The following is a 57,671-nucleotide window of genomic DNA, read 5'->3' on the forward strand; positions in this document are numbered from 1 at the left end:
CCCATGGGGGTCTTCGAGAACAGGACCAGCATGGAGCGGATCCTGTATGCAGTCTTCCTCTATGAGAACATACGCTATGGGGTGCACTATGTTTTTGGCTGCTGACACAAAATACTTGACGTTACCAGAAATGCTGGTATTTGGCATTGCATTCCCCCGCAAACTATGATAAAACAATGAGATTAAGTGGGTTCAGCCCGCTTTTTTAATTTTTAGTCAGGATGATATCCGCCACGGAAACCATAGAAAAGATAAAAGACATAGTTGCACCCATCCTTGACGAACGCCTCCTGGAGTTGGTTGAGATAGAATTACGCCCTTCCGGCAAAAGATGGCTTCTGAGGATCTTCATCGACAAGGAAGGGGGCGTGACGATCGCCGATTGCGAGTATGTGAGCCGTGAACTGAGCAGGGTCCTCGATGTTGAAGATCCCATCGAACAGCCGTATACCCTGGAGGTTTCGTCTCCGGGTCTGACGCGATCCCTGAAGAGCCGGGAAGACTTCGCGAGGTTCAGGGGGAAGAAGTGCCGGATAATCACTCACGAGGAAGTGGGAGGGAAACGGGAGTTCCTGGGAACGATCGTCGATGCAGCGGGCGACGAAGTGACGATAGAGGAAAAAATAGGTATGTTTACAATCCCGATATGTGCTATAAAAAAGGCACATTTGGAGTTTGATTTTGAGGGGTAACGATGTATTTTGATCTCAATTATGTCATTGAGCAGGTAGGAAAGGAAAAAGGAATACCCAAAGAGACCATTATCGAGGCTCTTGAAGAAGCTATATTGTCGGCGTCGAAGAAGAAATACGGCAGTCATCTCGATCTCGAGGCGCATTACAACGAAGAATTGGGAGAGATAGAGGTCTTTCAGTTCAAGACCGTCGTTGAAAATGTCAATGAGCCCGACATGGAGATAAATGAAGAGGACGCCAGGCATCATGACCCCGAATGCATGGTAGGCGACGCCATCGGCATCAAGCTCGATACGTCGTCCCTCGGCCGCATCGCCGCCCAGACCGCCAAGCAGATCATCATACAGAAGGTGAGGAACGCGGAAAGCGATGTCATTTACAACGAGTACAAGGGCAAAAAGGGAGAGATCATCACCGGTGTCATCCAGAGGGTCGAAAAGAACCATTACATCATCAACCTGGGGAGAACGGAAGCCCTCATGCCTTTCAAAGAAGGGATACCGGGCGAGACGTTCCGCCAGAGAGAGCGCGTGAAAGGCCTTATTCTCGACGTGGAAAAAGGCCAGAAGGGCTGCATGATCCTCATGTCGAGAACCCATCCCGGGTTTCTCATGAAACTCTTTGAGCTTGAGGTGCCGGAGATCCAGGAAGGGATCATCAAGATCATCGGGGCGGCCCGTGAACCGGGCGAACGCGCCAAGATATCCGTCTACAGCGAAGACCCCGACATCGATCCCATTGGCGCCTGCGTCGGTGTCAAGGGCTCCCGCGTTCAGAGCATCGTCCAGGAGCTTCGGGGCGAGAAGATCGATATCATCCCTTTCAGCAAGGACATTGCGAAGTTTGTCTGCAACACGCTGGCGCCTGCAAGGGTGTCCAAGGTCTATATAAATGAAGAAGAGCATTCGATGGAGGTCATCGTCAACGATGACCAGCTTTCCCTCGCCATCGGGAAGAAAGGGCAGAACGTTCGTCTTGCCTCGAAGCTGACGAGCTGGAAGATCGACATAAGCAGTGAGTCCGAGGTCGAAAAGACATCCAAGAAGGTCATCGACGAGCTTGTGGACAATCTCAAGGTATCCGAGATCCTTGCCCGCATACTCCACGACGAATACCTGCGCGACCCGAAGGACATAGCAAAGCTGACGCCGGAAGAGATGAACAAGATAACCAGCATATCCGTAGAGGACTGCAGGCGCATCATCGACGAGGCGAAGGCGATCATGGCGAAGAAGGCGCGCGAGGCGCAGGAAGCCAGGGAATCCGAAGAGAACAATGCCGCTGCGGAAAGTGAAAGCCCGCAGCTTACAGAGATCGACGAAAAAGAAGGGGGTGCCGAAGAGCCGGCGCAGGAAGCGCGGCAGGAATCAGAGGCAAAGCAGGATGAGAAAATCGTTCCAGCCGGCGAATAACTGCCTCGGGGAGCAAGGAAGGATCAGGAATGACGAAAATTAAGATTACGGCCCTTACCGACAAGGCCAGCGATGACGAGATACTCGCCAAACTGAAAAAGATCGGCGTGAAGATCAAGGACAAACCGAAGGATGGCGAGACAACGCACGAAGCGGTAAAGGAACAGACCTCCACAATGGGGGAAACCCTTGTTGAAACAAGGGTTGCTTCCACCATCATCAGGCGGAGGGTGAAGGCTCCCCCGAAGGCCGAAGAAGAACCTAAAGAAGAGAGACCGGAACTCGAAGAGGAAAGAAAAGCCGAGGCCCCCTCGGCGAAGGCCCCTGCCAGAAGAAGGGCGCCGAAAGCCCCGAGGCTGGAAGAGGAGATCATCGAGGAGGCACAGAGGAAGATCCCCGAAGACCTTCATATCCATATAGAAGAAAGACAGCACGAAGCGCCTGAGGAGGCGGAGAGAGCAGCGCAGGCTGCTCCCGCCGAGGACAAAGCTCCCAAGGGTGACATAGAGCATATTGCGGAAGAAAAAGAGAAGGAAATTACGAAGGTTCTCGAAGAGGCTTATAAACAGGACCTGGAGAAAGATTTTAAGGCCGTCGAAGGTGAAGGCGGGGAAGGACCCGAGCGCCAGAAGAAGAAAACGGAAAAGCTCCTCAAGAAGATCGAGGAGCAGGAGGCAGAGGAGTCCAAGGATAAGAAAAAAGGCACCCTGAAAAGAAAGGTTGTCATCAAGGAAGAAGACCTTTATTCCTTCAGGAGACAGAGGCCCAGAACAGGGTCCTTCAGGAAGGACAGGAGGGACCGGGGCGGCGGACAACGAACGGAAGAGGAAAAGAGACCCGAGTCCAAGATCGCCAGGCGCGTTGTCAAGGTCAGCGATGAGGTCACCGTAGGCGAGCTTGCAAGAAGGATGAACGTCAAGGCACAGGACATCATCAAAAAACTCCTGCCTCTCGGCGTCATGGCGACGGTGAACAAGACGATCGACTACGATACCGCATATCTTGCCGCGACTGAGTTCGGCTTCGACGTTGAAAGGATCGTTTCCATCGAAGAAGAGTTTTTTGCCCGGGAAGAAGTGGAGAACGAGAGCCAGGAGAACTTGAAACCGCGTTCGCCTGTTGTCACGATCATGGGCCACGTCGATCACGGCAAGACCCTCCTCCTCGATACCATACGGGACACAAACGTGGCCGAGCGTGAGGCCGGCGGTATCACCCAGCATATCGGTGCCTACAAGGTCAACGTGGACGGCAAGGAGATCGTTTTTGTCGACACTCCGGGCCATGAGGCCTTTACCGCCATGCGTGCACGGGGAGCGCTCGTCACGGATATCGTCATACTGGTGGTTGCGGCAGACGACGGGGTCATGCCCCAGACGGTCGAGGCCATCAACCACGCCCGCAGCGCCGAGGTTCCTATTATTGTAGCCGTGAACAAGATCGACAAGGAGAATGCCAATATCGACAAGGTCATGAAAGAGCTTGCCGAACAGAACCTCATTCCCGAGGACTGGGGCGGCACGACACTGTTCGCCAGGATATCGGCCAAGAAGAAAGAGGGTATCAAGGAACTGCTGGAGCTTATCGTTCTGCAGTCCGAAATGCTGGAACTCAAGGCAAATCCCGACAAACTGGCCCGGGGGACCGTCATTGAAAGCGAGCTTGACAAGGGTCATGGGCCCATCGGGACCGTCATTATCCAGGACGGCTCTCTCAAGATACAGGATCCTTTCATTTCGGGGATGACCTTTGGACGCGTCCGTGCCATGATCGACGACAAGGGCGGCAGGATCCAGATGGCGCCTCCATCCACACCGGTCCTGGTTGTGGGTTTTCAGGATGTTCCCCACGGTGGTGACCGTTTTATCGTTACTACCGAAGAACGGTACGCCAAAGAACTCTCCAAGTTCAGGCAGGAAAAACTCCGCGAGAGGGAGGCGCTCAAGAGCGCGCGGACAACCCTTGAAGACCTTTATTCAAAGATCGGCGAGACAGAGAAGGTATTTCTCAACGTCATCGTCAAAGGCGACGTTCGCGGCACCATCGATGCCATCGTGGCGGCCCTGAAGAAGATGTCCACCAATGCCGTCGAAGTGCAGATAGCCCACAGCGGTGTCGGTGCGATAACTGAAACCGACGTGAACCTGGCCATGGCGTCGGGTTCCATCATAATCGGTTTCAACGTACGACCCGTCGCGAAGGCGCAGGCGCTTGCGGAGCAGGAAAAGATCGAGATCAGGCACTATTCGATCATATACGACATGATAGACGACGTGAAGATGGCGATGGAAGGCATGCTGGCGCCAAAGATCGTCCAGGTGACCATCGGCAAGGCTGAAGTGCGGAAGACCTATTCCGTGTCCCGAATCGGCATCATCGCCGGCTCCTATGTGATGGAGGGCAAGGCGACGCGCAACTCCACGATCAGGGTCGTCCGCGGCGGAAAGATCCTGCATACGGGAAAGATAGCTGCCCTGAAACGTTTTAAGGATGATGCCAAGGAAGTGCTGTCGGGATACGAATGCGGCATTTCGCTCGAGGATTACAACGATATACAGGAAGGGGATGTCTTTGAATTCTTTGTTGAAGAAAAGGAGAAACAGACCCTTGACGGTTAGATTCGATTCCCTATCAAAGCGGAGCCTTCGTTACCTTTTCGGAGCGCTTTTCGATGTACTGGAAGTACGCCTGCGTTGGCTCCTCATGGGTGCCCCGGTATCATCTTTGATCTGGGATCGAAATGGTTGAAGGTTATGGTAGTTGGTGTCTCTCGCGTCGATATTTTCTTTCCTGAGAATCACTCTCTCAAAGACAAACGGCAGATGCTGAGAAAAGTGATTGAGAAGACACGGGCGAAGTTTAATATTTCAATGATCGAGGTGGACCAATCGAACCTGTGGCAGAGGGCAAGCATCGGTTTCACCGTCGCAGGGGTGAGACAGGACCACGTGAACAAAGTCATAGAGAATGTCCATGAATACATGGAGTCCCTTTATCTCGGTGAGGTTATCGACACTTCATCGGAGATCATCGTTATCGGGAACGAGATATGAGATACCGGCGCCTTCGTGTCCAGGATCTGCTCCGCGAGGAGATATCGCTCATCATTCAGCGCGAGCTGCACGACCCCGGGCTTGGTTTCATCACCATTGTCGAGGTAAAGATGAGCGAGGACCTGAAGTCCGCGAAGGTGTATATCTCCATATACGGGAGCGATGAGGAGCAAAAGCACACCCTTGAGGCCCTGAAACGCTCCAAGGGCTACATAAAATTCCTCCTCGGGAAAAGGGTGACGCTCAGATACATACCCGAACTTACCTTTCTTCTCGATGACACCCTGGAGAGGGTGCAGAGGATGGAGGAGATCTTTAAAAAGGAGATCGATGAAGGCAAAGATTAAGAGGTTGATCACGGAAGGCCGCAGCTTTCTCGTGACGACCCACATAGATCCTGACGGCGACGCCATCGGGTCCGCTTTTGCTTTCTCTATGGCCCTCGGTGTGCTGGGGAAGGAATCAACGGTCTATCTCAGGGACAAGGTACCGTACCGGTATGAATTTCTGCCGGCGCCGGAAAAGGTTGTTCATACGGTCCCTGAAGGGAAATACGATGCTGTTTTCGTTCTCGACTGCGGGAGTCTGTTTCGGGTCGGGGAGGGTCACGATCAGATAGGTTCCCTGGGGCCTGTCGTCAATATCGATCATCACGATACGAACGACCACTTCGGCGTGATCGACCTTGTCGATTCCGGGGCATCGTCGACGGGAGAGATCATATACCGGGTCCTCGGGTCCCTGGGTGTGAAGGTGGATCCCGATATCGCGATCAATCTCTACACGGCGGTCTTTACCGATACCGGCTCGCTTCGGTACGACAACACAAGCCTTGAGGCTTTCAGGATCTGCGAAGAGATGGTGAGGGCAGGCGTTAGACCGTCCAGGGTGGCAATGATGGTCTACGAGAACCACCCCAAGGAAAGGTTTCTTCTCCTCGGCGAGGTGCTCCGCACCCTGACGACCTATGGCGACAGGATAGCTGTGGCCTGCGTGACGTCGGCCATGTTTGAAAGGACGGGCACGAATCGCGAATTCACCGACGGTTTTGTCGAATTCATAAAGGAGATACGGGGTGTCGAGGTCGCGGTGCTCATCAGGGAGATCGACAAGAGCCACCACAAGGTCAGCATGCGCGGGAAGGGCACCGTGGACGTTGCCGCCGTCTGCAATGTCTTCGGCGGCGGAGGGCACCGGAATGCCGCCGGATGCCGTATTGAAGGCACCATGAAAGAAACGGAAGAAAAACTGCTCCAGGCCCTCGCGGCCGAAGGATGCATGAAAGACTGTGAAGACATTATTGCACAGGGCCGTGCCTGAAAGGGCGGCACGCCTGAAGGCTGAAAGATTAGGAAGGAAACGGGATACAGGGAATATGAACGGATTTTTGATAATCGACAAGAATGCAGGGATGTCCTCCTATGACGTCATAAGAAGGCTCAAGAGGCTCCACAAGTTCAAAAAGATAGGATACATAGGCACACTTGACCGCAACGCGACGGGCATTCTCCCTGTCGCCCTCGACGAAGGGGTGAAGCTCATCCCCTTTCTCGAAAATGTGGAAAAGCAGTACCGCGCGAGATGTCTTCTCGGCATAACCACCGACACGCAGGATATCGAGGGAAAGGTGCTTACCGAGACACCGACGGAGCCCTTCGACCGGCAGGTCATCGAGGATGGGCTCAAGGCCTATCTGGGAAAGATAACCCAGCTCGTTCCCGCCTATTCGTCGAAAAAGGTCAACCGCAAGCCTCTCTATAAATGGGCGCGAAGCGGTGTGCAGGTAGAACAGCCAATCAAGGAGGTGGAGATCTTTGATATCACCCTTCTTGACTACACCCACCCCTATCTGGATCTGGAGGTGACGTGCTCCAAGGGTACCTACATCAGGGCGCTCGCAAGCGACCTCGGTGAGAAGCTCGGCTGCGGGGCCACCCTCTATACGCTGAAACGGACCAAGCAGGGAGACTTCACGGAAGAGATGGGGACTGATATTGATTATTTCAAAATGGAGCAAGACCTGTTAGACTATTTGTTACCCTTGGAGAATATCCTGGGGTCAGTGCGCGGCATGGTCGTGGAGACGGTTCTTGAGAAGTTCCTGAAACACGGTATGCCCGTGCCGATAGCGGGCAGCGCGAAGGAATGGAGGCACGGTGAAGCTGCGAGGCTCTTCAACAAGCAGGGGACGCTTATAGGCGTGGGAGTTGCGGACCTCGGATCGAAAACCATAAAAATAAAACGATTGATCAATCATTAAGAAGGAGGAATATATGCCACTCGACACTCAGCGGAAAAAGTCGATCATCGAGGATTTCAAGACCCACGATAATGACACCGGTTCCCCGGAGGTGCAGATCGCGCTTCTCACGGAAAGGATCAGATCCCTGACGGAGCATTTCAAAAGATTTTCCAAGGATCACAATTCCAGAAGAGGGCTTCTCGTTCTCGTCGGAAGCAGAAGACGGCTCCTTAGCTACCTCAAGGAGAAGAATGTGGACCGCTACAAGAAAGTCGTAGAAAGACTGGGTCTGAGAAAATAAAGGAATAATAGGAAAAATATGGAAGAAAATATTACTATCGAATTCGCAGGTAGACCGCTGACCCTCAGTACGGGAGGTCTGGCTAAGCAGGCCGATGGAAGCGTTGTTGCACGTTATGGGGACACGGTAGTTCTTGTCACCGCTGTTTCCGAGAAAGTGGAGAAGGACAAGGATTTCCTTCCCCTGACCGTCAACTACCAGGAGATGTTGTACGCGGCTGGCAAGTTTCCCGGCGGGTTCTTCAAGAGGGAAGGTCGTCCGACCACGCGGGAGATACTCACATCCCGACTTATCGACCGACCACTGAGGCCGCTTTTCCCGAAAAACTGGCGATGTGAAACGCAGGTGATCTCAACGGTTCTTTCGGCTGACCAGGACAATGATCCCGGCATCCTGAGCCTCGTTGGCGCATCCTGTGCGGTCACCATATCGAACATTCCCTTTGAGGGACCTTTCGCGGCGGTCAGAGTGGGAAGGATAAACGGGGTCCTCAAGGCGAACCCGACCTTTCCGGAAATGGTGGACAGCGATATCGATATCGTCGTCACGGCAACCCGTGACGCCATCATCATGGTGGAGGGTGAGGCGCATTTTGTGAAGGGCACCGATCTTATCGAAGCGATAGAGTTCGGGCACCAGTCCATGATGCCGCTCATCGAGATGCAGGAGCAGCTTTGCGCCAGGGTAGGAAGACCGAAGAGGCAGGTAAAGGTTGCCGAAGACCTTTCCGACAGGAAGAAGGAAGTCCGCGGCATAGTCGAGAAAGACCTTGTTGAGAGCTTTGCCATCAAAGCCAAGCTGGAAAGGTACGAACGGCAGGACCAGATCCTCAAGGACCTGAAAGCCCGATATACCGACGAGGAAGCGGGGGTCATCGCAAAAGCATATGAAGACGCAACGCGGGATCTCATGCGCGAGCAGCTGCTCGCAACGGGCAAAAGGATCGATGGCAGGGCAAGCGATCAGATCAGGCCCATTTCCTGTGTTGTCGGCTCCCTTCCCAGGACACATGGTTCAGCGGTCTTCACGCGCGGCGAGACGCAGGCGCTGGCAGTGACCACCTTCGGGACATCCGATGACGAGCAGAAGATCGAATCACTCCACGAGGGAGAGACATACAAGACATTTCTTCTGCACTATAATTTCACGCCCTTTTCGGTGGGCGAGGCCTCCATGCTCCGCGGACCCACGCGGCGCGAGATAGGCCACGGCAATCTCGCCGAGCGGGCGTTGACCCCTATCCTGCCTGAGAGGGAGGCCTTCCCGTATACTATCAGGATCGTCTCAGAGATCCTTGAATCGAACGGCTCTTCTTCGATGGCGACCGTGTGCGGCGGCTGTCTTTCACTTATGGACGCCGGCGTGCCCATCAAGGAACCGGTGGCAGGCATAGCCATGGGCCTTGTAAAAGAAGGGGACCAGGAGATCATTCTCAGCGACATCCTCGGTGACGAGGACCACCTCGGCGACATGGACTTCAAGATTGCCGGCACGCGCGAAGGCGTCACTGCCATTCAGATGGATATCAAGATAAAGGGAATATCCAAGGACACGATGCAGAAAGCGGTCATTCAGGGCCAGCAGGGCGTCGGAACGATCCTTGACATTATGGCCCAGACCATCGAAAAGCCGAGAGAAAGCCTCTCACCCTACGCCCCGAGGATCTACACCATGATGATCAAGCCCGACAAGATACGGGAAGTCATCGGCCCGGGCGGAAAGGTCATCAGGAGCATCATTGAAAGAACGGGCGTCAAGATAGACATCGACGATTCGGGGACCGTCAACATTGTTTCCGTCGACGAGGAGTCCGCTAATGCCGCCATCGAGATAGTCAAATCCATCGTGAAGGATGTCGAAGTGGGCACCGTATACGAGGGTATAGTCCGGCGGGTGCTCGACGCCGGCGTGGTCGTGGAACTCGGTCCCAACATGGACGGTTTCTGCCATGTGAGCCAGCTCGATGACAAGTTTGTCAAGAAGGCCTCCGACGTCGCAAAGGAAGGCGACGCTATGACCGTAAAGGTCATCGGCGTGGAAGATAACGGCAGGATAAAACTGTCGAGAAAGGCTGTTCTCAAGGACGGGAAGGGACAGCCGTAAGTAGATGTATAAGAAAACCGTACTCGATAACGGTATCACCGTCGTTACAGAATCCATCGCATACTATTCGACGGTTTCGATAGGTATATGGTGGAAGGCGGGGAGCCGTTACGAGACGGTCGGCAACAACGGCATCTCTCATTTTATCGAACACATGCTTTTCAAGGGGACGACGGGACGCACGGCGTACGATATCGCCCGTGAGATCGACGCCATCGGCGGCTCCATCAATGCCTTCACGGGCAGGGAATACACCTGCCTCTACGCGCGGGTCCTGCGCAAAGACCTGAACATTGCACTGGATATCATCTATGACATGGTGCGGAACTCGCTTTTTGCCCCCGAGGACATCGAGAAGGAGCGCTACGTTATCAATCAGGAAATCAAGATGATCGAAGATAATCCCGAGGAGTATATCTACGATATGTTCAACGCCTCCTATTACAGGGAGCATGCCCTCGGGATGCCCATACTTGGGACGGAAGAGACGGTGGACCGCCTGACACGAGATCAGCTGACAGACTATTTCAAGGACTCCTACGGGCCGGAGAACACCATCATAACGATCAGCGGCCGGGTAAGCCACGATGCCTGCGTGGAGGACATAAGACGACGCTTCCTGGGTATCTCTCCGGGAAGCGCCGGAGCGAATGCCCTCGTCGCCCCCTATCCTACGACGGGAATCGACATCTACGAAAAGGATCTGGAGCACGTCTATCTGTGCATCGGCACCGATGGTGTCAGCCAGGTCGACAGGCGCAGATACGTGCTTTACATACTCAACGCCATTATGGGCGGCAGCATGAGTTCCCACCTTTTCCAGGAGATCAGGGAACAGCGGGGCCTTGTCTACAATATCTACTCCTATGTCAACTGTTATCACGATGCCGGTACGTTCGGCATATCCACGTCGACATCGCAGGAATCCATAGCGGAGGTGCTCGGCCTCATCAAGGAAGAAATAGTGCGTATCCGCGACCGGGGCATAACGGATGCGGAACTTTCCTTTTCGAAGGAGCACATCAAGGGCAACCTTTTTATTGCCCTTGAAGGTTCGGATACGCGGATGGGGCGCCTTGCGAAGAACGAGATATATTTCGGTGCCTATATTCCTCTCAAGGAAACCCTCCGTGAGATAGACAGGATCAGGAAAAAGGATGTAGCCGCCATTGCCGGGGAGATATTCAAACATCCCTCGGAGATATCCCTGACCGTCCTTGGCAATGTTGACCGACAGAAGGTTGAGAAGGTATGGAAAGAATAGATGTCCTTATAAGAACACTGGACGGGGCGGCGATACCCGTTTATGCGACGGATCACTCGTCAGGTGTCGATCTGTGCGCCTTTGTTGACGATCCCATCGTGCTCGCGCCTATGGACCGGGCCCTTGTTCCGACGGGCATTTTTATCGGTATACCCGAGGGCTTCGAGGCCGAGGTTCGGCCGCGGAGCGGCATTGCCCACAAACACGGCGTGACGGTCCTCAATACCCCTGGCACCATCGATTCTGACTACCGGGGCGAGGTCAAGGTGATCCTCATCAATCTTGGCAGTGAGCCTTTTACGATAAACAGGGGGGACCGCATAGCGCAGATGGTTTTCAAGAAACTCGCCCGGGTCGACTTCCGGTCCGTCGCGAGCCTGACCGATACCTGCCGCGGCCAGGGAGGCTTTGGCTCGACAGGGGTATAGGGGAGATACAACGGGTGGAACGTCTCTACCACCATCTCGACAGCTTTGTTCGTCATCTTGTCTCGGAGCGCGGCCTGTCGCCGCTTACCGTCGAGGCATACAACCGCGATATCCTCGCATTCCTCAAATACCTCGAGGAAATTTCCTGCGCTGAGCCCGAAAGGCGGCATGTGGAAACCTATATGGGCCACATGCGCGAAAAGGGGAGGTCGACACGCAGCATTGTCAGAAGCATCTCCGCACTAAGGGGTTTTTTTAATTATCTCCTCCTCGATGGCAAGATAAAAGTGAGCCCTCTCGAGGATGTTGACACGCCGAAATTCCGGCCGCCTATCCCCCGGGTGCTCAGCGAAGACGAGATGTCTGAACTTATCCGGTTGCCCGATGGCCAGAAGATGGCGCTGAGGGACAGGACGATCCTCGAGCTTCTCTATGCGACGGGCCTGAGGGTGTCGGAGCTGGTCAGACTTAAGAAGGGGGATATCAACCTCGAGGGAGGTTTTGTGATTGCCATGGGAAAGCGTTCCAAGGAGCGGGTCGTGCCCCTTGGTTCCTATTCCAGGGATGCCGTCAAGGACTACCTGGAGATGGGCAAACCCGCCGGTCAGTACCTTTTCCCCAACCGCCGGGGCGGCATGATGACCCGCCAGGCCATCTGGAAGATCATAAGGAAATACGGTCTTCAACTGCACAAGGGCCGCGTGTCGCCGCACACGATACGGCACACCTTTGCTACGCACCTCCTTGAGGGCGGAGCGGACTTAAGGTCGGTTCAGGTGCTCCTTGGACACGAGGATATATCGACCACTCAGATATACACACATGTGGACTCGAAGCGTCTGAAGGAGATCCATAAAAAACACCACCCGAGGGGTTGATGAAGGTTATCACGTCCCATGTGAACGCAGATTTCGACTCCCTCTCCTCGATGGTGGCGGCAAAGAAGCTTTACCCCGACGCGACGCTCGTTTTCCCGGGATCCCAGGAGAAGACGCTCCGCGATTTTCTCATCCACTCCACGCTCTATCTCTTCGACATAGCCAAGCTCAAGAAGATAGAACAGGATTCCGTCGACACCCTCGTTCTCGTCGATACCCGCGACAAGACACGCATCGGCGACCTTGCAAAGGTGGCGGAGAACGGGAAGGCAACTATACATGTTTACGACCACCACCCCGATTCGGAAAACGACGTGAAGGCCGATATCGAGATAGTCAGGAGCGTTGGTGCGACGGTGACCATCCTGATATCTATCATCAGGGAACGGGGCATCAAGCTCACGCCCGAGGAGGCGACGATAATGATGCTCGGTATCTACGAGGAGACGGGCAGCTTCCGGTTCTCCTCGACGACCGTGGAGGACTTCGAGGCGGCATCCTACCTTCTTTCGCAGGGAGCCAACATCAATCTCGTCTCCGACATGCTTGTCCGCGAATTGACCCCGGAACAGGTCTTTCTTCTCAATGACATCATCAAGAACGCTACGGTCTGCAACATTAACGGAGTCGACGTTGTCATCACAGAGGGGAGCACCGAACAATATGTGGGGGATCTGGCCGTCATCGTCCACAAATACAGGGACATGGAAAACGTCAACGCCGTATTCGCCCTTTTCCGGATGGAGGACCGGATCCACATAATAGGGCGCAGCAGGATCCCCGAGGTTGATTCGGGATATGTCATGTCCCTCTTCGGCGGCGGAGGGCACAAGGTCGCCGCATCATCGACGGTGAAGGAGATGACCCTTCCCGAGGCGAAGGAAAGGCTTATCGAGATCCTTCGCAACAGCGTAAAGCCCCTTTGGAAGGCAAAGGACATCATGTTCTTTCCCGTCAAGTCCGTCGATTCACAGAGCCCTATAGGCGAGGCCCTGAGCGTTCTCACGAAGTACAACATCAACGCCATGCCGGTGCTTTTGAAGGACAGGGTGGTGGGGGTCATCACGCGCCAGGTGGCGGCGAAGGCCCTTTTTCATAAACTGGAGAACCAGCCTGTCGACGACTACATGTTCACCGAGTTCCGGGCGGTGTCTCCTGAGGACTCCATCGAGGCGGTGAAGGAAAAGATCATCGGCGGCAACCAGCGCTTTCTTCCCGTGGTGGAGAAGAATGAGCTCAAGGGGGCGATCACCAGGACGGACCTCCTGAGGATCCTCGAGGACGAGATTGCCAAGACCGTCCTTGAAAAGCTCGAATTCCACGATAAATATGTGCAGCGCAAAAATGTTCGCAAGCTCATGGAAGAGCGGCTGGACGATAAGACCATGGGAAAGCTCGTTGATATGGGAAATCTTGCCGACGGGATGGGTTTCCATTGCTACCTCGTGGGCGGCTTCGTCCGGGACCTTCTTCTTCGCAACGAGAACAACGATATCGACGTTGTTATCGAGGGCGACGGCATCGCCTTTGCTGAGGCCATGGTAGAAAGATTCAACGCCAGGATACGCTCCCATAGGGAATTCTCGACGGCAAAGATACTTTTTCCCGACGGTTTCAAGATAGACATCGCAACTGCGCGTCTCGAATATTACAGGGCTCCCGCGGCATTGCCCACCGTGGAGTATGGCTCCCTGAAGCTGGACCTTCACCGTCGCGATTTTACCATTAACACGCTGGCCATATCCCTCAACAGGAACACCTTCGGCGAACTCGTGGACTTCTTCAGCGCCCAGCGGGACATCAAGGAGAAGATGATCCGCGTCCTCCACAGCCTGAGCTTTGTCGAGGACCCGACGAGGGTGTTCCGCGCCATCCGTTTCGAGAAGAGATTCGGGTTCAAGATAGGAAAGCAGACCTTGAGTCTCATCAAGAACGCCGTGAAACTGAATATCCTCGACAAGATGCGGGGGAAGCGGATTTGGGCGGAACTGGCCCTCATCCTGAAGGAGGATGCCCCCGAGGCCGTCCTCGGGAGGCTCGAGGATCTCGGACTCTTGCGCTTCATTTCGCCGGACATTGTCTTCAACAGGGAAAAGGAAAAGCTTTTTACACAGATACATGCCGTGTATCAATGGCATGAGTTCCTTTACCAGGGGAAGCCCATTGACAAGGTACAACTCTATATCCTGGGCATCGTCGACAACATGAAGCTTTCCGATGTGGATGCCTTTGCAGCAAGAATGGAGATAAGCGAGCGTTTCAGGAAGCGCACCGTGGAGAACGTGGAGCACCTGCGGGTGACGATGGCCCGTTTTTCCCATGGCATGGCGGGAATCAAGAAGAGCGAGGTATACCGTCTTCTGGATGTGCTGTCCCGGGAAGCCATGCTCTTTATCATGGCGAAGACGCGCTCCCAGGAGATAAAGAAGGCGATCTCGAACTACATTACCCATCATGACTCCTACAGGCCGTTCACGACGGGTAATGATCTCAAGAGGCTCGGCGTGCCTGAGGGGCCTCTCTATAAGGCGATCCTTGAGGACCTGAAGGACGCCAAGATCGACCTGAACCTCAAGACGAAGGAGGCGGAGTCCCATTTTCTTGAGCTCTATCTCGTTGAAAGGGGGATCGTGACATGAGTCTTCTCATCCCGCCTCTGGAAGTTCAGCTTGAATGCTACGAGGGCCCCATGGCGGTCCTCATCACGCTCATCAAGCGAAACAAGGTCAGCATCTGGGACATTCCGATAGCCCTCATCGCAGACCGTTTCCTCCAGTACGTGGAGATAGCGAGGGACATGAATCTCAGGATAGCTGAGGATTTCATCGAGATGGCCTCCCTTCTCCTGTTCATCAAATCGAAGATGCTGTTGCCTTCCACCGGGACGAACGATGAGGAGGACCCCCGGGAAGAACTGGTGGAGCGCATCATCGAGTACGAGCGCGTGCGGAACATGGCCATTGCCATCAACGAACTGCCTATGCTCGAGCGGGACGTGTACTGTATCGGCAGGGGTAATCTGGAGAAGGAAGCCGACTTCGACCTTCTGTGCCTGTGCAATCTTTACTTCGAGCTGATGAATGTCAAGGAGGAGCCGTATTTCATGGTGCGCGAGGTGAGGCCGACCCTCGAGGAAAAGATCATGGCCCTCAAGGACCTTCTGAGGTCGGAAGGGTTTTTTGAATGGGATATCGTCACCGAAGAAGACAGGAACGAACGTGTTGCCACCATCCTTGGAATGTTGGAACTGGCCAAGATACGGCTGGCGACGCTGACACAGCGGCGTCCTTTTGGTAAAATTATCATGAAGACGAGGGATGTGGCTGCGCTCGCGGATGAGAACCCGTGAGGCCCGGTTGGACCGATAGGGGACGAATATGTTCACCGTAAGGAGGAAATGATATGGCCGGTCACACAGGCAGGAAGATCCTGCTCATTGTTACCATAGTGATAGCGGTGGTGATCTTTGCCGCCAGTTTTTTGTCGGGCATGTTCGGCAGCGGAGGTGGCGGCAAGATCGGGGTGGTCGAGATCGAAGGAACGATCGCCGATCTGAAGGATGTCATGGCCGATGTGGTGAGATTCAAAGAGGATGACGGGGTGCTCGGGGTGATAGTGCGGATCAACTCGCCCGGCGGGGCCGTTGGTCCGACGCAGGAAGTGGCGAGGGAACTTCAGAAGCTCAAGGCGGTCAAGAAGGTCTATGTTTCCATGGGGTCCGTTTGTGCCTCGGGGGGCTATTATATCGCCTCCGTGGGTGAGAAGCTCTACGCCAATCCATCCACCATCACCGGCTCCATCGGTGTCATCATGCAGCAGACCGTGGTGGAAGACCTGATGAAGAAGATCGGGATCCAGAGCAATACCCTCAAGGCGGGTTCCATGAAAGACGTGGGAAACCCCTTCAGGAAGATGACCGACAGCGAGCGTCAGTACCTGCAGGATATCATCAACAGCATCCACGAGCAGTTCATAAAAGACGTGGCCGCAGGGCGGAAAATGCCTCTTGAAAAGGCGCGGACACTCTCCGACGGCAGGATATACACCGGCCTTCAGGCAAAGGATGCGGGCCTCATCGACGGAATAGGAACCTTCTATGACGTTGTCGACGAGATGAAGAAGGCCGTCGGTATCCAGGGCAAGCCGGAGCTTGTTTACGGGAAGAGACCATTCGCACCCCTGAGGTGGCTCATCTCCTCCATGGTGCAGGAGATGTTCACGAGGGAGCAGGCCGAGCCGTTTCAATACAGGTACCGGCCCTGAAGGCGGTTTGAAGGTTTCAGGGTAAGAAATTATAGGGGGAGGAGCGCAGGTAATATAGACCTTACAGGCTCTGTGGGTCCCGTGTTGTTTTGTTTTTTCCCCTGTTGACAAGTGACCGCCGATTCGCGTATAGTACGCTATCTAGGGTGGTATACAACGCCCGTTCAAGGGGACAGGTTCTTATGGACATTTATGAAAAACTCAGGGAAGAACTCAGGCGGCTTGCCGGGGACTCAATGGATGAAGGCGTCGCGGTTGTATCGGCGCGCCCGCTTCCACCAAAGGAGGCGATAGGCGAGACCGGCCGCGATGATTATCCTCTTCTCAAGGGTAAGGAGGCCATGGTTGAGGCAGTTTTCCGGGGGAGCAAGGGGCACGCCTTCACCGACATGCCCGGCGGGTTTGAAGGGAGCATTCGCGATGTTATCAGTCTCCCCCTCCAAAATAATTTCGAGAGGGCTGTTTTTATCGCCACAGTCAATGCCGTCATGCGCGACGCCGGACTCATAACGGGCACTGTCCACTGCAGGGACGACGAACCGGGGCGGTGTGCCAGGGAACTCGTTGCCTACGTCAGGGAAAAGTTTGGTGACCCCCGCATTGCCTTCGTCGGTTTTCAGCCCGGCATGATCGAGCGCCTCTCGGAGATCTTTCAAATGCGGGTCCTCGACCTTGACAAGGACAACATCGGAAGGAAGAAGTCCGGCATTATCATAGAGGGGCCCGACGCGACAGACGATGTCCTTGCCTGGGGCGATATCATTATCGCCACAGGTTCCACCTGTGTGAACGGGAGCATAACGCAGTTTGTCGGAAAAAAACCGGTCGTCTTCTTCGGAGTCACCGTGGCCGGCGCGGCAAAGGTCTTAGGCTTCGACCGCTATTGCAGATATCCTCATTGATCGGGAGGTGTTTTTACCTCTCACATCAATAAGGCCTTGTTCCTCGAACTTCGAACTCTGAATAGTCTTCCCTCCTCACGTTCGGGCGGACATATACTCCTGTCCGTTCGCAAGCACCGCGACGTTTGTTCCGTCGAAGCGGATAGAAATGTCGTTTCCTTTCTGCTCCTGAAAGAGGGACGCATATCTTGAGACGATGTTATCGGAGTTCGTGCTGGCCATGTATTCTTTCTGAAAGTTCATCGATCCCGTCATGGCAGCCGCGTGGCTGCTTATAGCGGCAAGCGTCCTGATGCCGTTCTTGATCGTTTCGTCGCCATTGATCGCTTGCGCTATGGCGGCCTTGTCGTTTCTGTCTCCCTTGACGGTGATATCCATGGTTCGCTCATCAACATCGACCTCGAAGGACGGCGCCGAAGATATCCCCTGCTTTGCGAGAAGAGCTGCCATGTCGCGGGCGAGGGTGGTCGAGAGCGCTTGAATGTTCGCGGCCGTGGGGAGCAGCAGTTCATTTGCGGCGAGGAGTTTTCCCCTGTTCGATAGTGCGAGCGTATCCGGCCCGGCCTTGCCCGTCGTTCCGTCCCGAAAGGTGTCCTGCGCCGTCCCGCCGTTTTCGGTCTCTGCCCCGCGCAGGACCTTGCTGGTGATGGACAGGAGAGCCCTTGCCGCATAACCCTGGGCTATTGAACCTATCATGTTTCCCTCCTTTTCTCGTCATACATCGAAGGAAGTCAACTGCAAATGTGGTGCCGCGGATGGAACCTCATCGGCATTCCACCGCCATTTCAACGAATGCCGGCAACAAGGAACGGTTCCTCGTGCGTTCTTATGGTCCGAAAGTGGGAAAATAATTCCTCAATGGGAAAATTATGCCCGGCAATTACCGGCCAGCGGTATCGAAAAACAAGAAAAGGCCCCTTGGGGCGATGTCACAAGGGCCTGTTCCTGCGATCTGTCAGCGTGCTGGTGTCCTCACCCCCTTTGCCATCCGTCGCGCGCAGGTGGACGAGCCGGAGACCTATCTGCCCGTGAAGCCATGATCGAGAGCCAGAGTCGGCTCGGGCACTGGATTGCCGGCGGCAAGATCAACAACCGCGCCCCTTCCTCTGTTTCTACAGTCCTTGCTCCTTGCAATATAAAGCTCCGGGGATTAGTATAGAAGGATGGCAGCACAGTGACCGTCAGCAGCAGGGAGGAAGGGTATGTCAGCTGGATCCATGATCGAAGGTGACCGAAGTCCCGCAACGATAATATCGGGTGCGGCCGAAGCTATTCGGCTTGCGGAAGACTACCTGAACAGGGCGGTCGATGCAAGTCATGGTTACGATCCTCAGGTTGTCAGGCAGATCCGCATCGACCTTGCGTCTCTCGATGTATTCCAGGCTCACCTGACTGAGGTCGGGACCATGCGTGATGAAGTTCTTTTCCTGGAGGCTGCAGGAAGACTGAAGCTGCAGATACCCGGGCTTCAAGCGGTGAGCGATGACGTCAAAAGGATAGCCAGTGATACCGCGACTCCACCAGGCGTCGGCGGGTACATGGAACAGACGGTGACTTTCATAGCACAGGCTGTGACTCTTATAGGAGAGCTGGCATAGAATAAGGAATTGCACAGAATAAGGAGGGGATGCGATGGCTATATTCAGAGTCACATACAGGAATGGGCTCAACAGTGAGGGCGAACCCTTTGAGCTTCCGGCCGACAAGCTTGATGCGAACGGTGCCAGGATCGACTGCTACGGGTATGTCGAAAGAGAGATCAAAGACGGCGATAATTTCTCCCGGGATGTCTATGAATACGACATTCCCGATAAGGATGCCGATCGTTTCATCGAGGGGCTCAAGAAGACGCCGAATGTCATCGAGTACAGACAGCAGTAATGAGGATCATTTCTGCCGACTGAGATCGCCGACCATGTATCTTCAACCTTGTCCCTCGTGAGTCTGGTGGCGTCAGGGCCTGAGATAAGCTGCCCTCCTTATGATATCCATTTTTACCCCTGTTTACGATGTTACTGGCATAACCAGTTTACACGTCAGCAACGGGGAGTTTTCGTGACATCCCGACAGGGACAGGCAGTCACTCAAGAAACTGGAAGATCCTCTGTGATCGTTAACGATGCTGCGTCCGGTCTGGATATACCCTTTGACAAAACGCATCGATAGGAGTAGGATTGGTGCTGGTATAGCTGTTGCTTGTACGGAGGAAAGGGGGTGTACAATGGGAGACAAAGGGAAGAAGGACAAAGAGAAGGGTCAGAAACAGAACCTTGAAAAACAGCAACTGAAGAAGAAACAGAAAGAGGATAAACAGCCGAAAAGATCCTCTTGACGTTGGTGCAGTACACCCCTGGCGTCCGTTCATGCAGGATGTTTGCTCTGTGTGATCCTCTCCGCCGGCAATCAGTATCTGATGGTAGACGTGAAAATTCTTGCATTTCCAGAAAGAACTATTCATACTTAAAGAGTGTAAGTGATCTCAGGGATAAACCCAAGCAAAGGAGAGAGGATGCCAGAAGGAAAAGTCAAATGGTTCAATGATTCAAAGGGATTTGGTTTTATCGAGCAGGATGGCGGCAAGGATGTATTCGTACATCATTCTGCAATCCAGGGAGAAGGTTATAAATCGCTGGCTGAAGGTGATCGTGTCAGTTTCGAGGTCGTCCAGGGCCCCAAGGGTCCTGCTGCTGAGAATGTTCGCAAGCTGTAAGACCTGAACCTCATTTTGCGTTTAAAAGCCTCCCATAGCAGGGGGGCTTTTTTATTGACCCCGCCGAAGACCCGCCAATGTAGCTTCTCGCCCTCGATCAGTGATGCCCGAGAGGGTGGCCCACCGGGATATTGACGGATCCCGCTATCCGCATACTTGTTATTTTCCATCGCCCGTCGTAACCTCTTCCCAATGAAAAGCAAAGCAGGAAAGCTTTGTTTCATGGTAGGCTTCCTATGATGAGGCTGTCCCCTTTGTTGTATAATAAAAAGACATTTGTTTCGATCCTTTTGCCTGCGGCCGCGGTTGTTGCAGGGAGTTTTCCCGGGGGACCTTACCGGGGAAGGCCGGGGTAGAGTCGATGGCCGCCGGGCAAATTCTCCTAAGTCTCAAGGGTATTGTGCGATAATTATAATGAAACGTGTATGGCGAGCTACCGGTTCCAAGTACAATTGGTGAAGGTGATATGAAAGATCCGTCCAGGGAAGGTCAGGAACAACGCCAGGAGATATCCGCCTCAAGACAGAAAACAGAAGAATTTGAACGATCGGAAAAGGAATACTTATGTAACGGGGAGGCGCTGCGGAAGAGCGAGGCCCTGCTGAAGACCTATCTGGAGAACGCCCCGGACGGTATTTATATGACCGACATGGAAGGCAATTTCCTTTACGGCAACCGCAAGAGCGAAGAGATCACAGGTTACAGCAGGGATGAACTGATCGGCAAAAACTTTCTTGAGTTGAACCTGCTGTCAGAAAGAAGCCTGACCAGGGCCGCGGAGCTTTTTCGGGTCAGTATCGAAGGCAAGTCCACGGGTCCCGATGAGTTTGAACTGATCAACAAGGAGGGTCATCTCGTACCCGTTGAGATCAACACCATCGTGATCGCGCGCATGGATCAAAGGGTCATCCTCGGTTTCGTGCGCGACCTTACCGAGCGCAAGCGCGCAGAGGAGGCCCTGAGGGAGAATGAAAACAAATTCCGCACTCTCTTTGATACGGCCAATGATTCCATCCTCATTATAAGAGACTACCTCATTGTTGACTGCAACAATAAGACGCTGGATGTGTTTCGCTGCAGCAAGCAAGATATTATCAAACGCTCGCCCGTTGATTTCTCACCTGAGATCCAACCCGACGGGCGCGCTTCATCGAAAAAAGGCATTGGAAAAATGCGTATGGCTGTGAAGGGTGCTCCACAGTTCTTTGAGTGGAAACACACGAGGATGGATGGGACACTCTTTGATACCGAGGTAAGCCTTAACAGCGTCGAGCTTGGCGGCGACATCTATCTGCAGGCAATCGTGCGCGACATTACCGAGCGCAAGCGGTCAGAGGAAGCGCTCAGGGAAAGTGAGACCAAATACCGTTCCATCTTCGAGAATGCTGTCGAGGGCATGTTCCAGACAACTCCCGAAGGACGGTTCCTCAGCGTGAATCCTTCCTATGTCAAGATGTTCGGGTATTCGTCGCCGGAAGAATTCCTTACCGGCGCGATCGGTGTCGACACACATATCTATGCCGATGAGGCCGACCGTGCAAGGTTCAGAGAGTTGATGGACAAGCGGGGCGTGGCGCAGGGGTTCGAGTTCCAGGCAACAAAGAAAGACGGGACTCCCATATGGATCTCCGTGAATGCCCGGGCTGCAAAGGACGCAACGGGCACGATCCTTTATTACGAAGGAACCACAGATGACATCACATTGCTCAAGCAGGCGGAACAGGCGGCCATAGAGAGTGAAGAAAGGTACCGCCGCCTCTTCGACCTTGGAGCGGATGCGATCTTTCTCGTCGATAACGAGACATATCGCATCCTCGAGGCAAACAATGCCTCGTCGTCTCTTTATGGATACAGCAAGGAGGAACTTCTCCGCATAAGGATCACGGATCTCTCTGTTGAACCGGAGCTAACACGAGATGTCATATGCAAAGAAGTGATCGCGGTCCCCCTTCGCTATCAGAAAAAAAAGGACGGAACCGTTTTCCCCGTGGAGATCACCATCACTTATCTGATGTGGAATGGCCGGAGGTCGCATCTTGCGGCCATACGGGATATCACTCAGCGCAAGAAGGCGGAAGAAGAACTGGAGCGGCAAAGAATGCATCTCCGGTTTGTTATCGATACCGTGCCGAATTACATTTTTGCCAAGGATATGGACGGGATCTTCCTGCTTGCCAACAAGGCGGTCGCTGACGTGTTCGGTGTTGACACGGAGGACGTGATCGGCAAGACTGACCTCGATTATGGAGCCTCGGAGGAACAAAGAACCATCTATAATGTGGCCGACCGTGCGGTCATTGAAAAGGGCGAGCCCCTGTTCATTCCCGAGGAACAGATAATGCGCAAGGATGGAACACTCGGGTGGTTTCAAACCACGAAGATCCCTTATCGGCATCTGGATAATGACAGGCCCGCGATTCTCGGTGTTTCTGTCGATATCACCGACCGCAAACGGGTCGAGGAGGAGATACTCCACGAGAGAGAGAAGCTGCAGACCCTCTCGGACAGTGCCCCCTTCGGGCTGGTCCTTATCGACAGAGATGGTCGTTTCAGCTATATCAACACCAAGTTCACCAGGCTCTTCGGGTACGACCTGTCCGATGTCCCCGATGGAAGGGCATGGTTCAGAAAGGCCTATCCTGACACCGAACGCAGGCATACGGTTATCGCGGCCTGGGTGGAGGACTTCAGGGATGCCAGGCCGGGTGAACGCAAGCCGAGGGTTTTCACCGTTACGTGCAGGGACGGGACACGGAAGATAGTGGAATTCATTTCTTCGGTCCTTGCCTCCGGTGATTACCTGATGACCTGCGAAGACCTGACGGAGCTAAGAAAGCTTGAATCACAGCTGCGCCAGGCCCAGAAGATAGAGTCCATCGGAACCCTTGCGGGCGGCATCGCCCACGACTTCAACAACATCCTCACCGCCCTCATCGGGTATGCCTCCCTCATGCAGATGAAGATGGGTAAGGACAGCCCCCTGCGGCCATATGTGGACCAGATCCTCACGGCCTCCAAGAAGGCGACCGATCTCACCCAGGGTCTCCTGGCTTTCAGCAGGCAGCAGTCCGTCACGCTTGTCCCCATGGATATGAACGAGGCCATAGGGACGACGGAACAGCTGCTCAAGAGGCTCCTCACCGAGGACATAGAGCTGCGCACGTCCCTGACACAGGACGATACGGTGGTGATGGCCGATAAGTCGCAGATGGACCAGGTCCTCTTCAACCTTGTCACCAATGCCAGGGACGCAATGCCGAAGGGCGGGACGCTCACCATAGGGACGGACATCGCCGGTATGGACAGTCGGTTCGTCGACATCCACGGGTTCGGGGAGCCGGGAAGGTATGTGCTGATGAACATCTCCGATACGGGAGAGGGCATGGACGAGGCGACACGGGGGAAGATATTCGACCCCTTCTTCACCACGAAGGAGACCGGGAAAGGCACGGGTCTCGGCCTCGCCACCGTCTACGGCATCATAAAACAGCACAACGGATACATCACCGTGTACAGCGAACCGGACCGGGGCACCACCTTCCGTATCTACCTCCCCGCGGCAATGACGGGGGTCGATGAGAAACACGATACGGCGATGCCCGTAACGGGAGGGAAGGAGACGATCCTCATCGCGGAGGACGACGAAGAGGTGCGGCATATCATGCGGGATGTGCTTCAGGAGTACGGCTACAGGACCATCGAGGCCGTGGACGGTGAAGATGCGATAGAGAGGTTCAGGCTGAACCGGGACGTAGACCTCGTCATCGTTGACTCGGTGATGCCGAAGAAGAACGGGCGCGAGGCCTACGAGGAGATGCGCATGATAGACCCCCGTGTCAAGGCGCTCTTTACCAGCGGGTACACGAAGGATGTTGTCCTGGACAAGGGGATAAAGGATAGAGAGTTCGACTTCATCGCCAAACCACTGTCGCTGGACAGGTTCCTTCGGAAGGTCCGCGAGGTGCTGGACCGCACCGGCGAATAGCTCAGGATGCTGTCATGAGGCCGATGGCGAGCACGGGCGGGGTAAAAAGTCAGTTCACTTCCAGTACATTCATGGTACAATAGGCACGCATGATGGCCAGAGTCCCTGAACCCTTCGCCCCGAGGCGTATTAAGCGAATTTGGATAGGTACCCTGTTGGGTATTGTCATAGGCGTTGTATCGGGCCTTGGTGGAATAGCTTTCGATTATACGATCAAGGTGGGCACGCAATTCTTCACGCGGGACCTGCTCCTGTACCTGTCACCGGGTCATTCATCCGGTTTTACCTTTCTTGGTTTTTCCTTTGATCGATGGATGATGTTGTGGATTCCTGCTCTTGGAGGACTGGTTTCAGGCTTCCTTGTGTTTCAGTTTGCCCCGGAAGCGGAGGGGCATGGTACGGACGCCATGATCGATACTTTTCACAGGAAGAAAGGTATTGTGCGGAAGCGGGTGCCGGTGATCAAGACTTTCGCATCGGCAATCACGATCGCATCGGGAGGATCGGCGGGGAAAGAAGGGCCTATCGCGCAGATCGGATCGGGGTTCGGTTCCATACTCGCATCCCTTCTTAAGTTGAGTGATAAGGAACGGCGCATCATGCTCCTGGCCGGGGCAGCGGGCGGAATAGGAGCCATATTTAAGGCGCCATTGGGCGCCGCCCTCTTTGCCGCCGAGGTCCTTTACAGCAGGGCGGACTTCGAATTCGAGGCGATCATCCCCTGCATCCTTTCTTCCGTAGTCGGATTTATGGTTTTTACGCTCCATGATGGGACTGCAACCATCTTTCATATCCCGGCTTTCACTCTCGCAACTCTTGGCCAGTTACCGTTCTATGGGATCCTGGGGCTCCTGTGTGCCTTTGTGGGTTACCTTTACGTTAAGGTTTTCTATGGCATGAGAGACCGGGTCTTCGCGCCGCTCAACATCCCAAGGTCGCTCAAGCCGGCGATAGGGGGCCTGATGCTCGGTATGCTTGCGTTCTTCCTGCCGGAGGTCCTTGGGGGCGGTTATCAATGGATCCAGTCGGCCATCGATGGACGGCTTGCGGTAGGTCTTATGATAGCTCTCGTCGCGGGTAAGGTGATCGCCACCTCGTTCACCATCAGTTCCGGAGGGAGCGGGGGCGTGTTCGCGCCATCCCTTTTTATCGGTTCAATGCTGGGGGGGTTCTATGGAAACCTGTGCGGAAGGATATTCCCGCAGATCGTGACCGAACCGGCCGCGTTTGTTCTGGTTGGCATGGGGGGTTTCTTTGCCGGAGTCGCGAAAACTCCGATCGCGGCACTTATCATGGTCGCTGAGATGACCGGAGGTTACAACCTCATTCTTCCCATGATGGTTGTCTCGGCCCTTTCGTACCTTCTTCTCGGCAAGGTATCTCTGTATGAGAAGCAGGTAGCCACAAGGGTTGATTCTCCTGCACACGTGGGGGATTACTCCATCGATATAATGGGTCGCCTTTTGGTGAGAGACGCGGTGGTACCGGACAGAAAAGTCGAGACCATCCCCGAAGAGATGGGCTTCGAAGGCATGCTCGATCTTATGGTGGATTCAGATCAGCAGGATTTTCCTGTTGTGGACAGGAACGGTGACCTTGTCGGAATTATCTCTATGACCGATCTCCGTACGGCCATGGCAGATGCTACCCTGCACCGCCTCCTTGTCGCAAGGGACATAGCCGTGACGGGAGTGACGGCGGTCACCATGGATGACTCCTTGAACACGGCTTTAAAACTTATGGCGGACATAGACGTGCGGGAGTTGCCGGTGGTGAGCGAAGAGGAGCGCGGAAAGATCATATCAATGATAAGCAGAAGGGACATCACGCGCGCATATCACCAGGACATGGAACGGAGAAACCCGCGGAGAAGCGGACAGGTGAAAAGCTAGCCTCTGTTTTTCGATGCAAAGAGAGAATAGACTTGCCTGCAAATATCCCTTGACGAGTAAAACCATCTTTCCTATACTCCTAATTAGTCGAAAGCAATGCCTTATCAAATGAAGCATCACGCGCATTGTGCATTCACATTGGATCCGGAGGGAAGCCATGCTGCAGAAGGAATGCTATTACACCGAGCACGACCTGAAGGACTTTGGCTTCGCCTCTCTCGGTCACAACGTCCGCATTTCATCGGATGCGAGGGTTTACGGAGCTGAGCACATATCCATTGGCGACGATGTGCGAATTGACGATTTCGTGATGCTGGCGGCGGGCAGGGGGGGGTACGTCACGATCGGGAATGCCTGCTATATTGCCCGCTGCTGCAATCTCACGGGTACATTTGGCATTGAGATGTGCGACTTCTCCAGTATGGCTGCGAACACTGTGATCTACAGCGCATCGGATGATTACTCCGGAGATTACATGACCGCTCAGGCGATTCCAAGGGAGTTTACCAGGTTTGTCGGAGGCAAAGTCACCCTCGGCCGTCATGTGATCGTGGGGGCAAGCTCCGTCATCATCGGGGCCGCGGATATCGGGGAGGGCTGCAGCCTGGGTGCTGTGACGGTCGTAGTGAACAGGGATCTCGACCCCTGGGGAGTCTATGTCGGCAATCCCGCCAAGCGTGTCAAAGAGCGAAAGCGGGGGCTATTGGAATTGGAGAAGCAATATCTCGCAGGAAGAGCTGCCGCGAAGACCCGATGATGGGCAGCCGGCCTGCAGCAGATGCCGGGGCGTGAGTCTGCTGATTTGATAAATGTCCACACATGGTTTTCAACCGGTAATTCATGGTGTTGTTTGGCGGATATCAGGATGCTATCATGAGGCCGATGGCGAGCAGGGCCGGGGTGGCGAGATTGATGATGACGTTTTTACCGAGATAGGGGACGAGACTTTTCATTTCTTCGGAGTATCTCAGGACGCCGCGGGATGTCTGGACGGCGATGACGGTTGTGGCAAGGGCCAGGAAGACATGGATGGGGAACACGCCGAAGGCGTAACCTAGGAAGAGGGGAACATACGAGGCCGCGAGGAAGAATATGTATATGCGCGCCACGTTCTTTCTGCCGAGCAGGATGGGCAGATGTTTTCTTCCTACCGTCCTGTCGGCCTCCACATCGGGGAACTGGTTAAGGAGAAGAAGGTCGCTGACAAGAAAGCCCGGGACCAGAGAGGCAAGGAGAGCGGTGAAGGAGTAGCTGCCGGTGAGGACGAAATGTGTTCCCAGTACCATGAGGGGACCGAAGGCAAGCCCGGGGGCTATGAGGCAAATGATCGGTTTTGTTGTGATCCACTGGGTGTAGAAGATAATGAGCGCCATACCGAGAAGCCCGAGGGGAAGAAGAAGGGCGCCGACGGTGAGGACGAAATACATTCCGATGGCAAAGCAAAGGCCCAGCGATATTACGCCCGTCGCAAGAGCGGCTCCGGCCTTGTCGGGACGTTCCTGAAGTGTCCCGCTGCCGCCGCTGAAGGGAGTCCTCTGCGTCTTGAAATCGAGGCCGCTCTTGAAGTCGCAGTATTCGTTCAAAGCGTTGACACTGATATGGGCGCAGACAGCACCGATCACTATGAGGACGACGGAAAGAACATCGATCCGCACCCCCGACCAGATGGCCGTAGATATCCCCACAAGGATGCACATGGGAGTCAATATAAGGAACGGCACCTTCATGGGCCCAAGTATGTATTTCATTGATCTTTTCCCCCACCGACTGTGATAAGTCCCTAAGAATACAGGATCGGACCAGTTTTTTCAAGACCGGTATCAACAATCCCAGGCCTCATGCCCCGTGTTTCGCGTCAGGAAACCGTTCATTTCGTCCCTGAAACGTGAAACCTGAAACTGTCTCTAGATCATGCCTTTCAGCTTTTCCATATCCTCCCATGCCTCCTTGATCTTGCTCTGGCTTCTGAGGAGATAGGAGGGGTGGTAGGTGGGCAGGAGGGGAGTCCCTCGGAAGTTTGCCAGTTTCCCGCGGATGCGGCCTATCGGCGCATCCGTTTCGAGAAGGGTATTGCAGGCGTGGCGACCCAGGGCGCATATGACACGGGGACGGATGATATCGATCTGTGCAAGAAGATACTCCTTACAGGAGGCGGCCTCCTGAGGTTCGGGGTCGCGGTTTCCCGGAGGCCGGCATTTGAGGACATTGCAGATGAAGACATCGCTTCTCTTCACGCCGATGCGCTCTATAAGCTGGTCCAGGAGCTTTCCCGCCCTGCCGACGAAGGGCCGTCCCTGGTTGTCTTCCTCCTCACCCGGGGCCTCGCCGACAAAGACGATATCCGCCCTCGGACTACCTTCCCCGAAAACAACGCTCTTGCGCGTCTTCGCCAGTTCGCATCTCTCGCAGGCCATCACGGTCTTCTTAAGCTCAGCAAGGGTGGGTCCTTGCTTTTCGGCAGAAACATACTCATCCACACCCATGTTCTTGAGTGCCCTTAAGAACCCTCTCGGATCAAGCATGGCAAAAAGTCCCCGGGATCCTGAATGACCAATGACCAGGAAAGGAGAAAAAGAGTCTTCCGGGTTTGATCATTGGTAAATTGGCTCCTGTCATGCGTCTGGTCACTGCAATTTGGTCATTGGTCATTATACTTCTCCGGTATTGTCCTCACCTTCTTCACGGACTCGAACACATATGCCGCCTGGAGCATTCGGCCTTCATCCAGGGGTTTGCCTATGATCTGGAGGCCTATGGGGAGGCCTTTGGAGTCGAAGCCGCCGGGGATGGAGATGCCGGGGAGGCCTGCCAGGTTTACGGGTATGGTGAAGATGTCCGAAAGGTACATGGTGAGGGGGTCTTCCAGACGTTCGCCCGCCTTGAACGCCGTTGTCGGAGCCACGGGGGTGACGATGAGGTCGCAGGACCTGAATGCCTCGTCAAAGTCGCGCCTGATAAGCGTGCGTACCTTACCAGCCTTGCGGTAGTATGCGTCATAGTAGCCGGAGGAGAGGACGTAGGTTCCGAGAATGATCCTCCGTTTTACCTCCTGGCCAAAACCTTTGACACGTGTCTTCTTGTACATGTCGATGATGTCCTTACCCTCTTCGCGGAGGCCGTATTTGACCCCATCATAGCGCGCAAGGTTTGAAGAGGCCTCGGCGGTGCATATGATGTAGTAGGCGGCAACGGCATGGCGTGTGTGAGGAAGCGATACGTCGACAAGTGTCGCGCCCTGGTCCTTGAGGACCTGGAGGTTGTCGTCGCAGGCCTTTTTGACGTCCCCTTCCATGCCTTCGACAGAATACTCGGCGGGTATTCCTATCTTGAGGCCTTTAATGTCTCTTCCAAGGAAGGAGTGGTAATCCGGGACGGGTTCGGGAATGGACGTTGAATCCATGGGGTCGTGTCCGGCTATGACGCCGAGCATGGTGGCGCAATCGCTCACCGTACGCGAAAGGGGACCGATCTGGTCAAGCGAGGAGGCAAAAGCGATGAGGCCGTAGCGGGAAACCCGGCCGTAGGTGGGTTTCATTCCGACAATACCGCAAAGGGCGGCCGGCTGGCGGATGGAACCTCCCGTGTCGGTGCCGAGAGCCGAGACGCAAAGCCCGGAGGCAACGGCTGCAGCGGACCCGCCGCTCGAACCGCCCGGGATGCGTGTCGTGTCCCAGGGATTTTTCGTTGTCTGGAAGGCGGAGTTTTCCGTGGACGACCCCATGGCGAATTCGTCCATGTTGAGCCTGCCAAGGTGAACGAAACCGGCCTCTTTCAATTTCCTGATGACCGTCGCGTCATAGGGGGGCACGAAGCCCTTCAGGATGTTGGAAGCACAGGTGGTTTCGATGCCCTTCGTGCAGAGGATGTCCTTCATGCCCATCGGAATCCCCAGAAGCGGAGCATCTTCCCCCCGCCCGATCCTCTCGTCGGCCTCTCTGGCCATCTCCATGGCGTACGCTTCGGTTGTCCTCAGATAGGCAAGGATCTCCCCGTCATATCTCTTTATGCGGTCAAGATAATACCGGGTCAGCTCCACGGAACTGATCTCTTTCTTCTTCAGCATCTCCCTTAACTGCACTATCGTTAGGTCGACTATGTTGTCCACGTTTGATCTCCTATGTGTCAGGAATGACCAACAACCAGGGTCATTATCTTCATTCTTCCACTTCTATTACCGGCGGCACCTTGAAGAAGGTGTCGATGCGCGCCGGGGCGTTGCCTGCCGATTCCTCCGCGGTGAAGGAATTCCTCTCGACGTCCTCCCGCATGACGCATCCGACGGGAACGGGATGGCTCGTGGGCTCCACGCTGTCAGTATCGAGGGAATTCAGCGAATCCATGTACTCCAGGATGCGGTCTATCTGCCGCGTATATGCGTCGATCTCATCGGGCTTCAGATCAAGCCTTGCAAGATGCGCCACATATTCAACGGTCTGACTGGTTATCTTCATGTTTGCCCCTTCTCAGGTTTCAGGTTCCGATGAAAAACCAGAACGAACCCTTAACCTTTATGTGTCATTACAAGTACATTTCTTGAAATATCTGAAACCCTTTCTTGTGCACCTCAGGTTTTGCCTGCCGGCTTCAACATCCTGAAGGCCTGAAACGTGAAACCCGAAACTGTCTTATCCACACTCCGCCACGGCCTTGATGATGTCGCCGCGCGTGACGATACCGACCACCTTTTCGTTCTCGATGATGGGGACCCTGTTGATCTGTTTTTCCACCATGATCTTTGCCACCAGTACGGCCGATTCCGTGGGCGGCACGGTTACGACATCCGCAGTCATCACGTCGGCCACTGAAAGCTCACCCATTGTCCCCATCTTGATACCCTTGAGGATATCGCTCTGGCAAACGATGCCGACGAGTCTGCCCTTGTCGACGACGGGCATCCCCGCAATATTGAACAGTTCGAACTTGTTGATTATGATATTCAGTTTTTCCGTTGGATGACAGGTTACCACGTCCTTGTTCATCAGCTCCACAACTTTCATAAGTACCCCCTTATACTGCCTCTCCGAAGAGCAGCGTCTCCTGTATGAATTTTTGAAAGGTTTCAACGGCCTTCATGGCCCTGCGCAGTCTCTCCTGTTCATCAGGACCGAGCATGTCGGGCCGGAGGAAGTTCGAACTCCTCCCGCTCTCGTCACGATAGTTGATCTGGTTGATTATCCGGTAGCGGACGAAGGTGAAATAAGCGTCCGTCAGCGAAAGCTCCATCTCTTTCCTGATGATATTGCGCTGCCTCAGTATCCCGATCCGTTTGAGCGTGTTTGTCTCGAATATCCCGTTTGAAAGCGAGAGCATCCGGACGGATAGGATGAGCGGCGACCAACCGAGGACCTTGATGTTGAACTTGTCCTTGTTCTCACCTTCCTTCTCGACCTTGAACCCGCCGAAAAAGGTCAGTGCGCTGGGCATCAGGACGGCCGACTGGATGAATTCCTTCATGATGTGCTTGTTGTTGATGAGCATGGAGAAGAAATAATCCATAAGCTCTGTAAGGATCACCTTGCTGCCGTTCACCAGCCGGGCGTCGGTGAGAATGATGATGTCCAATGGTTCCAGGATGCCCCTGCCGAAAGTGATGCGTTCATCTATCCTCTTCTTCCAATCTTTTATGGAGCCTCTCCAGCGTGCATTCACGGGCATAACGCCCCCCTTGCACTTCTCAAAACCGACCTGATGGAGCCTGTCGGAGGCCTTCTGTGCAAAGATCTGGAAGTATCCGTCAACAAGCATCCTGGGGTCAAGGTCGTCGGGCAAAATGGAGGGGCCGTCGCTCGCGGATATCTCGGCACAGCGCCTTCTGAGCTCCACCGAGGCGAAATCATCATCACCTTCGGCATAGACAAGCAGGTTGTCCTGGTCGGTGACCATCGTCTGTTCGTCGCGGCCCTCGCTTCCCAGACCGGCCCAGACGTAATCGGCCGGAGGTTTACCGAGACCTTCGTCAACCATCTCCCTTTCGACAAGCTCGAGCACCCTGACGGCTATCCTGTCCCGGATAAGTCGGAAGAGATCATGGACGTCGACTATGGTGTCCTCTTCGAGGAAAAAGTTCTCCACCCCGGCTACGGCGCGCTCATGGCATTCCATGAGGGTTTCATAGGAGGTGGTGTTGTTGATGATCTCCATGACGAGGGCGTTCAGCTCGGTCTCGAAGACCTCGTAATCCTTTAGCACGGTCTGCAGCGCCGTTCCCAGCTCCGAGAGAATGCGGTACCGGTCCTGACGGATCATGGCCTTGTTCTTCATGTCGGCCTCATGCTCGGCTATGAAGGACTCGATGATTGAAAAATTTAAGGGCATCAATTACCTCGAAAGGTTTTCCAGCACCTTTCTGCTCAGCACGAGCTTTTCCTTTTTTGCGGAAAGCTCCCTGTGCTGGACCTCGTTCTTGGCGATCACCTCCGCCGGAGCCTTCTGGCGAAATGCCTCGTTGCCCAGCTTCTTCATCAATTTTTCACTATCTTCTGTGATCCTGGCAAGTTCTTTTTCGATCCTTCCCAGTTCCTTTGCGACATCGATGAGGTCTTTAAGGGGCACAAAGACCTCGATGTCCTTGTAGACGCCCACAGCTGAATGGTCCGGTCCCCTGCCGTCGATGAAGGTGAGATTCTCCACCTTGCCGAGTTCCTTTATGTAATACTCATACTCCCGCAGGAGGGGCTCGTCGGCTCCCGCCCTGATCACCGCCTCTATGCGGATGTTGGGCGCTATCCCCGTTTCGCCGCGGATGTTGCGGATGACGTCCACAATACCCATGATGGTCTCCATCATCTTTTCGCTTTCGTCATCTATTTGTGCCTCGTCAACGGCGGGGAATGGCGCTATCATGATGCTCGGGATCTCCCTGCCCGGAAGGCGCTGGTAGATCTCCTCGGTGACAAAGGGCATGATGGGATGAAGAAGCTTCAGGATATCCTGAAGGGTATTGTAGACGACCGCCCTGGTGGCGCCCGTGTCGAAGCGGTCCACCTTGCCGTAAAGATTCGGCTTGATGAGCTCCAGGTACCAGTCACAGTATTCATGCCAGACAAAACCGTACAGTGAATTGGCGGCTTCGTTGAAGCGATACCCGTTGATGCTCTCGCGGACCTCGGTGATCACCCTCTGGGTACGGGAGCGGATCCACCGGTCAGGAAGAAAGGACGAGCCCTTCCCGGTGTGGACGGGTTTTTCCTCTCCGGTGAAGGACAGAGATAATTTCGAGGCATTCCATACCTTGTTGACGAAATTCCGGCACCCCTCGATACGTTCCTGGGACAGAAGGACGTCCCGGCCCTGCGCTGCCAGCATCGTCAGCGTGAAGCGGAACGCGTCCGTTCCATATTCATCGATGATGATCAGGGGATCGATGACGTTGCCCTTGGACTTGCTCATCTTCTTGCCGTCCGCATCGCGGACGAGGGCGTGAATGTACACGTCACGGAAAGGCACGTCCCCCATGAACTTGAGGCCCATCATGATCATTCTGGCAACCCAGAAGAAGAGTATGTCGAAACCGGTTATGAGAAGCGACGTGGGATAGAACGTCTTGAGGTCATCTGTGTTGAGGGGCCACCCGAGGGTGCTGAAGGGCCAGAGTCCCGAGGAAAACCAGGTATCGAGGACATCCGATTCCTGTCGCAGGGCGCCGCCGCATTTCGGGCACTCCGACGGGTCGTCGACGGAGACGATGATCTCATTGCAGACGGTGCAGTACCAGACCGGTATCCGGTGGCCCCACCAGATCTGGCGGGAGATGCACCAGTCCCGTATGTTCTCCATCCATTCGAAGTATACCTTCTCCCACATCTCCGGAATGATGCGGACCCGATGTTCACGGACTGCCGCAATGGCGGGTTCGGCAAGCGGTTTCATCCTCAGGAACCACTGGAGCGAGAGGGCGGGTTCAACGACGGTCTTGCATCGGTAGCACTTGCCGACGCCCATGGCGTAGGGCTCGATCTTTTCGAGAAACCCTTTTTCGTTGAGTTCCTCGACGATCTTCCCGCGGCATTCGAAACGGTCCGTTCCCTGGTAGTGGAGGGTGTTCTCGTTCATGTTGCCGTCTTCATCGATGACCTTGATAAGTTCGAGGTTGTGCCTCTTCATGATCTCGAAGTCATTGAGGTCGTGGGCGGGTGTGACCTTCAGCGCGCCCGTACCGAACTCGACATCGACGTAGCTGTCACCGATGATGGGGATCTTCTTGTTGACTATAGGGAGGATGACGTACTGCCCGACGTACCTGCCGTACCGGGGGTCATCGGGGTTGACGGCTACAGCGGTGTCACCGAGCATCGTCTCGGGTCTCGTGGTGGCGACGGTGAGGTAGCCTTCGCCCTGTGCGAGGGGGTAGTGGATGTAGTAAAGCGATCCCTGGGTATCTTCATGCTCCGCCTCGAGGTCGGAAAGGGCTGTTTTGCACCGGGGACACCAGTTGATTATATAATTGTCCCGGTAGATGAGCCCCTCGTTGTAAAGCCTGACGAAGACCTCCCGGACGGCGCGCGTGAGCCCTTCGTCCATGGTGAACCGCTCCCGTGACCAGTCGCATGATGCGCCCAGCCTCTTGAGCTGTTCGATGATGGTGCCGCCGGACTGTTTCTTCCATTGCCACACACGGTCGATGAACTTTTCCCTGCCCAGGGTCTCCCGGTCCGTGCCTTCCTTTGCGAGCTCACGCTCGACAACATTCTGAGTGGCTATCCCCGCATGATCGGTCCCGGGAAGCCACAGGGCGTTGACCCCGCACATGCGGAAGTAGCGCGTCACGATGTCCTGTAATGTATTATTGAGGGCATGGCCCATGTGAAGCGACCCCGTAACGTTGGGCGGGGGAATGACCATGGAGAAATACCCTTCTCCGGAATCGTTCTTTGCCGTGAAGTACCCCTTATCCAGCCAGTCGGCGTACCACTTCCTTTCGATGCTGTGGGGGTCGTAAACCTTATCCATCATTATGAGCTCCCTTTCCGTGTGTACCTATCAATGCGTGCTTGATGGTCGTTATTCGTTTTGTTCGTGTCTTCCTATACCGGAATGCTCCAGGGCATGGGCAGGAAGAGCTTTTCAAAAAGACTGAAGGCATAGCGGTCTGTCATGCCCGCAATAAAGTCGCGGACGCAGACGGCCGGATCGTCGTAGAAATCGTCCCGCCCCGTTTCCTTGAGGAATGCGGCGGAGTGCTTGAGAAAATACCCGTAAAGGTCTTCGATGATCCTGGAACACTTGATGAAATCGGCGTGCACAATGGGGCTTTCATAGACCCGGGCGTAGAGGAAAGTGCGCATCTCCACCATACGGGCCTCCAGGTCCCTCCCGCACTCCAGCTCCATCCTCCCGTTGCCCAGTGTGCTCCAGATGACGCCGCGGACCATGGTGTCGATACGGTCGGACACGGTGTACCCGAGATGGTCCCTGAGATGTCCCGGAATGTCATCTTCGCTGATGACATTGCCCCGTATGGCGTCGTCAATGTCGTGATTCAAGTACCCGATGATGTCGGCGATACGGACCACCTCCGCCTCTTTTGTCAGGGGTTTTTCGTCGTCGTCCCGGACGATGATATCGCCTTTCCCCTTGGAGTGCTTCAGGACGCCGTCGCGGACCTCGATCGTCAGGTTAAGCCCCGCTCCGTCCTTCTCGAGGATATCCACAACCCTCAAGCTTTGTTCGTAGTGCCGGAAGCCGCCGGGATAGAGGGTATTGAGGACATCTTCGCCTGAATGGCCGAAGGGCGTGTGACCCAGGTCATGGGCAAGGGCGATGGCCTCCACGAGGTCCTCGTTGAGGGCAAGCGCCCGTCCAATGGTCCGCGCGATCTGCGATACCTCGAGAGTGTGCGTCAGCCGTGTCCGGTAGTGGTCTCCCGTGGGCGAAAGGAAGACCTGCGTCTTGGCCTTGAGCCTCCGGAAAGACTTGCTGTGGGTTATCCTGTCCCTGTCATGCTGGAATGCGGTCCGGATATCGCATTCCGGTTCCTCCCTCACCCTTCCGCGCGTAGCAACACTCTTCTGCGCATAAGGCGACAGGATATGCTCTTCCCGTTCTTCCAGTCTTTCACGGATATTCATTCGATTGCAACCAGTCTTTAATGTAGCATAAAGATGTAACAATATCAATGACCTGAACTTCTAAACCCGAAGTTCAGGTCGTGTCTGCATTCTTCCCGTTGCGATCAGGCATTTTCTGGCGCTTCCTTGACAATCCCTTCATTCGCGACTATAGAGAACATTATAGAAAACGCGTCCCCCGATGGGGACGGGAGGTGTTGTGATGGGGAGAAGGAAAAGGGTCGCTGTGCTGACCGGGGGCGGGGACGTTCCCGGTCTTAACGTGGCCATAAAGGCTGTTGTGGCCCGTGCCGCCTCCAATGACATCGAAGTGGTTGGCATTCGCAGGGGATGGATGGGTCTTCTCGACATCGATCCTGGCAACGCGGAAACGATGGAGCGCTTCGTCATGCCGCTGAGTCTCGACAAGGTGCGGACGATCGACCGCACCGGCGGGACGATCCTTCATACGTCGCGCACCAACCCTGGCAATGTGAACCCAGAGGACGTGCCTTCCTTTGTAGATGAAAGCGACCGCATCCCGTCCACAGGAGGGAGGCTCGACTGCACGAGACATATCCTCAAGGTTCTTGAATTCCTTGCCATAGATGCCATCATTCCCATAGGGGGCGATGACACCTTGAGCTATGCGGTCCGGCTGGACAAGGAGGGCGTTCAGATCGTGGCCATCCCGAAGACCATGGACAATGACGTGTTCGGCACCGATTTCTGCATCGGTTTCTCGACGGCTGTCACGCGCTCCGTCGATGCCATCAACGCCTTGCGCACCACAACGGGTTCCCATGAGCGGATCTGTGTCGTTGAACTCTTCGGCCGGAATTCCGGAGAAACCTCGCTTATTGCCGCCTATCTTGCCGATGTCGACAGGGCCGTCATATCCGAGGTGCCCTTCGATGTGGAGAGGCTGATCGGCTTTCTCATGAACGACCGGTCCAGGAACCCCTCCAACTACGCGATCATGACCATCTCCGAGGGTGCCCATACGCTGGGGGGAACGGTAACGGAAACGGGCATTGAAGACGCCTACGGTCACAAGAAACTCGGCGGTGTTGGCTACCTTGTTTCCCAGGAGATAAAGCAGCGCTCGGGGATCAATGTGATCTATCAGCAGCTCGCCTACATGATGCGCTCCGGCGCGCCCGATTCACTCGACCGCATGGTGGCCGTCTCCTACGGCAGCCTCGCCCTCGACCAGATAGCGTTGGGCCACAGGGGCCGCATGGTGGCACTCCAGCAGGCAGTATACACCACCGTCCCCCTGGACATGGTCGTTGCGGCAAAGAAACAGGTCGACGTGACGGCCCTGTACGATGTGGACACATATCGTCCAAAGGTCCGCGACACCCTGGGCAAACCGATGTTCCTCTACTGAAAGACAGTTTCAGGGCTCAGGGTTTCGGAGGTCGGAAGGGTTTTTCTATCCCATCATTCCTGGGAAGGCAGGAATCCAGGAAAAACGAATGGACTTTCGAGACCGAGATCCTTTGACCTTTGAAGGGAAAGAGCGCAGAATTAGGGTGACTCTTATAAAGGTGACTCTTATAAAAAGGAGGTGCCATGGCACTTATGGACGATATCAAGAAAAGGACAGAGGAAGGGCTGAAAACGCTGAAAGAGACCGCCCAGGACATTGCCTTCAACGTGGAGAAGCAGGCGATGATCGGCAAGAGGAAATATCTCGACGTCACGAAGCTTCAGCGTTCCATCCAGAAGGCGAACGGCGAGATAGGCGAATACGTCTATGACCAGTTTACCTGCGGTAAGGTCATTTCCTGTGACGACCCCTTCATCCGGGACCGCATCAATTCCATCACGCGGATGCGTCTCACCATAAACGACATTGAGGAAGAAATAGCGAGCCTGGAAACCTCAAGGCCGCCGAAAAGGTAAGGGCGTTTTCAGGTTTCAGGTTGAGGAGCCTGAAACGGGGAACGTGGGACCCGGAACCTTGCTCTGCAGGAGTTGGATGAGTTCCCTCATTTCATCTTTGTCGTAGAAGACATTCTCGGGAAGCCAGATCGCGGTGCCGTCGAGGAAGTAGAGATGGACCCCCTTCTTTGTCTTCTTGTATTCGATAAGCTCCTGCCAATCCCTCTCGACCTTGTCGTCGGGTGAGCGTATCAGGATCCTCTTCGGGTTGAATATCAAAGATACCTCGGGGTCCCTGTGGGTTTTGGGGCTGGCTGCCGACCTTCTTTTGTCCATCTCCGGCTTGGCGAGAAAGAACCAAACGATGGCCAGGCCGAGAATGATCCAGACGACACTGAATATGTCGGGGTTGGAGCCGAGCAGTCCTGTCAAACCGAGCATGAGACAGAACATGCCAATTGTGCTTATAATGAACCTTTTGACCACGGACATGGCGGCATGTTTCGGCTGAGCTCCCCTGTGAGCTTCCATGAGGTCGCGGAGCTTCTCCGGTTTACTGAACTTGTAGACTTCTGACAGCGGGACCTGAAATGTCAGGTCCCGCCGGGATTCATCGGTTGCGATGGGATCACCCCTTACCTTAATTACAGGTATTTCTTTACAAGCGCTTCCGCTATCTGGACTGCATTCAGGGCGGCGCCCTTCCTGATGTTGTCTGCCACTATCCAGATATTGAGGCCGTACTTGACGGTGTCGTCAGCTCTGATCCGGCCTACGTAGGTGTCATCTTTTCCAGCGGCGTCTATGGCAAGGGGGTATTTGTTCTTCGCCGGGTCGTCGATGACCTTCACGCCGGGGGCCTTTTTAAGGAGCTTGCGGGCCATATCGGGGGTCATTTCGCGCTCGAACTCGATATTTACCGATTCAGAGTGTCCGTAGAAGACGGGGACCCTCACCGTCGTGGCCGTAACCGCGATGGAATCGTCTTCCAGGATCTTTTTTGTCTCGTTGACCATCTTCATCTCTTCCTTGGTGTACCCGGTGTCGAGAAAGCTGTCGATGTGGGGCAGGACGTTGAATGCGATCTGATGGGGGTAGACCTTTTTCTCGACCTTCTTCATGTTGTATATGGCGAGCACCTGCTGCTCCAGTTCCTTTATGGCCTTCTGTCCCGTCCCCGAGACGGCCTGATAGGTGGAGACAACGATCCTCTTGATCTTTGCCGCGTCGTGGAGCGGCTTCAATGCGACGACCATCTGGATCGTCGAGCAGTTCGGGTTGGCGATGATGCCCCGGTTCGTGTGCTGCGCAATGGCGTGCTCGTTCACCTCGGGAACGACAAGGGGAATGTCCTTTTCCATCCTGAAAGCGCTCGTGTTATCGATGACGACGCATCCGCTTGCAGCCGCTATGGGGGCGAACTTGAGGCTGACGGAGCCGCCCGGTGAGAAAAGGCCGATGTCGATGCCCTTGAAGGAGTCTTCCTTCAGTTCCTGTACCTTAACGTTTTCGCCATGGAAGCTCATAGTCTTGCCCACGCTCCGCGAGGAAGCGAGAAGCGTCAGGTTCTTGACCGGGAAATTCCGTTCCTCGAGGACTTTTACCATTTCATTTCCGACTGCGCCGGTGGCTCCGACGACTGCTACATTGTACTGTTTCATTTAGCCCTCCAACTTTTTCTTGAGATAGTTTATCAATCCGCCCTCGTTGATGAGTTCCACCATGAAGGGGGGAATGGATTTGGCTTTTACCTCTTTCCCGCCGCAGCGGATGATGCCTGTCGATATGTCGACCTCGATCTCGTCGCCGTTCTGAACAAGTTCGCAGATGTCCGCTTCCAGGAGCGCGAGACCCTTGTTGAATGCATTGCGGTAGAATATCCGGGCGAAGGTTTTTGCGACGACGAGGGGTATCCCCAGCGCCGTGATCGCGATGGGGGCGTGCTCGCGGGATGAACCACAGCCGAAATTGGTTCCCGAGACGATGATGTCCCCCGCTTTGACCTCCTTCGGAAAGTTGGGAGCGAGGGGCTCCATGCAGTGCTCTCCCAGGACCTTCGGATCCGTGTGAGCGAGATATTTCGCAGGGATGATGATATCGGTATCGATATTATCGCCGAATTTCCAGATCCTTCCTTTCAGTATCATAATACCTCCTCCGGACGGGCTATCTTCCCTTTGATCGCCGTGGCAGCGGCGACGGCGGGACCGGCGAGATAGACCTCGCTCTGTGGATGACCCATCCTTCCGATAAAGTTCCTGTTCGTTGTGGCAACCGCTCTCTCCCCCCTGGCAAGGATGCCCATATGGCCGCCAAGGCAGGGGCCGCAGGTGGGAGGCGAGATGATGCAGCCGGCGTCGAGGAATGTCTGGAAGTATCCCCGGCGCATTGCCTCTCCGTATATTGCCGGTGTCGCCGGAATGATGATGCATCTTATACCCTTTTTGACCCTATTCCCCTTGAGAATGGCGGCGGCCATCTCCAGGTCTTCGAGCCTGCCGTTGGTGCAGGAACCGATGACGACCTGGTCGATGTCGATGTTTCCCAGCTCTCCCGCGTCCTTCACGTTTGACGGAAGCGACGGGCAGGCAACGCTGAAGCCGACCCTGGAGACATCGATCTCGTAGACCTGGCTGTATTTCGCATCCCCATCGCCCGCATAGGCCCTGTAAGGCCGCGCGGCGTGTTCCTTCATGTAGGCTGTCGTCTTGTCATCGACAGGAAAGATGCCATTTTTGGCGCCCGCCTCGATGGCCATGTTGGCGATGGAGAAACGGGAATCCATGGAGAGGGCCGAGATGGCCTCACCGCTGTATTCCATGGCGCTGTAGAGCGCCCCGTCAACCCCGATCATTCCGAGGATATGAAGGATCAATTCCTTGCCTGTGACCCATTTCCGCCATTTCCCGTAGCAGTTGAACTTGATGCTCTCGGGCACCTTCAGCCAGATGCGGCCCGTTACCATGCCGTATGTCACATCCGTCGAGCCCATGCCCGTGGAAAAAGCGCCAAGCGCCCCGTATGTGCAGGTGTGGCTGTCGGCGCCTATGACGAGGTCGCCCGCCACGACAAGCCCCTTTTCGGGCAGCAGGGCGTGCTCTATCCCGCATTCGCCGCCCTCGAAGAAGTTGACGATGCCGTATCTCTGCGAGAATTCGCGTATCCTCTTGCAGTTCTCGGCGGAGAGGATGTCTTTGTTGGGCGTAAAATGATCAAGAACGAATACGACCTTGTTGGGGTCGAAAACAGCCTTTGCCCCGACCTTTTCGAATTCCTCGATGGAGAGCGGGCCCGTGATATCGTTCGCCATGGCCAGATCTATCCGGCAATCAACGATCTCGCCGGGCTCAACCCAATCCTTGTCCGCGTGCGCTGCGAGTATCTTTTCTGTAATAGTCATTCCCATATCGTTTCCCCTTAACACTTCTTCGTTTTCATGTATTCGAGCCGGTTCAGCGCGTTGATGTATGCCTTTGCGCTGGCGACGATTATGTCCGTGTCCGCCCCTTTTCCTATGGCCCTGAGGCCCTTCTCCGATAGCTTGACGAAGACCTCGCCCTGGGCGTCCATATCCTGGGTGATGGAGTTGACGGAGAACTTTTCCAGCTTGCTTGTCGTCTTGACCAGTCTCTTTATGACCTTGAAGGCCGCGTCGACGGGACCGTCGCCGGTGTCCACATCCTGAGCAATGTTCCCGTTTATCTCCATCTTCACCGTTGCCGTCGGTATCGTTGTGTTGCCGCAGCTCACATTCAGGTAAAGGAGCTTGCAGTTCTCGGCGATCTTGTATATCTCGTCCATGATGATCATTTCGATATCTTCGTCATAAATGTTCTTCTTCATGTCCGAAAGTGCCTTGAAACGCTTGAAGGCCAGGTTCAGTTCCTTATCGTCGAGGATGTAGCCCAGGTTCTCGATGCGGTCCCGGAAGGCATGCCTGCCGGAATGCTTGCCGAGGACGAGGGAACTCTTGGAGATGCCCACCGATTCGGGGGTCATGATCTCGTAGGTGAGCTTCGCCTTCAGGAGGCCGTCCTGGTGGATGCCCGACTCGTGAGCGAAGGCGTTGGCGCCGACGACGGCTTTGTTGGGCTGCACGGGCACGCCCGTGATGGAAGTGATGAGCCTGCTCGTGGGATAGATCTTTTCGGAGACGATGCGCGTATCGGCGCTGAAGTTCGCCTTCCTTGTCCGCAGGATCATGGCGATCTCTTCAAGGGAGGCATTGCCCGCCCTCTCGCCTATGCCGTTGATCGTGCATTCCACCTGGCGCGCGCCGTTGTGGATGGCGGCGATGGAATTGGCGGTCGCGAGGCCGAGGTCGTTGTGGCAATGGACGCTGATGACCGCCCTGTCTATATTGGGGACGTTCTTCCTGATGTAGGCGATAAGCTCGCCGAATTCGTGGGGGACGGCGTACCCGACGGTATCGGGGATATTGACCGTTGTCGCCCCGGCGTCGATGACCTCGGCGACCACCTTGCACAGGTAGTCCCAGTTGCTTCTCGTTGCGTCCATAGCGGAAAACTCGACGTTATCCGTGTATTTCTTCGCCCTTTTGACGGCGGCCACGGCGATCTCGAGCACCTCTTCGCGCGTCTTTTTGAACTGATGCTTGAGGTGGATGTCCGACGTGGAGATGAAGGTGTGGATGCGGGGGTGGGCCGCCACTTTTACGGCCTTCCATGCCCGGTCTATGTCCTCGTCGTTGGCGCGGGCGAGACCTGCGATCTGGCAATTCTTTACCAGTTTGGCTATCTGCCTGACGGCGTCGAAATCGCCCTCGGAGGCGATGGGAAAGCCGGCTTCTATGATATCAACCCCAAGGAGCTCGAGCTGTCTTGCCACCCTGAGCTTTTCTTGAGTGTTCATGGTATTGCCGGGCGATTGTTCGCCGTCGCGCAATGTCGTATCGAAAATGAATACCTGTTCTGACATGCTCTCTCCTCCTTGTTATTTTATCCGTCCCGTCTCGCGGCGGGAGGTGCTGCCCTTCGTTGTGTTTGCGGGGTCGAGGTGAGCGAGATTGTTCTTTGAGCTTTCTTCCTCGACCCGCTTTATCTCCTCTTCAGGCGATGCGGTCCGGGAAGCGGGTCCCGAGCTTCTTGAGCAGGAGTTCCATCAATGTGTCCTCATCCTCTATCCGTGCCTCGATGGACAGGTAGAAAAGGTTATCGGGAACCTCCATGCCGAGAAGCTTCACGGCATCCTTTTCCGTCGTGACGATACACTGGATATTGTCCACGGACTCCATCCGTTTCATGTCCTTCGGGGTATATCTGTGGTGGTCGGGGAAGGACGTCTCCTGAACAATGTCGGCGCCTATCTGCCTGAGAAGCTGAAAGAAAGATTGGTTGTCCCCAAGTCCGGCAAAGGCGAGGACCTTTTTGCTCTTCAGGAAGTTATAGTGGGCGATGACATTCTTCCGCACGTTGTACACATGGACCGGGCTGTACCTCACCTGGAACCGGGGAATGCCCCTGATGAAATAGATGGTGGCGCTGTCCGGTTCCGATTTGCTCACGAGTATGGTATCCGACGCCCTTACCCGTGCCACGGGTTCGCGGTATGGTCCCAGGGGAAACAACTCCTGCCTGCTCAATGATTCCCGGCCGTTGAGTATGAGCAGGTCCACGTCCTTCTTCAGGTCACGCACCTGGAAACCGTCGTCGAGGATCGCTATGTCGATGTGCCGGTCCTTGATGCCGCGCTTAATGGCCTTCAAGCGGTCCTTGCCAACGATGACGGGTATTCGTGTTCTCTTTGCAAGCATGTATGCCTCGTCGCCTGCCGTCTGTGCCGAGTCATTCTTGATATCAACGGCAAAGGTTCCGTTCTTCTTCCTCATGTATCCGCGCGTGATGATGCCCGGGTTGAAGCCCGCATCCTTGAATCTGCGGGAAAGTCTTTCGACGACGGGTGTCTTTCCTGTCCCGCCGAGGGTGATGTTACCCACGCTGATGACCGGTATCGGAGCGCTCTGTGTCGTCATGATCCCCGTCTGGTACATATATTCTCTGGCCATCAGCGCTATCTGGTAAAGATAAGAGAAAAAGGCAAGCGGTATATAAAGAAGCCATCTTGCGACTTTTGCTTCACCGTTCCATACCCTGACCATGGTGTCACGCATAGGCAATCGAAATTTATAACAGAAATGTGTAGGAAAAGCAATGGGTTAAAAAGACAGTTTCAGGTTGCGTGGGCGCGATGAAACACTTCACCCCGTGCTCTTGAGGACCGTCAATGTTTCGAGGTGGGAGGTGTGGGGGAAGAGATCGAAGGGGGCGATGAGCTCGATCGCATAGCCTGCCGCGGTGAATCTGCCGAGGTCCCGCGCGAGGGTGGCCGGGTTGCAGGAAACATATATGAGTGTTCCCGGGGCAAGTGTGGTGATGAGGCCCGTGCCTTGCGGGCTGACGCCGCTTCTAGGGGGATCTATGACCACGAGGTCAGGTCTTCCCAGACCCCTGCCCATGACTATATTCTCGACCTTTCCCGCAAGAAAGGAGCAATTGACGATGCCGTTCATTAAAGCGTTCTCACGGGCGTTCTCTATGTTCGCCTTGAGGGAATCCACGCCCACGACGTTCCTGGTGTGCCGGGAGAGCACGAGCTCCATGGGGGCCATGCCGCAGTAAAGGCCGAGAATGTTTCCCGCCTTTAAAGTCGCGGCAATACGTTCCACCCGCTCGCAGATCAGGGCGGCCCCCGCCGGGTTTGGCTGGAAGAATGAGGCCGGGTAGACACGAAAGACAAGGCCCGCCAGTGACTCTTCAATATAACGCTCCCCGGCTTCGTGGCGAAGATGGCCGTAATCGATGTAGGACCCGGGGCGGTCGTTGACGGCCCTCCAGAGGCTTGAGACGTTCGGAGCCTCTTTGGTGAGGCGCCGGTAGAGTTCATCCATGCCGTGGGGCTCGGCGCCTTTCGTCTCGAGGATGACCATTACCCGCCCCGTCGCCTTGGATTCCCGAAGGACGAGGTGCCGCAGGGTCCCCCTTTTTGACCGCTCGTCATAGGGAAAAAGCCCTTCGGAATGAACGTGGTCCTCGATGACGGCGAGTATCTTCCCCAGGCCTTCAGAGAAGATCCTGCAGCGGGGCACGGGAAGAACGCCGGGAGGGCGTAAGCCGCCGGGTGCCGTATTCTCACGCATTCCCGCAATGACGTTGTTTCCATGGTAGCCGAAGGACAGCTCTATCTTGCTCCTGTAGAAGTATGTCTGAGGAGAAGGGGTGATCTCTTCGAACCGGTCTTCGGCCAGGTCAAGGCGGCCGATCCTTCTCAGTGATTCCTTGAGGTGGGAGGCCTTCATTTCGAGCTGTTTCGTGTAATCCATGGACTGGATGGTGCAGCCCCCGCACGCCCCGAAATGGGGGCACGCCGGTTCGACGCGCCAGGGCGATGGTTCTTCGATGGCGACGACCTCGCCGTAGCCGAAGCGCTTTTCCCTCTTTATGATACGGATGACCGCCCTGTCGCCGGGTATGGTGCCGGGAACGAATACCACGAAGTCGTCGGCCTTTGCCACCCCGGCATCGCCGGGCATGGCGATATCGGTGACGGTGACGCTCAGGGTGGGCCTTTCGTTCGAAGGGGGGTTCTGTCTATGGCTCATCGATGGAGGCCGGACGTTTCCTGACCGGGAAGGATACGCTGAAGGTTGTCCCGCCTGAACTGAGACATTCCTCCTTGCTCTTTATGGAGGGGCATTGGGAGATGTCTCCCGGGCACAGGCGCTGGTCCGTGGGAATGTGGACGCAGCGGTTGCTTTCGAAGGTGATGTCGAAACCGAAGCGCATGGAATAGTATTTCGTTCTCAGGAGGTCGAGTCCTTTTCCTCCTGCGCCGAACTCAAGAGGTCTCTTCGATGAATAAAGGTCTGTCTCCTTTGCGTGATGCAATCCATCGAGGAGATGCCGCTTATTCTCTTCGGTAATGCCCACGCCGGTGTCGGTGACATTGAGGACGATGCGGTCGTCCTTCTGTTCGAGACCGATCCTGATCGAGCCGCCGTCAGGTGTGTTCTCGATGGCGTTCTTTATAAGGCCTTCGGCGATGTCTTTAAGGATCTGGGGGTCCATGGAGATGAAGAGATCGTTGGCCCCGTCCACCTTGATGTCGAGGTCGCGTCCGGACAACCGGCCCTTCATGCGATCCACGACGGAAACGACGGAGGTGTAAAGGTCGATGGACTGGAAGAATTGCGTGCTTGCCGCGAAATACTGGTCCACCCATTTTCTCAGAGCGCTCCAGTGGGCGCGGACATCGGAAGGCACCTCCGAAAGGCTCTCCATCCGCTGCCACAGCCTGTCAAGGTCGCCCACGAGCATTACAGCCTCGAGTTCCTGGGAAAGCCTGAATATCTGGTCCGTTTCGCGGGAGATGTTGAAAAGTCTCTGGAGGTTGCGTTCCACGGAATCGACAAGCTCCCGTATCGCTCCGTATTGTGGCGTGGGTTCAAGCTTTCGTTTTATGAGCCTCATGCTTCCCTGGATAACGGATAGAGGTGTCTTGAGCTCATGAGAGATGTGATTGACGGCCTTTGTCTTGGCCCGGTTGAGGCCCTCCAGGGCGTTGCGGGATTCTATGAGGGCCTGTTCCGCTTCCTTGCGTTCGGTGACATCCCTGAGATAGACGAGGTACACCGTGGCGTTGCGATAGGGTATGATCGCGGCGGAGACCTCAACATAGAGTATCCGGCCCCTCTTCGTGATACCCTTGAACTCGTAGCGCGACGGCACCGGTTCACCACTCTGGCGGCGCAGGTTGATCTCGCTCACCTTCGCTATCTCGTCGGGATGGACGATGAGAAGAACCGGCTTGCCGATGGCCTCCTCGGGCGAATCGTACTCGAACATCTCCACGAAGCGCCTGTTGACGTACTGATTGATGTTGCCCTGGATGATGGCCACGGCGTCGTTGGAGTTTTCGATGGCTGTCCGGTAACGCTCCTCGCTCTCCTGGAGGCTCGCCTCGGCCTTCTTTCGTTCCGTGATGTCCAGCATGGTGCCTTCGTAATAACGTATCTTGTTGGCGGCGTCACGAACGGGGTGTATGTTCATGGATATCCAGTGAATGCTGCCATCCTTGCCGTACATCCGGGTTTCGAAGTTCTGGAGCGAACCCTGCCGGTTCATCTTTTCAATGCTCCGGGCGCGGTCGGCGCGGTCAACGTAGAGCTGGCTGGAGATATCGGTGACGGAATCGATAAGGTCCTGGGGTGAATCATACCCGTGGACGCGGGCGAGGGAAGGGTTTGCGCTGAGAAAACGACCCTCGACGCTTGTCTGAAAGATGCCCTCTATGGCATCCTCGAAGATGCGCCGATACTTCTCTTCGGTTTTGCGCAGGGCCGCTTCAACCTCCCTGTGCTCGGCCTGGGCGGTTTCCAGCTCACCAATGCGTCTCTTAAGCTCTTCGATCTCGGCAAGAAGCGCGTCTCTGGTTTTTTCCTGTTCTGACATGAGGCCTCGAAAAAGACAGGTTATACGTAATGGGAATGCGAATGGGTATTGTCAGGTTTTGCCCATCACCTATGACCTTTTCGTTTAAAAACAGTTCTATTATAAGTTGTTTGATCAAGGATAACAAGATGACAGGGGCGAGGGGGGATAAAAAGATCAGTCAATAGTCGCGCATCGCGCAAGGGCCGCAGCACATCTCGCCAGGCTCCAAAGGCCTTGTCAGAACCTCCGGGTTCCATTATACTGAAATGAAAAACGGGTCATGGGTGATGGGTTATGGGAAGAAATGCTTTAGACTTTTTCCCTATTACCCATGACACATAACCTGCTTCATTGGGAGGCCCATGAACGGCGCGAAACTGGTCTTGAGGACGGCGGTTCTGAATGGTATCGATATCTGCTTCGCCAACGCGGGGACAACGGAGATACCCCTTGTTGCGGCCCTTGACGGTGAGCCCGGGATAAAGGCCGTCCTCGGTCTTTTCGAAGGGGTATGCACGGGGGCCGCCGACGGCTACGGGCGGGTGCTGGACAGGCCGGCGATGGCGCTCCTCCACCTGGGCCCCGGTTTCGCCAACGGGATAGCGTGCCTTCACAACGCGCGACGGGCAAAGGCGCCGGTCGTGAACATCATCGGGGAGCACGCATCGTGGCACCGTGATGCGGACCCGCCCCTCAATATGGACATCAATGCGATGGCGGGGGCCGTTTCGGGGTGGAAAAGGACGTGCAGGAGTCCCCGAAGCCTTTCCCGGGACACGGCGGCGGTGATAGCGGCGAGCGCCCGAGGGCAGATAGCGAGCCTTATCATCCCCAACGACCATCAGTGGGCCGATTGCACCGGTATTCCCATTGTGAAAGCGTCCCCGTTCTCCGAACCCATCGACACCGAAGCGGTCAGCCGGGCCGCAAAGGGCCTGCGCAGGGGCAAGAGAACCGCAATGATACTGGGGGGCCGGGCACTGCGCAAAAAGGGCCTGATGATGGCGGCGCGTATCCGTGCCGCAACGGGCTGCGATCTTCTGGCGAACAGTTTTCCCGGTTACATGGATCGCGGGGGCCCGCTGCCGTCGGTCACGAGGATCCCCTATTTCCCGGAGGCCGCAATGGAGCTGATGGCGAGATACGATACGGTGGTCCTTGCAGGTGCTCCGGACCCCGTCACTTTCTTCGGATACGAGGGTATCCCCAGTTATGTCATCCCCGAGGCGGTCCTGAAGATAGCCGTGCACAGCCCCGGGCAGGACATGAACGCACTGCTCGAGTGCCTCGCCGATTCCGTTGGCAGGGCAAAGAGGTCCGCCGTCGGCACCGGTGACGCCGGGAAGGGAAAAAGACCTTCCCTTCCTTCCGGCCGGCTCACTCCTGATATAGTCTCCTCCGTCATAGCCGCTTTGCAGCCCGAGGATGGGATCGTTGTCGACGAGGGGCTTACGACCTCCTTCCCTTACTACCCCATTTCCCATGGATGTGCCCCCCACGGCTTCATGACCATCGCGGGAGGGGCCATCGGCTACGGAATGCCCTGTGCCGCCGGAGCGGCGCTCGCCGCGCCAGGGCGGCCCATCATCAACATCCAGGCGGACGGCAGCGCCATGTATACCGTTCAGGCCCTCTGGACGATGGCGCGGGAAGGCCTGAATATTACGACCCTCCTGTGCAACAACGGAGGATACCGCATCATTGGCATGGAACTGGAGCGGGCGGGTCTCGTGGACCTCACGGAGGTTAGCCGCCGCCTCGTTGACATCGACGGTCCCGCCATAGACTGGACCTCCCTTTCCACGGGCCTTGGCGTCCCCGCAACCCGAGTGGCGGACGCCGCCGGCCTGGCACGGGAGATGAAGAGGGCCATGAGTGAGGAGGGGCCTCATCTTATCGAAATGATGGTAGTGCAGGGATAAAGAGATAATAGCCAGGTGGGAAGATAATTTCCAATCACGAAATTCCAACGACCAATATAGAGAAATAATGACCAATGTCCGGGCACAAGACCCCCCGCTCCATCTTGGTCATTGGTGATTGTCTTTACTATATCAATTTTTGAAAATAGACCACGTCGAAGACCCGCCCTTTCTTCTGGCCAACTTCCCTCAAGCGGCCGCATTCGGAAAAGCCGTTCTTTGCGTGAAATTGGATGCTTTGTTCATTAAGGGATGAGACGTTTGCAAGGATCGAATGGATCCCTTTCTCCTTTCCCATATCGAGGAGATAATCAAGAATCGCTTTGCCGATACCCTGACCCATGAATTCAGGTTTGAGAAAATAGGTGATCTCGGCGGTCTTAAAGAAAGCAGGCAGGGGATTGTAGGGCCGCAGGAGCCCAAAGCCGGCCACGACGCCCTCCTCGGTCCTGGCGGCAACCGTTGGGTACCCGTTGCTCATAATGAGAAGCATATCGAGGAAATCATCAGGAAGCGGAACCTCCGGATAAGCCGCAAAGGTATTCTCAATATAATAGTTGAATATCTCCATGACGGCCAGGCGATCATCGGCAGTGATAGGCGATAAGGTTATTACCATGTCTGTCCTTTCCGGGGGTTCAATGGTCCAAAAGTCATTGTTTCTCGCGGAGGGTTCCTGTGTCGTTTCAAGCAATTGAACCATGGAACCATGGAGCCGTCACTTCCTGACTTCTCCCGATTCCGCGTCTACCTTGACTATCCAGTGGTCGCCGGACTGGCAGCGGCCTTCTGATTTTCCCCTGTAGCCGCAGGTTCTCTTGATGACCCAGATGGGCCTGTCGTTTCGCTGGTCATACCTGAGTTCGTAACTGTAGCTGTCGGTCTCGGCCGGCTGGTATTGCCTGTGCGTGTTGGCTATCTCCTCGGCGCGCTGCGGACTGATGACTATTCTCTCCTCGGGGATGGAAAACCCACGGAAATGTATCTCCTTTGAAACATGGATCCCCGCATCCGCCCCCTTTACACCAGCCTCTACCATGCGGATCGTGACGGATCGCCCCCTGCAAGCCCTGGGGCCTATTTCTTCCTCGTCGACCGTCGCCAGGCTCTTGTCGCAACGCACGATCTGGGCCTCCCATACCGGCGCCCGCCCGCTGCGTCCGTCAAAGCCCACTACGGGTACGGAGATGATCCTTCGCACCCGCAATCTGTAGCCTGCCCACTTCGTTCCTTCCTCGCGGCCTTTTGCCCAGAATTCTTCAAATGTGATGCCCCGGACATCCTTTCCCGTGCAGAGCGATTTGCGCCGCGCGGCTTCGACGGGGAAGGGGAAGAATAACGCACCCGCCATGAAAAGAACCACCGCAAGACATGTGTATCTGTGCCAAAGGACAACATTCTGTGTCATCAAAGCCGCGATCCCCCTGAGATCCTCTACTTTTTGCTATCATACAACGAAAGGGGACCGAATAAAAGGTTATTGGAAGTTGGTCATTGGTCATTGTTCTTCAGAAGCCTTTTCCCCGGAAGAAGCTTGTGAAGGAGGTGTTCTTTTTTGAGGAGTTTCAGGGCCTCCCTGACAAGGGGGGTGTTCTTCGGGTTCTTGTACTGGATCAGGGCGCGGTGCATCTTTCGCTCACGGAAGGTTTTGGGGACGTAGACGCTTTTCCCTGTGAAAGGATCCTTTTCTGTATGATAGATGGTGCCGGAAAGGGTCATTGGCAGGGGCATGAAATCCTGTATCTGCTCGGGATGGATCCCCAGTTCGCCGAGTTTCAACGCGAGGGAGAGAGAATCTTCGAGGGTACCGCCGGGGTGGGAACTGATGAAGTAGTTTACCAGGTATTGGTCTTTTCCCAGGCTTTTGCATATCGACCGGTAGAGGGCACAGAATTGCTCGTACACGGAAAAGGCGGGTTTGTTCATGATATCGAGGACCCTTTGCGAGCAATGTTCCGGTGCCACCTTCATCCGGCCGCTCACATGGTCCTTGCAGATCTTTTCGAAGTAGTCCCGGGCCTTCTGGTCGACAAGAAGATCATGGCGGAAGCCGCTTTCGATGAATACATGCCTGACGCCCGGCAGGGTGCGGAGCCTGCCGTAGAGGGAGAGGCCCCTTTCGTATCCCGGTTTGAGGCTCTTGCAGGGCGAAGGTGTGAGGCAGTGGCGGGTATTGCAGGCACCCGACCCATACCATCTGCCGCAGACCGCGCCGTAGAGGTTGGCGGTCGGGCCGCCCACATCCGTTATGGTGCCCCGAAAATCCCTTTTCCTCGTGAGCGCCTCCGCTTCCTTCAATATCGAGGATTCGCTTCGCGACGAGACTATTCTTCCCTGGTGGAGAGAAAGGCCGCAGAATGAACACTCGCCGGGACAGCCCCGGTGGGAGATGAGGGAGAAGCGCACCGTCTCGAAACCGGGGACGCCGCCCGCCCTGTCATAGGAAGGATGCCAGCCGCGTGCATAGGGAAACTCGTAGATAGTGTCGAGGCTTTTCGTCTCGGGCGGGATGGCGGGGGGATACTGGATGACGTAGCGGTTGGCATGCTTCTGCGTCAGCGTTCTTCCCCTGAAAGGGTCCTGGTTCTCCACAATGACCCGGAAGGCCTCATTGAACCTGTCAGGATCATCCCTGACCTCCTCATAAGATGGGATCTCAAGCATTTCCCATCCCCCGCATTCGACATTATCAGGGAAAGGATTCAGCACCTCCTCCGGCCTGGAACCTGGAACCTGGAACCTGGAACCGGCTATTACGGCCGTCCCCCTGATCCCGTGGAGCGTCTCGCCCGCCGCGATCCGCCGCGCGATCTCGACCACCTGGGCTTCACCCATGCCATATACGAGGATGTCTGCCCGGCTGTCGAGGAGAATGGACCGCCGAACCTCGTCCTTCCACCAGTCATAGTGCGCAAACCGTCGCAGGCTTGCCTCTATGCCGCCAAGCACGATGGGAACGTCCTTGAATGCTTCGCGGGCCCTGTTGGCGTAGACGATCGCCGCATGGTCGGGTCGCAGCCCCGGTCTCCCCCCTGGCGAATAATTGTCGCTTGGCCGCGGGCGCTTGTGTGCCGTATAGTTGGCGACCATGGAATCCATGTTGCCGGCTGTTATCCCGAAGAAAAGGCGCGGCCTTCCGAGTCGCTTGAAATCCCGGGCGCTCGTGAAGTCCGGTTGGGCTATGATGCCGACGTTGAGTCCCGTTGCCTCGAGAACGCGACCGATGACGGCGGCGCCGTAGGAAGAATGGTCCACGTATGCGTCGCCGGTCACGAGGATGACGTCGAGACCGTCCCAGCCCTTTTTTTGGACTTCCTCTGGTGTCATGGGGAGGAAAGGTATTGTCATTGGCCTCATTGTAGCAGAATTGACGGGAAAGGGGAAACCGGGATGGTCGGCAGCGAACAAGAAGGATGCCCTGCGGGACATTGGTTAACGTGGACAAGGGTGTTGCAGGAAAAACGTATTCCTGATATAAACCATAAGGCCGTCGCAAGACAACCAATTAATAAAAAGCCGTCGGGGGTGGCAATGCAGGACAGGAAAACGGACATCGTGCTTTCCCTTGGAACGGACATGAAGTTCCTCCCTCTCGTCCTTTCCTTCACCGAATCATCGTCCCGGATATTTGGATTGGAAGATAAGGACCTGCTCAAGCTGACCCTCGCCTCGGAAGAGTTGTTCGCCTACCTCTGCAGAATGACAAAGGAGCCGAGACCCGTCACTTTAACCATGGAGAACGGTTTCTACTACGCCCTTCTGCGGTTTGTCTTCGAGGGGATCGATTTCGATCCCCGGGCATTCAATCTCACGGCGGATGTTTCCCCTGATGAGGAGGGGTTCAACGAAATGGGCCTGCTCATCGCATCACGTTCCGTGGACAGGATGTCCATATTCCACAACGCCATGGAGGGAACCGGGTTTGTCCTGATAAAGGAAAAGACATATCCGGCGGCAGAACCGTGGGAAAGCGATGAGGTTCCCGAGAACGACGGCCTCCCCCCGGGCACTCCCGGGGTCGAGGACCTGAGGGTCCTTGTCCGGTCCATCGTCAGCGGATATGACCTGTTCGTCTATCCCCAGGACTTCCGCTGTCCCGGCAAGGTTGTCGATATGGTCGAAAGCGGCGAATACAGGGCGCTGACAGCCACCGACAGAAAGGGGAGAACGGCGGGCGGTATGATATGGCGCCAGTCGGGGGGCTCCATGGTTGAGTGCTACGGGCCCTACGTCTTCGTTAAGGAGGGGAGGGCGGACCTGGCCGAGAGGCTCATTGCCGGACTTATTTCCGCCGTTGCGAGGTCTGAGGCAGTATGTCTCATGAACAGGTACCCTACGGCGGACCTTCCCGCCGGTTATTTCGAGAGCCTGGGCACCATCGAGTTCGTCCATGAGGGGCAGAGCAGTCCCTGGCGTTTTCTTTTTCGCCAGCTCAGGGAAGACCCGGGATGCAGGGTATATTGCCACCCCGGCATGGAGGAGTTCCTTCAGACGCAATACAGGAGGCATTTCCTTCCCCGTGAGATCGTCGCCGTCCGCTACGAGGGCGAGAGGCAGAACCTGCATTCCGTCTTCGGCGCGAGCTTCCAGCACAATCAGGACCTCGTGGTCATCGTACCGCTGTGGGACGGCGCCGATGCCCGCGAGAACCTGGCGCGGCACATCAGCGTGCTCAAGGCCGAGGGGATAGCCAATATCCTCATGAGGATCGACCTCGGTCACGGCTGGCAGGCGCGGCTGTATCCCGTCATCGAAGCGAACGGCTTTGTGCCCGCCATCGTTATTCCCTACCGCGGAAAAGCCGACTGCGTCCTGTTTACCCTGAAAGGTTAGGCGGGCCCATGTTCGATGTCCCTCTCAATAAGCTCGTCCCTGAATATATCAAGAAGTTCGAGGCCTATATCCCTTCACGGCCCGACCCCGAGCTCATGAAGCTTTATAAAGTGGACCGTCTCTGGCGTCTCAACAACAACGAGAACCCCCTCGGTCCTCCCGAAGGTTCGGCACGCATCATCGCCGGGTTTTCTCCCAAAAGGGCAAGCATCTATCCCAGCGGGGACGCCTATTACCTGCGCGTTAAACTGGCGGAAAAGTTCGGCCTCGACCCTGACCAGATAATTTTCGGCAACGGTGCCAACGAGGCCATTGCATTTGTCATAAAGGCCTTCTGCCAGGAAGGGGACAATATCGTGACCGCCGACAAGACCTTTGCCGTGTATGAATGGGTGGCGGAATTCTCCGGGTTCGAGGCGAGACTGGTGCCGCTCAGGGATTTCGGTTTCGATGACGAAGGGATGCTCGCCCGCATAGACGACAGGACAAAGGTGCTCTTCGTGTGCAACCCCAACAACCCCACGGGCACCTACTGGGACGAATCGAGGCTCAGGCGGTTTCTCGACACCATCGCCGGCAGGCAGATCGTCGTTGTTGACGAGGCGTACTGCGAATTCGTCGAGGCTCCCGACTACCCTGACGCGATGAAACTGCTTAAGGAATATCCCAACCTTGTGACCTTCCGGACCTTTTCCAAGATGTACGGTCTTGCGGGCCTTCGCATCGGGTACCTTGCCGGAAGCCGCGACGTGGTGGACGTCATCAGGCGGACATGCATCGTCTATTCGGTGAACGGCCTGGCGCAGGAGGCGGCGCTTGCCGCCATCGGCGACGAGGAGCATGTGGCGAGGACAAGAGGGCATGTGAATGCCGAGAAGGCCTACCTGCTCGGGGAGCTTGCGGGTCTCGGCGTCGAGACGCATACAGGGGAAGGATGTTATGTCATGGTCAGACTTCCCATGAGCGATACGCTCGTTTACCGGCGGCTCATGACAAAAGGGGTCATGATCCGGACCATGACGGGTTTTCGTTTCCCCAACTGGATCCGGGTGAGCATCGGGGTCCACGAGGCAATGGAGGACTTTGTCCGCGGCCTCGGCGAGATCCTCTCCGAGAGGGAAGCCCTGTGAAGGAAAGGGCCGGACATTTTCTTGACGGACCCCGCCTCGATGCCTTTTCGAAGGTCACGGGGAGCGTAAAATATTCCGTTGACGAGTACCCCGGGGAATTCCTGTGGGCCGCTGCAAAAAGGGCGCTCGTGCCTCACGCCCGTCTTCTTGCCGTTCACGGTTCACGCGCCGCGGCGCTTCCCGGTGTTGTTCGCGTGCTGACCTTCCGTGACGTCGGCGGGTCGAACAGACTGGGCATCGTCAGGAACCATCAGCCGGTTCTCGTCGACACGGTCATCCGCCACGCCGGCGACCCCGTCGCCCTCGTCCTCGCCCGGAGCACAGAGGCGCTTTCCGAGGCCCTCGAACTCATCACTTTCGACTACGACCCTCTGCCGGGTATCTTTGACGCTGAAGAGGCCCTGAAAGAGGGAACGCCCAGGATCCACGAAGACAATGACGAGGGGAATCTCATGAGGGCTATAGAGGTCAGGCGCGGTGACCCGGCCGCGGCGTTTCGCGATTGCGATGTCATAGCCGAGGGTGTCTTCGAGACCTCGCGCCAGGAGCACGCCTATCTCGAGACGGAGGCGGGGTGGGCCTATATCGATGACGGCGGAGTGCTCGTTGTTACGGCGTCGACTCAGACCCCCTACCGTGACAGGCAAGAGATGGCCCTGGCTTTGGGGCTCGACGCGGATAGGGTGCGTGTCGTTGCCCCTTATCTCGGCGGGGCATTCGGGGGGAAGGACGGCATTACGGTACAGTGCCTTCTCGGCCTTGGGGCGCTCAACTCAGGGGGTCTGCCCGTCAAGATGTGGTGGGACAGGAGGGAGAGCTTTCTTGCCGGGGTGAAGAGACTCCCCGCGAAGGCGTACTATCGCCTTGGTGCGAAAAAGGACGGCACATTCCAGGCACTTTCCTGCAGGCTCTACTTCGATGCCGGCCCCTATGCGGGACTTACGGGCGAGATCATGGCGATGGGCGTGGAGCATGCGGGATCGGCATACCGGATCCCCAACGTTCGCATCGAGGGGTATTGCGCGTACACGAACAACGCACTGGGCGGTCCTTTCCGCGGCTTTGGGGTGCCGCAGTCGATGGCAGGCATGGAGCAGGTCGTTACCATGGTTGCCGAAAAGCTCTCCATGGATCCTATCGAGGTGCGCCGCATCAATGCCCTGCGGACCGGTGACAGGAACTGCGTGGGTGTGGAACTCAGGCACTCGGCGGGGTTCCCCGAATGTATCGAAAGGCTCGCGGAGCACCCGCTGTGGAAAGACCGTGAGGCGTGGAAGGCGTCGGCCCCGAGATGGAAAAAGCGCGGCTGCGGCATCGGCTGCATGGCCCATGCGATAGGTTACCCGGCGTTGGTCCCCGACCAGGCGAACGCAAGGGTGGAATTGAAAGAGGACGGGACGATCCGGCTTTATTCGGGCGTCACCGATATGGGGCAGGGTAATGGCGGTACCTACCTCAGGATAGCGGCGGAGATCCTGAACCAGGACCCGGTAACGATGGAACTCATCCAGCCCGATACCGACCACGGTCTTCCCTCGGGTTCCTCCTCGGCCAGCCGCACGACGTACACCTTTGGCAATGCCGTCATAGAGGCGGCGGGAGCTCTCAGGGAGACCATCCTTCGGGTTGCCGCCGGGTCCCTTGGAGCCGAGGGCATCGACGCAGTCGAGCTGCTTCCGGGCATGGCAAGGGTCAAAGGGTCCGCTCGTGAGATCGCTCTTCGTGACGTGGCCGCCCTCATCGATGTCGGCGGTCGGTCCTGCAAGGGCTATTTCCGGGCTCCTTACGACGAGAGCACCCTGGATATCATGTATCTTGGCGCTCATGTTCTCTTTTCCTATGGCGCACATCTTGCCCGCATCGAGGTGGATACGCTGACGGGCAGGATAGACGTCGTCGATTACGTGGCCGTCACCGACGCGGGCAAGGTATTGAACCGCTCCGTGTATGATCAGCAGGTCCAGGGTTCCATCGCACAGGGCATCGGCTGGGCCCTCACGGAAGATTACATCGTGAAGGAGGGCAGGCACGAGACGGGCGACCTGGCCACCTATATCGTGCCCACCTCCGTCGACGTCCCCGACATGGTCTCCATTGCCGTCGAGCCCGATGAGACGACGGGCCCGTTCGGGATGAAAGGGATCGGCGAGGTGGTCATCAGCGGTTGCCTGCCTGCCATTGCCAACGCCTTCCACGACGCTTGCGGGGTGAGGATAATGACGTCGCCGCTTACGCCCGAGAGGGTGCTGTCCGCCCTTGTCGAAGAAGGAGAG

Annotated in this window: 48 protein-coding genes (1 of these 48 running past the window's edge); 28 read left to right on the forward strand and 20 right to left on the reverse strand. The window is 55.7% G+C overall.

Translation table 11 applies throughout. The annotated features are described in order from the left end of the window. Positions 1-221: 221 nt before the first annotated feature. From PHC90_06625 to PHC90_06700, 16 genes are all read left to right on the forward strand, one after another. Positions 222-692 carry a ribosome maturation factor RimP gene (locus tag PHC90_06625; GenBank protein ID MDD3846022.1) on the forward strand — a complete coding sequence of 157 codons (471 nt, stop codon included), beginning with the start codon at positions 222-224 and terminating at the stop codon, positions 690-692. A gap of 2 nt (positions 693-694) precedes the next feature. Beyond that, positions 695-2,107 carry a transcription termination factor NusA gene (gene nusA, locus PHC90_06630; protein MDD3846023.1) on the forward strand — a complete coding sequence of 471 codons (1,413 nt, stop codon included), beginning with the start codon at positions 695-697 and terminating at the stop codon, positions 2,105-2,107. Positions 2,108-2,136: 29 nt separating this feature from the next. Further along, complete coding sequence (gene infB, locus PHC90_06635) at positions 2,137-4,725, forward strand: translation initiation factor IF-2 (GenBank protein ID MDD3846024.1); 2,589 nt, start codon at positions 2,137-2,139, stop codon at positions 4,723-4,725. 135 nt (positions 4,726-4,860) lie between these two features. After that, the gene (locus tag PHC90_06640; protein ID MDD3846025.1) at positions 4,861-5,160 is read left to right on the forward strand and encodes a DUF503 domain-containing protein; all 300 of its coding nucleotides are present in this window, start codon (positions 4,861-4,863) and stop codon (positions 5,158-5,160) included. Continuing rightward, positions 5,157-5,507 (forward strand): 30S ribosome-binding factor RbfA, encoded by a 351-nt coding sequence (rbfA, locus tag PHC90_06645; protein MDD3846026.1) that lies wholly within the window; start codon positions 5,157-5,159, stop codon positions 5,505-5,507. The genes PHC90_06640 and rbfA overlap by 4 nt, the downstream gene beginning before the upstream one ends. Further along, on the forward strand, positions 5,491-6,480 hold the full coding sequence (locus PHC90_06650; protein MDD3846027.1) for a bifunctional oligoribonuclease/PAP phosphatase NrnA: 990 nt from the start codon (positions 5,491-5,493) through the stop codon (positions 6,478-6,480). The genes rbfA and PHC90_06650 overlap by 17 nt, the downstream gene beginning before the upstream one ends. 55 nt (positions 6,481-6,535) lie before the next feature. Then, a complete protein-coding gene (gene truB, locus PHC90_06655; protein ID MDD3846028.1) occupies positions 6,536-7,420 on the forward strand; it encodes a tRNA pseudouridine(55) synthase TruB in 885 nt (294 codons plus the stop codon). Between the two features lie 13 nt (positions 7,421-7,433). Then, entirely contained in the window at positions 7,434-7,703 is a 270-nt protein-coding gene (gene rpsO, locus PHC90_06660) for a 30S ribosomal protein S15 (GenBank protein MDD3846029.1), read from the forward strand. An 18-nt stretch (positions 7,704-7,721) separates the two neighbouring features. Continuing rightward, on the forward strand, positions 7,722-9,806 hold the full coding sequence (gene pnp / locus PHC90_06665; GenBank protein ID MDD3846030.1) for a polyribonucleotide nucleotidyltransferase: 2,085 nt from the start codon (positions 7,722-7,724) through the stop codon (positions 9,804-9,806). A gap of 4 nt (positions 9,807-9,810) precedes the next feature. Then, the gene (locus tag PHC90_06670; protein MDD3846031.1) at positions 9,811-11,070 is read left to right on the forward strand and encodes a pitrilysin family protein; all 1,260 of its coding nucleotides are present in this window, start codon (positions 9,811-9,813) and stop codon (positions 11,068-11,070) included. Continuing rightward, positions 11,058-11,498, forward strand: coding sequence for a dUTP diphosphatase (gene dut / locus PHC90_06675; GenBank protein ID MDD3846032.1), 441 nt, complete (start codon positions 11,058-11,060; stop codon positions 11,496-11,498). Before PHC90_06670 ends, dut begins: the two co-directional genes overlap by 13 nt. Before the next feature lie 14 nt (positions 11,499-11,512). Then, the gene (locus PHC90_06680) at positions 11,513-12,376 is read left to right on the forward strand and encodes a tyrosine recombinase XerD (GenBank protein ID MDD3846033.1); all 864 of its coding nucleotides are present in this window, start codon (positions 11,513-11,515) and stop codon (positions 12,374-12,376) included. Next, a complete protein-coding gene (locus tag PHC90_06685) occupies positions 12,376-15,015 on the forward strand; it encodes a CBS domain-containing protein (GenBank protein MDD3846034.1) in 2,640 nt (879 codons plus the stop codon). Before PHC90_06680 ends, PHC90_06685 begins: the two co-directional genes overlap by 1 nt. Continuing rightward, positions 15,012-15,725, forward strand: coding sequence for a segregation/condensation protein A (locus PHC90_06690; GenBank protein ID MDD3846035.1), 714 nt, complete (start codon positions 15,012-15,014; stop codon positions 15,723-15,725). Before PHC90_06685 ends, PHC90_06690 begins: the two co-directional genes overlap by 4 nt. Before the next feature lie 53 nt (positions 15,726-15,778). After that, positions 15,779-16,639, forward strand: a complete 861-nt coding sequence (gene sppA / locus PHC90_06695) for a signal peptide peptidase SppA (GenBank protein ID MDD3846036.1) — start codon at positions 15,779-15,781, stop codon at positions 16,637-16,639. Positions 16,640-16,821: 182 nt separating this feature from the next. Then, a complete protein-coding gene (locus PHC90_06700; protein MDD3846037.1) occupies positions 16,822-17,541 on the forward strand; it encodes a DUF364 domain-containing protein in 720 nt (239 codons plus the stop codon). Positions 17,542-17,616: 75 nt separating this feature from the next. Here PHC90_06700 and PHC90_06705 read toward each other — a convergent pair whose 3' ends face one another. Beyond that, on the reverse strand, positions 17,617-18,237 hold the full coding sequence (locus tag PHC90_06705) for a hypothetical protein (GenBank protein MDD3846038.1): 621 nt from the start codon (positions 18,235-18,237) through the stop codon (positions 17,617-17,619). Positions 18,238-18,743: 506 nt separating this feature from the next. Here PHC90_06705 and PHC90_06710 point away from each other — a divergent pair. The 6 genes from PHC90_06710 (at position 18,744) to PHC90_06735 (ending at position 26,885) form a co-directional block, all read left to right on the forward strand. Further along, positions 18,744-19,139, forward strand: a complete 396-nt coding sequence (locus tag PHC90_06710) for a hypothetical protein (protein MDD3846039.1) — start codon at positions 18,744-18,746, stop codon at positions 19,137-19,139. A gap of 34 nt (positions 19,140-19,173) precedes the next feature. Further along, a complete protein-coding gene (locus PHC90_06715) occupies positions 19,174-19,422 on the forward strand; it encodes a hypothetical protein (protein ID MDD3846040.1) in 249 nt (82 codons plus the stop codon). A gap of 628 nt (positions 19,423-20,050) precedes the next feature. Beyond that, complete coding sequence (locus PHC90_06720; GenBank protein MDD3846041.1) at positions 20,051-20,251, forward strand: cold-shock protein; 201 nt, start codon at positions 20,051-20,053, stop codon at positions 20,249-20,251. A 466-nt stretch (positions 20,252-20,717) separates the two neighbouring features. Continuing rightward, entirely contained in the window at positions 20,718-24,236 is a 3,519-nt protein-coding gene (locus PHC90_06725; GenBank protein MDD3846042.1) for a PAS domain S-box protein, read from the forward strand. A gap of 155 nt (positions 24,237-24,391) precedes the next feature. Next, positions 24,392-26,128 carry a chloride channel protein gene (locus tag PHC90_06730; protein ID MDD3846043.1) on the forward strand — a complete coding sequence of 579 codons (1,737 nt, stop codon included), beginning with the start codon at positions 24,392-24,394 and terminating at the stop codon, positions 26,126-26,128. A gap of 157 nt (positions 26,129-26,285) precedes the next feature. Next, the gene (locus PHC90_06735; protein ID MDD3846044.1) at positions 26,286-26,885 is read left to right on the forward strand and encodes a hypothetical protein; all 600 of its coding nucleotides are present in this window, start codon (positions 26,286-26,288) and stop codon (positions 26,883-26,885) included. 103 nt (positions 26,886-26,988) lie between these two features. On the opposite strand, the gene PHC90_06740 is transcribed toward PHC90_06735, so the two are convergent. The 8 genes from PHC90_06740 to PHC90_06775 all read right to left on the reverse strand — a co-directional run bounded on the left by PHC90_06740 (position 26,989) and on the right by PHC90_06775 (position 36,195). Further along, positions 26,989-27,876, reverse strand: a complete 888-nt coding sequence (locus PHC90_06740) for a prenyltransferase (protein ID MDD3846045.1) — start codon at positions 27,874-27,876, stop codon at positions 26,989-26,991. Positions 27,877-28,032: 156 nt separating this feature from the next. Continuing rightward, positions 28,033-28,650: a uracil-DNA glycosylase gene (locus PHC90_06745; protein MDD3846046.1), complete on the reverse strand. Its 618-nt coding sequence runs from the start codon at positions 28,648-28,650 to the stop codon at positions 28,033-28,035. Positions 28,651-28,766: 116 nt separating this feature from the next. Then, positions 28,767-30,233 carry an Asp-tRNA(Asn)/Glu-tRNA(Gln) amidotransferase subunit GatA gene (gatA, locus tag PHC90_06750; GenBank protein MDD3846047.1) on the reverse strand — a complete coding sequence of 489 codons (1,467 nt, stop codon included), beginning with the start codon at positions 30,231-30,233 and terminating at the stop codon, positions 28,767-28,769. 49 nt (positions 30,234-30,282) lie between these two features. Next, complete coding sequence (gatC, locus tag PHC90_06755) at positions 30,283-30,579, reverse strand: Asp-tRNA(Asn)/Glu-tRNA(Gln) amidotransferase subunit GatC (protein MDD3846048.1); 297 nt, start codon at positions 30,577-30,579, stop codon at positions 30,283-30,285. A 174-nt stretch (positions 30,580-30,753) separates the two neighbouring features. Next, entirely contained in the window at positions 30,754-31,125 is a 372-nt protein-coding gene (locus tag PHC90_06760; GenBank protein MDD3846049.1) for a CBS domain-containing protein, read from the reverse strand. Between the two features lie 10 nt (positions 31,126-31,135). Then, positions 31,136-32,443, reverse strand: coding sequence for a putative nucleotidyltransferase substrate binding domain-containing protein (locus PHC90_06765; protein ID MDD3846050.1), 1,308 nt, complete (start codon positions 32,441-32,443; stop codon positions 31,136-31,138). Between the two features lie 3 nt (positions 32,444-32,446). Further along, a complete protein-coding gene (locus PHC90_06770; GenBank protein ID MDD3846051.1) occupies positions 32,447-35,080 on the reverse strand; it encodes a valine--tRNA ligase in 2,634 nt (877 codons plus the stop codon). Positions 35,081-35,151: 71 nt separating this feature from the next. Next, on the reverse strand, positions 35,152-36,195 hold the full coding sequence (locus PHC90_06775; protein MDD3846052.1) for a deoxyguanosinetriphosphate triphosphohydrolase: 1,044 nt from the start codon (positions 36,193-36,195) through the stop codon (positions 35,152-35,154). Between the two features lie 202 nt (positions 36,196-36,397). Between PHC90_06775 and PHC90_06780 the strand changes: the two genes are divergently transcribed. Both PHC90_06780 and PHC90_06785 read left to right on the forward strand, forming a co-directional pair. Next, the gene (locus PHC90_06780) at positions 36,398-37,567 is read left to right on the forward strand and encodes an ATP-dependent 6-phosphofructokinase (protein MDD3846053.1); all 1,170 of its coding nucleotides are present in this window, start codon (positions 36,398-36,400) and stop codon (positions 37,565-37,567) included. Between the two features lie 185 nt (positions 37,568-37,752). Then, complete coding sequence (locus PHC90_06785) at positions 37,753-38,085, forward strand: hypothetical protein (GenBank protein MDD3846054.1); 333 nt, start codon at positions 37,753-37,755, stop codon at positions 38,083-38,085. 15 nt (positions 38,086-38,100) lie between these two features. Here the strand turns inward: PHC90_06785 and PHC90_06790 are convergent, their stop codons facing one another. The 8 genes from PHC90_06790 to PHC90_06825 form a co-directional block, all read right to left on the reverse strand. Then, a complete protein-coding gene (locus PHC90_06790; protein MDD3846055.1) occupies positions 38,101-38,595 on the reverse strand; it encodes a YcxB family protein in 495 nt (164 codons plus the stop codon). Between the two features lie 113 nt (positions 38,596-38,708). After that, positions 38,709-39,725: an aspartate-semialdehyde dehydrogenase gene (locus PHC90_06795; protein MDD3846056.1), complete on the reverse strand. Its 1,017-nt coding sequence runs from the start codon at positions 39,723-39,725 to the stop codon at positions 38,709-38,711. After that, positions 39,726-40,211 carry a 3-isopropylmalate dehydratase small subunit gene (locus PHC90_06800; GenBank protein MDD3846057.1) on the reverse strand — a complete coding sequence of 162 codons (486 nt, stop codon included), beginning with the start codon at positions 40,209-40,211 and terminating at the stop codon, positions 39,726-39,728. Continuing rightward, complete coding sequence (gene leuC, locus PHC90_06805; GenBank protein ID MDD3846058.1) at positions 40,208-41,464, reverse strand: 3-isopropylmalate dehydratase large subunit; 1,257 nt, start codon at positions 41,462-41,464, stop codon at positions 40,208-40,210. Before leuC ends, PHC90_06800 begins: the two co-directional genes overlap by 4 nt. A 17-nt stretch (positions 41,465-41,481) precedes the next feature. After that, positions 41,482-43,002 carry a 2-isopropylmalate synthase gene (locus PHC90_06810; GenBank protein MDD3846059.1) on the reverse strand — a complete coding sequence of 507 codons (1,521 nt, stop codon included), beginning with the start codon at positions 43,000-43,002 and terminating at the stop codon, positions 41,482-41,484. A gap of 130 nt (positions 43,003-43,132) precedes the next feature. After that, positions 43,133-44,194 (reverse strand): tetraacyldisaccharide 4'-kinase, encoded by a 1,062-nt coding sequence (gene lpxK / locus PHC90_06815; protein ID MDD3846060.1) that lies wholly within the window; start codon positions 44,192-44,194, stop codon positions 43,133-43,135. Between the two features lie 87 nt (positions 44,195-44,281). Beyond that, positions 44,282-45,682, reverse strand: a complete 1,401-nt coding sequence (rlmD, locus tag PHC90_06820; protein ID MDD3846061.1) for a 23S rRNA (uracil(1939)-C(5))-methyltransferase RlmD — start codon at positions 45,680-45,682, stop codon at positions 44,282-44,284. Continuing rightward, the gene (locus PHC90_06825) at positions 45,672-47,531 is read right to left on the reverse strand and encodes a PAS domain S-box protein (protein MDD3846062.1); all 1,860 of its coding nucleotides are present in this window, start codon (positions 47,529-47,531) and stop codon (positions 45,672-45,674) included. Before PHC90_06825 ends, rlmD begins: the two co-directional genes overlap by 11 nt. A 344-nt stretch (positions 47,532-47,875) precedes the next feature. Here PHC90_06825 and PHC90_06830 point away from each other — a divergent pair, with 344 nt between their 5' ends. Continuing rightward, positions 47,876-49,435, forward strand: a complete 1,560-nt coding sequence (locus tag PHC90_06830) for an acetolactate synthase large subunit (protein ID MDD3846063.1) — start codon at positions 47,876-47,878, stop codon at positions 49,433-49,435. 127 nt (positions 49,436-49,562) lie between these two features. On the opposite strand, the gene PHC90_06835 is transcribed toward PHC90_06830, so the two are convergent. From PHC90_06835 to PHC90_06845, 3 genes are all read right to left on the reverse strand, one after another. Beyond that, on the reverse strand, positions 49,563-50,054 hold the full coding sequence (locus PHC90_06835) for a GNAT family N-acetyltransferase (GenBank protein ID MDD3846064.1): 492 nt from the start codon (positions 50,052-50,054) through the stop codon (positions 49,563-49,565). Positions 50,055-50,153: 99 nt separating this feature from the next. Further along, a complete protein-coding gene (locus tag PHC90_06840; GenBank protein ID MDD3846065.1) occupies positions 50,154-50,843 on the reverse strand; it encodes a PepSY domain-containing protein in 690 nt (229 codons plus the stop codon). A gap of 83 nt (positions 50,844-50,926) precedes the next feature. Beyond that, entirely contained in the window at positions 50,927-52,783 is a 1,857-nt protein-coding gene (locus PHC90_06845; GenBank protein MDD3846066.1) for a YgiQ family radical SAM protein, read from the reverse strand. A 183-nt stretch (positions 52,784-52,966) separates the two neighbouring features. On the opposite strand from PHC90_06845, the gene PHC90_06850 reads away from it, so the two are divergent. The 3 genes in view from PHC90_06850 to PHC90_06860 are tightly spaced (at most 8 nt apart) and all read left to right on the forward strand, a layout consistent with a single transcriptional unit that may run on beyond the window. Continuing rightward, the gene (locus PHC90_06850; protein MDD3846067.1) at positions 52,967-54,268 is read left to right on the forward strand and encodes a hypothetical protein; all 1,302 of its coding nucleotides are present in this window, start codon (positions 52,967-52,969) and stop codon (positions 54,266-54,268) included. A gap of 8 nt (positions 54,269-54,276) precedes the next feature. Next, positions 54,277-55,398, forward strand: a complete 1,122-nt coding sequence (gene hisC / locus PHC90_06855; protein MDD3846068.1) for a histidinol-phosphate transaminase — start codon at positions 54,277-54,279, stop codon at positions 55,396-55,398. Beyond that, positions 55,395-57,671: the 5' portion of a xanthine dehydrogenase family protein molybdopterin-binding subunit gene (locus tag PHC90_06860; protein ID MDD3846069.1), read on the forward strand. The gene runs 9 nt beyond the window's last position; the window shows 2,277 of its 2,286 coding nt (coding positions 1-2,277); its start codon is at positions 55,395-55,397; the stop codon falls past the right edge of the window. The genes hisC and PHC90_06860 overlap by 4 nt, the downstream gene beginning before the upstream one ends.

It is taken from the genome of Syntrophorhabdaceae bacterium (assembly GCA_028698615.1).
Lineage (GTDB): Bacteria > Desulfobacterota > Syntrophorhabdia > Syntrophorhabdales > Syntrophorhabdaceae > Delta-02.

Coding starts and splice junctions, on each gene's coding strand:
- PHC90_06625 (MDD3846022.1), top strand. CDS start 222: ATGATATCCGCCACGGAAACCATAGAAAAGATAAAAGACATAGTTGCA.
- nusA (MDD3846023.1), top strand. CDS start 695: ATGTATTTTGATCTCAATTATGTCATTGAGCAGGTAGGAAAGGAAAAA.
- infB (MDD3846024.1), top strand. CDS start 2,137: ATGACGAAAATTAAGATTACGGCCCTTACCGACAAGGCCAGCGATGAC.
- PHC90_06640 (MDD3846025.1), top strand. CDS start 4,861: ATGGTAGTTGGTGTCTCTCGCGTCGATATTTTCTTTCCTGAGAATCAC.
- rbfA (MDD3846026.1), top strand. CDS start 5,157: ATGAGATACCGGCGCCTTCGTGTCCAGGATCTGCTCCGCGAGGAGATA.
- PHC90_06650 (MDD3846027.1), top strand. CDS start 5,491: ATGAAGGCAAAGATTAAGAGGTTGATCACGGAAGGCCGCAGCTTTCTC.
- truB (MDD3846028.1), top strand. CDS start 6,536: ATGAACGGATTTTTGATAATCGACAAGAATGCAGGGATGTCCTCCTAT.
- rpsO (MDD3846029.1), top strand. CDS start 7,434: ATGCCACTCGACACTCAGCGGAAAAAGTCGATCATCGAGGATTTCAAG.
- pnp (MDD3846030.1), top strand. CDS start 7,722: ATGGAAGAAAATATTACTATCGAATTCGCAGGTAGACCGCTGACCCTC.
- PHC90_06670 (MDD3846031.1), top strand. CDS start 9,811: ATGTATAAGAAAACCGTACTCGATAACGGTATCACCGTCGTTACAGAA.
- dut (MDD3846032.1), top strand. CDS start 11,058: ATGGAAAGAATAGATGTCCTTATAAGAACACTGGACGGGGCGGCGATA.
- PHC90_06685 (MDD3846034.1), top strand. CDS start 12,376: ATGAAGGTTATCACGTCCCATGTGAACGCAGATTTCGACTCCCTCTCC.
- PHC90_06690 (MDD3846035.1), top strand. CDS start 15,012: ATGAGTCTTCTCATCCCGCCTCTGGAAGTTCAGCTTGAATGCTACGAG.
- sppA (MDD3846036.1), top strand. CDS start 15,779: ATGGCCGGTCACACAGGCAGGAAGATCCTGCTCATTGTTACCATAGTG.
- PHC90_06700 (MDD3846037.1), top strand. CDS start 16,822: ATGGACATTTATGAAAAACTCAGGGAAGAACTCAGGCGGCTTGCCGGG.
- PHC90_06705 (MDD3846038.1), bottom strand. CDS start 18,237: ATGATAGGTTCAATAGCCCAGGGTTATGCGGCAAGGGCTCTCCTGTCC.
- PHC90_06710 (MDD3846039.1), top strand. CDS start 18,744: ATGTCAGCTGGATCCATGATCGAAGGTGACCGAAGTCCCGCAACGATA.
- PHC90_06715 (MDD3846040.1), top strand. CDS start 19,174: ATGGCTATATTCAGAGTCACATACAGGAATGGGCTCAACAGTGAGGGC.
- PHC90_06720 (MDD3846041.1), top strand. CDS start 20,051: ATGCCAGAAGGAAAAGTCAAATGGTTCAATGATTCAAAGGGATTTGGT.
- PHC90_06725 (MDD3846042.1), top strand. CDS start 20,718: ATGAAAGATCCGTCCAGGGAAGGTCAGGAACAACGCCAGGAGATATCC.
- PHC90_06735 (MDD3846044.1), top strand. CDS start 26,286: ATGCTGCAGAAGGAATGCTATTACACCGAGCACGACCTGAAGGACTTT.
- PHC90_06740 (MDD3846045.1), bottom strand. CDS start 27,876: ATGAAATACATACTTGGGCCCATGAAGGTGCCGTTCCTTATATTGACT.
- PHC90_06745 (MDD3846046.1), bottom strand. CDS start 28,650: ATGCTTGATCCGAGAGGGTTCTTAAGGGCACTCAAGAACATGGGTGTG.
- gatC (MDD3846048.1), bottom strand. CDS start 30,579: ATGAAGATAACCAGTCAGACCGTTGAATATGTGGCGCATCTTGCAAGG.
- PHC90_06760 (MDD3846049.1), bottom strand. CDS start 31,125: ATGAAAGTTGTGGAGCTGATGAACAAGGACGTGGTAACCTGTCATCCA.
- PHC90_06765 (MDD3846050.1), bottom strand. CDS start 32,443: ATGCCCTTAAATTTTTCAATCATCGAGTCCTTCATAGCCGAGCATGAG.
- PHC90_06770 (MDD3846051.1), bottom strand. CDS start 35,080: ATGATGGATAAGGTTTACGACCCCCACAGCATCGAAAGGAAGTGGTAC.
- PHC90_06775 (MDD3846052.1), bottom strand. CDS start 36,195: ATGAATATCCGTGAAAGACTGGAAGAACGGGAAGAGCATATCCTGTCG.
- PHC90_06780 (MDD3846053.1), top strand. CDS start 36,398: ATGGGGAGAAGGAAAAGGGTCGCTGTGCTGACCGGGGGCGGGGACGTT.
- PHC90_06785 (MDD3846054.1), top strand. CDS start 37,753: ATGGCACTTATGGACGATATCAAGAAAAGGACAGAGGAAGGGCTGAAA.
- PHC90_06790 (MDD3846055.1), bottom strand. CDS start 38,595: ATGGAAGCTCACAGGGGAGCTCAGCCGAAACATGCCGCCATGTCCGTG.
- PHC90_06795 (MDD3846056.1), bottom strand. CDS start 39,725: ATGAAACAGTACAATGTAGCAGTCGTCGGAGCCACCGGCGCAGTCGGA.
- PHC90_06800 (MDD3846057.1), bottom strand. CDS start 40,211: ATGATACTGAAAGGAAGGATCTGGAAATTCGGCGATAATATCGATACC.
- leuC (MDD3846058.1), bottom strand. CDS start 41,464: ATGACTATTACAGAAAAGATACTCGCAGCGCACGCGGACAAGGATTGG.
- PHC90_06810 (MDD3846059.1), bottom strand. CDS start 43,002: ATGTCAGAACAGGTATTCATTTTCGATACGACATTGCGCGACGGCGAA.
- lpxK (MDD3846060.1), bottom strand. CDS start 44,194: ATGCGTGACACCATGGTCAGGGTATGGAACGGTGAAGCAAAAGTCGCA.
- rlmD (MDD3846061.1), bottom strand. CDS start 45,682: ATGAGCCATAGACAGAACCCCCCTTCGAACGAAAGGCCCACCCTGAGC.
- PHC90_06825 (MDD3846062.1), bottom strand. CDS start 47,531: ATGTCAGAACAGGAAAAAACCAGAGACGCGCTTCTTGCCGAGATCGAA.
- PHC90_06830 (MDD3846063.1), top strand. CDS start 47,876: ATGAACGGCGCGAAACTGGTCTTGAGGACGGCGGTTCTGAATGGTATC.
- PHC90_06835 (MDD3846064.1), bottom strand. CDS start 50,054: ATGGTAATAACCTTATCGCCTATCACTGCCGATGATCGCCTGGCCGTC.
- PHC90_06840 (MDD3846065.1), bottom strand. CDS start 50,843: ATGACACAGAATGTTGTCCTTTGGCACAGATACACATGTCTTGCGGTG.
- PHC90_06845 (MDD3846066.1), bottom strand. CDS start 52,783: ATGACAATACCTTTCCTCCCCATGACACCAGAGGAAGTCCAAAAAAAG.
- PHC90_06850 (MDD3846067.1), top strand. CDS start 52,967: ATGCAGGACAGGAAAACGGACATCGTGCTTTCCCTTGGAACGGACATG.
- hisC (MDD3846068.1), top strand. CDS start 54,277: ATGTTCGATGTCCCTCTCAATAAGCTCGTCCCTGAATATATCAAGAAG.